This is a genomic window from Thiomonas sp. SCN 64-16 (assembly GCF_001725585.1).
Taxonomy (GTDB): domain Bacteria; phylum Pseudomonadota; class Gammaproteobacteria; order Burkholderiales; family Burkholderiaceae_C; genus Thiomonas; species Thiomonas arsenitoxydans.
This window is the reverse complement of the sequence record NZ_MEGQ01000021.1, coordinates 1-55,526: the sequence shown is the minus strand read 5'-3', so window position 1 is coordinate 55,526 and position 55,526 is coordinate 1. Positions and strand designations below refer to the sequence as shown.

At 64.4% G+C, this 55,526-nt stretch carries 57 protein-coding genes and 1 riboswitch (1 of these 58 running past the window's edge); of the genes, 24 read left to right on the top strand and 33 right to left on the bottom strand.

The genetic code is table 11. The annotated features are described in order from the left end of the window. The 5 genes in view from ABT24_RS07520 to ABT24_RS07500 are tightly spaced (at most 43 nt apart) and all read right to left on the bottom strand, a layout consistent with a single transcriptional unit that may run on beyond the window. Positions 1–346 carry the start of a CoA transferase gene (locus ABT24_RS07520; RefSeq protein ID WP_276708403.1) on the bottom strand. Its footprint begins 521 nt before the window's first position, so 346 of the gene's 867 nt are visible here — the first part of the coding sequence; its start codon is at positions 344–346; the stop codon falls past the left edge of the window. 16 nt (positions 347–362) lie between these two features. Then, positions 363–791: an RNA-binding S4 domain-containing protein gene (locus tag ABT24_RS07515; protein ID WP_276728281.1), complete on the bottom strand. Its 429-nt coding sequence runs from the start codon at positions 789–791 to the stop codon at positions 363–365. Then, positions 788–1,786, bottom strand: coding sequence for an LLM class flavin-dependent oxidoreductase (locus ABT24_RS07510; RefSeq protein ID WP_276728283.1), 999 nt, complete (start codon positions 1,784–1,786; stop codon positions 788–790). The genes ABT24_RS07515 and ABT24_RS07510 overlap by 4 nt, the downstream gene beginning before the upstream one ends. 43 nt (positions 1,787–1,829) lie before the next feature. Then, entirely contained in the window at positions 1,830–2,198 is a 369-nt protein-coding gene (locus ABT24_RS07505) for a RidA family protein (protein ID WP_276728286.1), read from the bottom strand. A 40-nt stretch (positions 2,199–2,238) separates the two neighbouring features. Beyond that, positions 2,239–2,706 carry an Lrp/AsnC ligand binding domain-containing protein gene (locus ABT24_RS07500; RefSeq protein ID WP_156052582.1) on the bottom strand — a complete coding sequence of 156 codons (468 nt, stop codon included), beginning with the start codon at positions 2,704–2,706 and terminating at the stop codon, positions 2,239–2,241. Between the two features lie 65 nt (positions 2,707–2,771). Between ABT24_RS07500 and ABT24_RS07495 the strand changes: the two genes are divergently transcribed. Next, the gene (locus ABT24_RS07495) at positions 2,772–4,127 is read left to right on the top strand and encodes a D-amino acid dehydrogenase (protein WP_338123579.1); all 1,356 of its coding nucleotides are present in this window, start codon (positions 2,772–2,774) and stop codon (positions 4,125–4,127) included. 38 nt (positions 4,128–4,165) lie between these two features. Here the strand turns inward: ABT24_RS07495 and ftsH are convergent, their stop codons facing one another. After that, positions 4,166–6,055 carry an ATP-dependent zinc metalloprotease FtsH gene (gene ftsH, locus ABT24_RS07490; RefSeq protein WP_423837800.1) on the bottom strand — a complete coding sequence of 630 codons (1,890 nt, stop codon included), beginning with the start codon at positions 6,053–6,055 and terminating at the stop codon, positions 4,166–4,168. Between the two features lie 407 nt (positions 6,056–6,462). Between ftsH and ABT24_RS07485 the strand changes: the two genes are divergently transcribed. Together ABT24_RS07485 and ABT24_RS07480 are read left to right on the top strand one after the other, a co-directional pair. Beyond that, positions 6,463–7,704, top strand: coding sequence for a molybdopterin-dependent oxidoreductase (locus tag ABT24_RS07485; RefSeq protein ID WP_276728292.1), 1,242 nt, complete (start codon positions 6,463–6,465; stop codon positions 7,702–7,704). A gap of 14 nt (positions 7,705–7,718) precedes the next feature. After that, positions 7,719–8,063: a cytochrome c gene (locus ABT24_RS07480; RefSeq protein ID WP_013105850.1), complete on the top strand. Its 345-nt coding sequence runs from the start codon at positions 7,719–7,721 to the stop codon at positions 8,061–8,063. Positions 8,064–8,119: 56 nt separating this feature from the next. Here ABT24_RS07480 and ABT24_RS07475 read toward each other — a convergent pair whose 3' ends face one another. The 9 genes from ABT24_RS07475 to ABT24_RS07435 form a co-directional block, all read right to left on the bottom strand. Further along, positions 8,120–8,485 (bottom strand): c-type cytochrome, encoded by a 366-nt coding sequence (locus tag ABT24_RS07475; protein WP_156052587.1) that lies wholly within the window; start codon positions 8,483–8,485, stop codon positions 8,120–8,122. 11 nt (positions 8,486–8,496) lie between these two features. Beyond that, positions 8,497–8,844 carry a c-type cytochrome gene (locus tag ABT24_RS07470; RefSeq protein WP_276728296.1) on the bottom strand — a complete coding sequence of 116 codons (348 nt, stop codon included), beginning with the start codon at positions 8,842–8,844 and terminating at the stop codon, positions 8,497–8,499. 190 nt (positions 8,845–9,034) lie between these two features. Next, positions 9,035–9,661, bottom strand: a complete 627-nt coding sequence (locus tag ABT24_RS07465) for a hypothetical protein (protein WP_276728299.1) — start codon at positions 9,659–9,661, stop codon at positions 9,035–9,037. A 9-nt stretch (positions 9,662–9,670) separates the two neighbouring features. Then, positions 9,671–10,402, bottom strand: coding sequence for a cytochrome c oxidase assembly protein (locus ABT24_RS07460; protein ID WP_276728302.1), 732 nt, complete (start codon positions 10,400–10,402; stop codon positions 9,671–9,673). Continuing rightward, positions 10,399–11,064: an SCO family protein gene (locus ABT24_RS07455; protein ID WP_276708385.1), complete on the bottom strand. Its 666-nt coding sequence runs from the start codon at positions 11,062–11,064 to the stop codon at positions 10,399–10,401. Before ABT24_RS07455 ends, ABT24_RS07460 begins: the two co-directional genes overlap by 4 nt. Positions 11,065–11,068: 4 nt before the next feature. Beyond that, positions 11,069–12,772 (bottom strand): cbb3-type cytochrome c oxidase subunit I, encoded by a 1,704-nt coding sequence (locus tag ABT24_RS07450; protein WP_013105844.1) that lies wholly within the window; start codon positions 12,770–12,772, stop codon positions 11,069–11,071. After that, complete coding sequence (locus ABT24_RS07445) at positions 12,769–13,305, bottom strand: cytochrome c oxidase subunit II (protein WP_013105843.1); 537 nt, start codon at positions 13,303–13,305, stop codon at positions 12,769–12,771. Before ABT24_RS07445 ends, ABT24_RS07450 begins: the two co-directional genes overlap by 4 nt. Positions 13,306–13,313: 8 nt before the next feature. Continuing rightward, positions 13,314–13,508 carry a hypothetical protein gene (locus ABT24_RS07440; RefSeq protein ID WP_276728304.1) on the bottom strand — a complete coding sequence of 65 codons (195 nt, stop codon included), beginning with the start codon at positions 13,506–13,508 and terminating at the stop codon, positions 13,314–13,316. Between the two features lie 164 nt (positions 13,509–13,672). Continuing rightward, positions 13,673–14,110 carry a group III truncated hemoglobin gene (locus ABT24_RS07435; RefSeq protein ID WP_276728307.1) on the bottom strand — a complete coding sequence of 146 codons (438 nt, stop codon included), beginning with the start codon at positions 14,108–14,110 and terminating at the stop codon, positions 13,673–13,675. Positions 14,111–14,228: 118 nt separating this feature from the next. Between ABT24_RS07435 and ABT24_RS07430 the strand changes: the two genes are divergently transcribed. Both ABT24_RS07430 and ABT24_RS07425 read left to right on the top strand, forming a co-directional pair. Next, entirely contained in the window at positions 14,229–14,693 is a 465-nt protein-coding gene (locus ABT24_RS07430) for an RrF2 family transcriptional regulator (protein ID WP_276728310.1), read from the top strand. Positions 14,694–14,699: 6 nt separating this feature from the next. Further along, a complete protein-coding gene (locus ABT24_RS07425; protein WP_156052592.1) occupies positions 14,700–15,152 on the top strand; it encodes a DUF2214 family protein in 453 nt (150 codons plus the stop codon). 17 nt (positions 15,153–15,169) lie between these two features. Here the strand turns inward: ABT24_RS07425 and ABT24_RS07420 are convergent, their stop codons facing one another. The 3 genes from ABT24_RS07420 to purL all read right to left on the bottom strand — a co-directional run bounded on the left by ABT24_RS07420 (position 15,170) and on the right by purL (position 20,455). Continuing rightward, positions 15,170–15,451: a hypothetical protein gene (locus ABT24_RS07420; RefSeq protein WP_013123102.1), complete on the bottom strand. Its 282-nt coding sequence runs from the start codon at positions 15,449–15,451 to the stop codon at positions 15,170–15,172. A gap of 3 nt (positions 15,452–15,454) precedes the next feature. After that, positions 15,455–16,174: an acetyltransferase domain-containing protein gene (locus ABT24_RS07415; protein ID WP_276728312.1), complete on the bottom strand. Its 720-nt coding sequence runs from the start codon at positions 16,172–16,174 to the stop codon at positions 15,455–15,457. Positions 16,175–16,447: 273 nt separating this feature from the next. Continuing rightward, the gene (gene purL, locus ABT24_RS07410) at positions 16,448–20,455 is read right to left on the bottom strand and encodes a phosphoribosylformylglycinamidine synthase (RefSeq protein ID WP_276728315.1); all 4,008 of its coding nucleotides are present in this window, start codon (positions 20,453–20,455) and stop codon (positions 16,448–16,450) included. Here purL and map point away from each other — a divergent pair. The 8 genes from map (at position 20,398) to mdoH (ending at position 30,460) form a co-directional block, all read left to right on the top strand. Then, the gene (gene map, locus ABT24_RS07405) at positions 20,398–21,393 is read left to right on the top strand and encodes a type I methionyl aminopeptidase (RefSeq protein ID WP_276728317.1); all 996 of its coding nucleotides are present in this window, start codon (positions 20,398–20,400) and stop codon (positions 21,391–21,393) included. The two genes, purL and map, sit on opposite strands and share 58 nt — an antisense overlap. Positions 21,394–21,439: 46 nt before the next feature. After that, positions 21,440–24,052, top strand: a complete 2,613-nt coding sequence (locus ABT24_RS07400) for a [protein-PII] uridylyltransferase (protein WP_276728320.1) — start codon at positions 21,440–21,442, stop codon at positions 24,050–24,052. Between the two features lie 19 nt (positions 24,053–24,071). Further along, a complete protein-coding gene (locus tag ABT24_RS07395) occupies positions 24,072–24,386 on the top strand; it encodes a nucleotide pyrophosphohydrolase (protein ID WP_276728323.1) in 315 nt (104 codons plus the stop codon). Positions 24,387–24,426: 40 nt separating this feature from the next. Further along, positions 24,427–24,765, top strand: coding sequence for a hypothetical protein (locus ABT24_RS07390; protein ID WP_276728326.1), 339 nt, complete (start codon positions 24,427–24,429; stop codon positions 24,763–24,765). 133 nt (positions 24,766–24,898) lie between these two features. Then, on the top strand, positions 24,899–25,888 hold the full coding sequence (locus ABT24_RS07385; RefSeq protein ID WP_276728329.1) for a TolC family protein: 990 nt from the start codon (positions 24,899–24,901) through the stop codon (positions 25,886–25,888). Next, positions 25,881–27,116 carry an efflux RND transporter periplasmic adaptor subunit gene (locus ABT24_RS07380; RefSeq protein WP_276728332.1) on the top strand — a complete coding sequence of 412 codons (1,236 nt, stop codon included), beginning with the start codon at positions 25,881–25,883 and terminating at the stop codon, positions 27,114–27,116. The genes ABT24_RS07385 and ABT24_RS07380 overlap by 8 nt, the downstream gene beginning before the upstream one ends. After that, entirely contained in the window at positions 27,113–28,642 is a 1,530-nt protein-coding gene (locus ABT24_RS07375) for a glucan biosynthesis protein D (protein WP_276728334.1), read from the top strand. Before ABT24_RS07380 ends, ABT24_RS07375 begins: the two co-directional genes overlap by 4 nt. Positions 28,643–28,663: 21 nt before the next feature. Continuing rightward, on the top strand, positions 28,664–30,460 hold the full coding sequence (gene mdoH, locus ABT24_RS07370) for a glucans biosynthesis glucosyltransferase MdoH (RefSeq protein WP_276728336.1): 1,797 nt from the start codon (positions 28,664–28,666) through the stop codon (positions 30,458–30,460). A 46-nt stretch (positions 30,461–30,506) separates the two neighbouring features. Here mdoH and ABT24_RS07365 read toward each other — a convergent pair whose 3' ends face one another. The 3 genes from ABT24_RS07365 to ABT24_RS07355 form a co-directional block, all read right to left on the bottom strand. Continuing rightward, a complete protein-coding gene (locus ABT24_RS07365; protein ID WP_276728338.1) occupies positions 30,507–32,120 on the bottom strand; it encodes an OpgD/OpgG family glucan biosynthesis protein in 1,614 nt (537 codons plus the stop codon). 66 nt (positions 32,121–32,186) lie between these two features. Continuing rightward, positions 32,187–32,483 (bottom strand): hypothetical protein, encoded by a 297-nt coding sequence (locus ABT24_RS07360; protein ID WP_276728341.1) that lies wholly within the window; start codon positions 32,481–32,483, stop codon positions 32,187–32,189. A gap of 89 nt (positions 32,484–32,572) precedes the next feature. Then, complete coding sequence (locus ABT24_RS07355) at positions 32,573–33,589, bottom strand: class I SAM-dependent methyltransferase (protein WP_276728344.1); 1,017 nt, start codon at positions 33,587–33,589, stop codon at positions 32,573–32,575. 177 nt (positions 33,590–33,766) lie between these two features. Between ABT24_RS07355 and ABT24_RS07350 the strand changes: the two genes are divergently transcribed. The 6 genes from ABT24_RS07350 to ABT24_RS07325 all read left to right on the top strand — a co-directional run bounded on the left by ABT24_RS07350 (position 33,767) and on the right by ABT24_RS07325 (position 38,528). Next, positions 33,767–33,961 carry a YgaP family membrane protein gene (locus tag ABT24_RS07350; RefSeq protein ID WP_276728347.1) on the top strand — a complete coding sequence of 65 codons (195 nt, stop codon included), beginning with the start codon at positions 33,767–33,769 and terminating at the stop codon, positions 33,959–33,961. 217 nt (positions 33,962–34,178) lie between these two features. Beyond that, positions 34,179–35,138, top strand: a complete 960-nt coding sequence (locus tag ABT24_RS07345; protein WP_276728350.1) for an LOG family protein — start codon at positions 34,179–34,181, stop codon at positions 35,136–35,138. 2 nt (positions 35,139–35,140) lie between these two features. After that, positions 35,141–36,523: an MBL fold metallo-hydrolase RNA specificity domain-containing protein gene (locus ABT24_RS07340; RefSeq protein ID WP_286737608.1), complete on the top strand. Its 1,383-nt coding sequence runs from the start codon at positions 35,141–35,143 to the stop codon at positions 36,521–36,523. A gap of 325 nt (positions 36,524–36,848) precedes the next feature. After that, positions 36,849–37,391: a septation protein A gene (locus ABT24_RS07335; RefSeq protein ID WP_013123089.1), complete on the top strand. Its 543-nt coding sequence runs from the start codon at positions 36,849–36,851 to the stop codon at positions 37,389–37,391. Further along, positions 37,391–37,687 (top strand): BolA family protein, encoded by a 297-nt coding sequence (locus tag ABT24_RS07330; RefSeq protein ID WP_156052606.1) that lies wholly within the window; start codon positions 37,391–37,393, stop codon positions 37,685–37,687. Before ABT24_RS07335 ends, ABT24_RS07330 begins: the two co-directional genes overlap by 1 nt. Before the next feature lie 52 nt (positions 37,688–37,739). Beyond that, positions 37,740–38,528 carry a peptidylprolyl isomerase gene (locus tag ABT24_RS07325; RefSeq protein ID WP_013105822.1) on the top strand — a complete coding sequence of 263 codons (789 nt, stop codon included), beginning with the start codon at positions 37,740–37,742 and terminating at the stop codon, positions 38,526–38,528. 69 nt (positions 38,529–38,597) lie between these two features. Here the strand turns inward: ABT24_RS07325 and ABT24_RS07320 are convergent, their stop codons facing one another. Genes ABT24_RS07320 through ABT24_RS07305 form a run of 4 tightly spaced genes read right to left on the bottom strand, consistent with a single transcriptional unit; the run spans position 38,598 to position 43,560 of the window. Further along, entirely contained in the window at positions 38,598–39,848 is a 1,251-nt protein-coding gene (locus tag ABT24_RS07320; RefSeq protein WP_276728356.1) for an NAD-binding protein, read from the bottom strand. A 44-nt stretch (positions 39,849–39,892) separates the two neighbouring features. Continuing rightward, positions 39,893–40,654 carry an ABC transporter ATP-binding protein gene (locus ABT24_RS07315; RefSeq protein WP_276728359.1) on the bottom strand — a complete coding sequence of 254 codons (762 nt, stop codon included), beginning with the start codon at positions 40,652–40,654 and terminating at the stop codon, positions 39,893–39,895. Beyond that, positions 40,651–41,619 (bottom strand): FecCD family ABC transporter permease, encoded by a 969-nt coding sequence (locus ABT24_RS07310; protein ID WP_276710374.1) that lies wholly within the window; start codon positions 41,617–41,619, stop codon positions 40,651–40,653. The genes ABT24_RS07315 and ABT24_RS07310 overlap by 4 nt, the downstream gene beginning before the upstream one ends. 6 nt (positions 41,620–41,625) lie before the next feature. Then, positions 41,626–43,560, bottom strand: a complete 1,935-nt coding sequence (locus tag ABT24_RS07305) for a TonB-dependent receptor domain-containing protein (protein WP_276728362.1) — start codon at positions 43,558–43,560, stop codon at positions 41,626–41,628. A 157-nt stretch (positions 43,561–43,717) separates the two neighbouring features. Beyond that, positions 43,718–43,950, bottom strand: a riboswitch (cobalamin riboswitch). Positions 43,951–44,005: 55 nt separating this feature from the next. Here ABT24_RS07305 and ABT24_RS07300 point away from each other — a divergent pair. From ABT24_RS07300 to ABT24_RS07290, 3 genes are all read left to right on the top strand, one after another. After that, positions 44,006–44,248 (top strand): hypothetical protein, encoded by a 243-nt coding sequence (locus ABT24_RS07300; protein WP_013105817.1) that lies wholly within the window; start codon positions 44,006–44,008, stop codon positions 44,246–44,248. Further along, positions 44,245–44,577: a cell division protein ZapA gene (locus ABT24_RS07295; RefSeq protein WP_276710381.1), complete on the top strand. Its 333-nt coding sequence runs from the start codon at positions 44,245–44,247 to the stop codon at positions 44,575–44,577. The genes ABT24_RS07300 and ABT24_RS07295 overlap by 4 nt, the downstream gene beginning before the upstream one ends. 223 nt (positions 44,578–44,800) lie before the next feature. Then, on the top strand, positions 44,801–45,247 hold the full coding sequence (locus ABT24_RS07290; RefSeq protein ID WP_276728365.1) for a PIN domain-containing protein: 447 nt from the start codon (positions 44,801–44,803) through the stop codon (positions 45,245–45,247). Positions 45,248–45,255: 8 nt separating this feature from the next. Here ABT24_RS07290 and lgt read toward each other — a convergent pair whose 3' ends face one another. Beyond that, positions 45,256–46,083 carry a prolipoprotein diacylglyceryl transferase gene (gene lgt / locus ABT24_RS07285; protein ID WP_276710386.1) on the bottom strand — a complete coding sequence of 276 codons (828 nt, stop codon included), beginning with the start codon at positions 46,081–46,083 and terminating at the stop codon, positions 45,256–45,258. Between the two features lie 161 nt (positions 46,084–46,244). Between lgt and ilvD the strand changes: the two genes are divergently transcribed. After that, complete coding sequence (gene ilvD / locus ABT24_RS07280) at positions 46,245–47,930, top strand: dihydroxy-acid dehydratase (protein WP_276728369.1); 1,686 nt, start codon at positions 46,245–46,247, stop codon at positions 47,928–47,930. A 21-nt stretch (positions 47,931–47,951) separates the two neighbouring features. Here the strand turns inward: ilvD and ABT24_RS07275 are convergent, their stop codons facing one another. Genes ABT24_RS07275 through ABT24_RS07265 form a run of 3 tightly spaced genes read right to left on the bottom strand, consistent with a single transcriptional unit; the run spans position 47,952 to position 50,514 of the window. Beyond that, positions 47,952–48,761, bottom strand: a complete 810-nt coding sequence (locus ABT24_RS07275; RefSeq protein ID WP_276728372.1) for a metal ABC transporter permease — start codon at positions 48,759–48,761, stop codon at positions 47,952–47,954. Next, positions 48,758–49,603 (bottom strand): metal ABC transporter ATP-binding protein, encoded by an 846-nt coding sequence (locus ABT24_RS07270; protein WP_276728375.1) that lies wholly within the window; start codon positions 49,601–49,603, stop codon positions 48,758–48,760. Before ABT24_RS07270 ends, ABT24_RS07275 begins: the two co-directional genes overlap by 4 nt. A 23-nt stretch (positions 49,604–49,626) precedes the next feature. Continuing rightward, positions 49,627–50,514 (bottom strand): metal ABC transporter solute-binding protein, Zn/Mn family, encoded by an 888-nt coding sequence (locus ABT24_RS07265; protein WP_276728378.1) that lies wholly within the window; start codon positions 50,512–50,514, stop codon positions 49,627–49,629. Between the two features lie 124 nt (positions 50,515–50,638). On the opposite strand from ABT24_RS07265, the gene xth reads away from it, so the two are divergent. Then, positions 50,639–51,400, top strand: coding sequence for an exodeoxyribonuclease III (gene xth, locus ABT24_RS07260; RefSeq protein ID WP_276728381.1), 762 nt, complete (start codon positions 50,639–50,641; stop codon positions 51,398–51,400). Positions 51,401–51,406: 6 nt separating this feature from the next. Here xth and ntrC read toward each other — a convergent pair whose 3' ends face one another. The 4 genes from ntrC to glnA all read right to left on the bottom strand — a co-directional run. Continuing rightward, positions 51,407–52,882, bottom strand: coding sequence for a nitrogen regulation protein NR(I) (gene ntrC / locus ABT24_RS07255; RefSeq protein WP_276728384.1), 1,476 nt, complete (start codon positions 52,880–52,882; stop codon positions 51,407–51,409). Positions 52,883–52,913: 31 nt separating this feature from the next. Further along, positions 52,914–53,999: a nitrogen regulation protein NR(II) gene (gene glnL, locus ABT24_RS07250; protein ID WP_276728387.1), complete on the bottom strand. Its 1,086-nt coding sequence runs from the start codon at positions 53,997–53,999 to the stop codon at positions 52,914–52,916. Next, positions 53,996–54,574 (bottom strand): hypothetical protein, encoded by a 579-nt coding sequence (locus tag ABT24_RS07245; RefSeq protein WP_286737602.1) that lies wholly within the window; start codon positions 54,572–54,574, stop codon positions 53,996–53,998. The genes glnL and ABT24_RS07245 overlap by 4 nt, the downstream gene beginning before the upstream one ends. Positions 54,575–54,694: 120 nt before the next feature. Further along, positions 54,695–55,526: type I glutamate--ammonia ligase (gene glnA, locus ABT24_RS07240; protein ID WP_286737601.1), on the bottom strand; the 832-nt coding region annotated here is incomplete at its 5' end.

The following is a 55,526-nucleotide window of genomic DNA, read 5'->3' as shown; positions in this document are numbered from 1 at the left end:
TGCGCCGGTCCAGCCCCAGCCGCTTGAGCGCTGCGGGGCGGAACGCTGTGAGCAGCAGATCGCTTTGTTGCAGCTGTTCGTGCAGCGCCGTCTGGCCTTCGGCGGTTTTCAGATCGAGCTTGCGCACCGGCACCGCTTTGTGCATGGCGCGGTAGAGCGCGGGCGACATCTGCGCCATCGGGTCGCCGCCGGGCGGCTCGATTTTCAGCACCTTGGCGCCGAGAGCCCGCAGGCGGGCCGCGGCGGCCGGGCCCGGCAGGTTAAGCGCCAGAGTGACGATGCGCACGCCACTCAGCGGCTTGTAATTTCGGGGATGACGGGGGTAGAGACGCGCGGTGTCCGGCATGGGATGAGAGGAAGGCTCAATCGAGATGACTGTCGAGCATACGCTGCAACTCTCGCCGGTCGAGTTTGCTCGGCCGCCCCTGACGCACCGCTTCCGGCTCCGGGCTCAAGCGCCGCAACTCGGCCTGCCTTTCGCGCTGCAGGCGGCTGGCCTCGGTCTCGCGGTACAGGGCTTGCGCCAGCGGTGCGGACTGCCGCTGCAGGCCGACCTGCAGCACCTCCACTTCCCGGCGCTCTCGCTCCTGCTGAATCACCAGCACATCGCCGATGCGCACTTCTTTGGCCGGTTTCGCCGGAGCGCCGTTCACCCACACGCGGCCCAGTTCACATTGGGAAGCCGCGAGCGCGCGCGTCTTGCACCAGCGCGCTGCCCAAAGCCATTTGTCGAGGCGCTGCGATGCGACGGCTGCCGACGTGGCGGGTGTGGAACGTGCCTTGGCGCTCATGTCATCGCTTGCGCGGCGATGTCGAGCGCGCGCAGCCGCAGCGGTGCATCAAACACATCGCAGACCAGCATGAATTCGTCCGCTTGCGTAGACTCGGCCAGAGCGGCAAAGCCCTGCCGTACCGTCTCGGGGCTGCCGATGACGGCGGCAGCGAGAAAGTCTTGAATCGCGGCGCGCTCCTGCGGGTGAAGCTGTTCCAGATAGTGCGCCACCGGCGGCGGCAGTCGGCCACGCTGCCCGGTGAGAATGCCCAGCACGCGCTGATAGGTGCTGCTGGCGAGAAATTGCGCCTCTTCGTCGGTTGGCGCGGCGATCAGGGGCACGCCGATGATGACGTAGGGCCGCGCCAGCGCGGGCGAAGGCCGGAACTCTTGCCGATACAACTCCAGCGCCTGATGCAGCAAGCGCGGCGCGAAGTGCGAGGCGAAGGCATAAGGCAACCCCCGCTGCGCCGCCAGCCGCGCAGAAAACAGGCTGGAGCCCAGCAGCCAGATGGGCACCTGCGTTCCCGCGCCGGGCATGGCGACCAGACGCTGACCGGGCTCGGCCGGGGCGAGCAGATGCTGCAGCTCGGCCACATCGCGCGGAAAGTCTTCTTCGCGCTCGATGCGGTCGCGGCGCAGGGCGCGCATGGTCAGCGGATCGGTGCCCGGCGCGCGTCCAAGACCCAGGTCGATGCGCCCCGGATACAGCTCGGCGAGGGTGCCAAAGGCTTCGGCCACGACCAGCGGCGCGTGATTGGGCAGCATGACGCCCCCCGACCCCACGCGGATGCGTTGCGTGCCGCCGGCCACATAGCCCACCAGCACCGCCGTGGCCGAACTGGCCACGCCAGCCAGATTGTGATGTTCGGCCAACCAGTACCGTTTGAATCCCAGTGCTTCGGCATGTTGCGCGGTGCGCAGGGCGATCTGCAGCGCCTCGGCTACGGTGCCGTTTTCGCGCACGGCGACAAGATCGAGCACAGAGATAAAGCGATGTTTTTGAGAGTGCATGAGCGCATTTTGCGGCGGATGCGCACGCCTTGCAGGCTGGGGCTTATGACGCCGATGGCTGCGACATCTGCCTTGCTACAACCACAATCTCGATCCGCCAGCGCGGGTCGGCCAGCTTCGCCTGCACGGTGGCCCTCGGCGGGGTGTGGCCGGGCATCACCCAGGCATCCCACACCGCGTTCATGCGGGCGATGTCGGCGATATCGGCCAGAAAAATCTGCACACTCAGCAGATGCGCCTTGCTGCTGCCGCATTCGTGCAGCAGGCGGTCGATGTGGCCGAGCACCTCACGGGTCTGGTCTTCCAGATCGGCCTCGGGGTGCAGTTCGGGCACCTGCCCGGCTAGATACACCGTGCCGACGGCCATGGCAGCCTCGCTCAGGCGAGGGCCAACGTGCAGACGTTCAATCATGTGTCGTCCTAAAAAAATAAGAAAAAGGTTGTCGAGTGCGCTATCGGTCTGTCGGCAGATACAGACTTTCCTTGATCTCTTCCATCACCACATAGCTGTGCGATTCGGCCGAGACCGGCAGCCGTTTGAGAATGTCGCCCAGTAGATGGCGGTATTCCTTCATGCCGCGCAGGCGGAACTTCACCAGATAGTCGAAGCTGCCCGAAACGAGGTGACATTCCAGCACGTCGGGCATGTGCAGCAACTCCTGGCGCACGCGGTCGAACACATCGCCCGACTTGGACGCCAGCTTGATTTCCACAAAAACCAGCAGGGTCTTGCCCAGCGCCTCCGGGTTGATGCGGGCGTTGTAGCCGGTGATCACCCCGGCACGCTCCATGCGCTTGACCCGCTCGGTACAAGGCGAGGCCGACAGCCCGACTTCGCTTGCCAGATCGGTCATGGCGATGCGGCCGTTGCGCTGCAGGAGATCCAGAATGCGGCGGTCGATGCGATCGAGTTCGTACATGGCGGCTGGCGCACCAAAAGAGGAAGCGGTTTCAGCGATTTTCACTGTGAAATACCAAAAAAACAATGAATTTTTTTGCTGGTGACCGACTAAATTTCGCCCATCTAGTTATTAAACAGGTGTTTGCCATGAAAGTCATCGTTCTCGGCGCCGGCGTGATCGGAACCACCACGGCGTACTACCTCGCCAAGGCCGGCGCGGAAGTGACGGTGATCGACCGCCAAAACGCCTGCGCGATGGAAACCAGCTTCGCCAATGCCGGCCAGGTATCGCCGGGCTACTCCACGCCCTGGGCAGCGCCCAGCATTCCGCTCAAGGCGGTGAAGTGGATGTTTCAGCGCCACGCGCCGCTGGCGATTCGCCCAGACGGCACGCTGTGGCAATTGCACTGGATGGCGCAAATGCTGCGCAACTGCAGCGCCGAACGCTATGCGGTGAATAAAGAGCGCATGATGCGTCTGGCCGAGTACAGCCGCGCTAGCCTGCAAGAGCTGCGCACGGAAACCGGCATCGCCTACGAGCAGCGCACCGGCGGCACGCTGCAGGTGTTTCGCAGCCAGGCGCAACTCGATGCGGTGCAGCGCGACGTGACCGTGCTCGAAGAATGCGGCGTGCCCTACGAACTGCTCGACCGCGACCAGCTCGCCCAGGTCGAGCCCGGTCTGGCGCACGCCCGCGACCGGCTTGTCGGCGGCCTGCGCCTACCGCACGACGAAACCGGGGATTGCCAGATATTCACCACCCGTCTGGGTGAGACGGCGCGCGAACTGGGCGTGAAATTCGAGTTCGGCCAGACGATCCGCGGACTGTCGAGCGATGGCCAGAGCATCACTGGCGTACAGGCGGGGGGCGCCGTCCTCACCGCGGATCGCTATGTGCTGGCGCTGGGCAGTTACACCCGCGACTTTCTGGCGCCGCTGGGCCTCGATCTGCCGGTCTATCCGGTCAAGGGTTACTCGCTCACCGTGCCGCTGACCGACGAGTCGCTCGCGCCGCGTTCCACCGTGCTGGACGAAACCTACAAAATCGCCCTCACCCGCTTCGATCAACGCATCCGCGTGGGCGGCATGGCGGAGCTGGGCGGATTCGATCTGCGGCTCAACCCACGTCGGCGCGAAACGCTGGAAATGGTCACCCGCGACCTGTTCCCCGGTGGCGACCTCGCCGCTGCCACCTTCTGGACCGGCCTGCGCCCGATGACGCCCGACAGCACGCCCATCGTCGGCGCCACGCGCTATCCCAACCTCTACCTCAACACCGGCCACGGCACCCTGGGGTGGACCATGGCCTGCGGTTCAGGGCGGGTCGTGAGTGATCTGGTGCTCAACCGCAAGCCGGAGATCAGCATCGCCGGGCTGGGTATCGAGCGCTACGACCGCACGGCCACGCCGCCCAAAGTGCTGCATTCCAGCCACGCCTGAGCAAACTGCGGCCGCAACGGCCTGCGCCTGGGAACGCCCTAAGCCTGGGTCTGCGCAGCGGCCAGCGGTGCGAACAGCGCCTTGAGATCGGCTTCGCTCAGGGTTTCCTTAGCCAGCAGTTGCCGCGCGCCCTCCTCCAGCACGGCGCGTTCGCGTTGCAGAATGTCTTGCGCACGGTTGAAGGCGTCATTCACCAGATCGCGCACAGCGCAATCGATTTCCCGCGCGGTCTGTTCGCTGTATTCGTGCTGCGGCGGAAGGCCCGGCATGCCCGGCACGGATTGCTGGGTTTCTTCCAGACTGACGCCGCCGAGCTTTTCGGCCATGCCGTAGCGCGTCACCATGCTGCGGGCGATGTCGGTGACTTTCGCCAGATCGTCCGCCGCGCCGGTTGACCAATGGCCGTACACCAGATGCTCGGCGGCCCGCCCGCCCATGAGCACGGTCATCTTGTTTTTCAACTCTTCCCGCGTCATCAGATAGCGGTCTTCGGTGGGGCGCTGAATGGTGTAACCCAGCGAACCGATGCCGCGCGGAATGATGGACACCTTGTGCACCGCATCGCTGCCCGGCAACGACATGGCCACCAGCGTATGCCCCATTTCGTGATGCGCCACGATGTCGCGCTCTTTCGGGTTGAGCAGTCGGTTGCGCTTTTCCAGCCCGGCGACGATGCGCTCGACCGCGCGGGTAAAGTGCGACAAGGTGACGGTGCGCGCGTTTTCCCGCGTGGCCAGCAAGGCCGCCTCGTTCACCAGATTGGCCAGATCGGCGCCGGAGAACCCGGGCGTGAGCGCTGCCACCTGCTCCAGATCGACGCTGGGATCGAGCCGGATCTTGACCGCATGCACCTTGAGAATCTGCACCCGCCCTACCTTGTCGGGCCGCTCCACCAGCACCTGTCGGTCAAATCGCCCGGCGCGCAGCAGGGCGGGATCGAGAATCTCCGGCCGGTTGGTGGCCGAGAGAATCACAATGGACGAAGTGGAATCGAAGCCGTCGAGTTCGACCAGCAACTGATTGAGCGTCTGCTCCTTTTCATCGTGCCCGCCGCCAAACGGCGCGGCGCTGCGGGCGCGGCCCAGCGCGTCGAGCTCGTCGATGAAAATGATGGCCGGCGATTTTTCCCGCGCCTGCTCGAACAGGTCGCGCACCCGCGCCGCGCCCACGCCGACGAACATCTCCACAAATTCCGAGCCGCTGATGGAGAAAAACGGCACCCCGGCCTCCCCGGCCACGGCGCGCGCCAGCAGCGTCTTGCCTACGCCGGGCGGCCCCACCAGCAGCACGCCCTTGGGCGCACGGGCGCCGAGGCGGCTGTGCTCGACGGGGTTCTTCAGAAAATCGACCACTTCTTCCAGCTCGGCCTTGGCTTCGTCCACCCCGGCGACGTCGGCAAAAGTCACTCCGGTGCGGTTTTCCATATAAACCTTCGCCCGGCTCTTGCCGATGGACATGAAGCCGCCCATGCCCATGCCCCCGGCCTTGTCGGCAAACTTGCGCACCAGAAAAAACCATAGCCCGACGAAGATCAGCGCGGGCAACACCCACGACAGAATGTCGGACAGCCAGGTGTCGGTGTATTGCTGCGAATACGTCACCCCGTACTTCTGCAACTCACTGGCGAGCTGCGGCTCCACGCGCACCGCGACCACCAGGCTCTTGCCATTGGCATCGGGCGATTTCAGTGTGCCGGTGATGGTCTGACCGCCGATCACCACATCCTTGATCCGGCCGTCTTTGAGATAAGTCTGGAACTCGCTGTACGGCACCGTCTGCACATTGCTGTAAGACGACCACAGACTTTGCACCATGAACATCAAGGCAATGGCCAGCAGCCAATAGCCCAGATGCACCTGCGTTTTGGGATTGATCTTGGGCCGGTTTTTCCCGCCACCGGACGGCGGCGGGTTCTGTTCGTCTGTCATGGAACTCTCCTCGCGCATGTTGCGACAAGCATAGCCTGTTGATAGGGGCGCGCACGCTGGCGGTCTCGATCTTCAGGTTCTATTTTTATGAAAGACAAAATGTAATAAAAACGACAAAGTGCGACTCTTTTTTGCACTGGAACGCAACGCTATATAAAAATCTATTTTATTTCATTCGAATATTGCAAAATACTCTCCACGTCTGTGAAATTTCCCTTGAATATTCAATATGTTAGAAATTTAATATGTTCGATAGAATATATCGGTGCTTCGCTGATTATTCATCAAAATAATTCCTTTGATCGACAGGTTTAATTCATTATTCAGGCCTTGCTCGCTTGGTTATAAATCACAACATGACGCGACGAAATGCGACGCGTCTGTCCATAACACCGAGGAGGAATGGCATGAAACAGACCGACTACAACCCTGACACGCAGGCGCGGCGGCATTTTTTGCAAACTGCCGCTGCCGGGCTGGGCGCTTTGACGCTCGTCCGCACCAGCCTGGCCGCGGAGATAACCAAACTGCCGCTTCCAGGCGGCCCCGATGAGCGCCAGCTCACGACGGCATTCCCTGGCAAAGGCGAGATGATTCTGCAGCGCACCCGCCCGCCGCTGCTGGAAACACCCTGGTCAGTGTTCGACAAGGGGGTCTTCACGCCGGTCAATCAGTTCTATGTGCGCTGGCATTGGGCGGACATTCCCACGACCATGAACCCGCACACCCACAAGGTGCGGATCAGCGGCCATGTGGACAAGGTGCTGGAGTTCACCGTGTTCGACCTGATGAAGCATTTCAGGCATGTCGAACTGGCCGCCGTCAATCAGTGCTCGGGCAATTCCCGTGGCTATTTCCAGCCCCGCGTGCCCGGTGGCGAATGGAGCAATGGCGCGATGGGCAATGCCCGCTGGGTCGGCGTGCGGCTCAAGGACGTGCTCGATGCCGCGGGCGTCAAGGCCGGTGCGGTGCAAGTGCAGTTCGAGGGTTCCGAGCGTCCGGTCGTGGCGACGGCGCCGAATCTGAAAAAGTCGCTGTCTGTGGATCACGCGCGGGATGGCGACGTGATGATCGCCTGGGAGATGAACGGCCAGGCGCTGCCGCTGCTCAACGGCTTCCCCTTCCGTCTCGTGGTGCCGGGCTGGTATGCGACCTACTGGACCAAGATGCTGCAGCACGTGCGCGTGCTCAACGAGGAAGACACCAATTTCTGGATGAAGCCGGCCTACACCATTCCCGACAACTGGCCGCAGGCCAATATGACTCCGGGGGAGCAGGGTGTGAAGTTCGTACCCATCAACCGCATGGTGCCGCGATCCTTCATCACCAATCTGAAGGACGGCGCGTCAGTCGGTGCCGGTCGTCCAGAACTGGTGCGCGGCATCGCTTTCGGGGGCGATACCGGCGTCAAGGCGGTCGACGTCTCGATCGACGGCGGCAAGACCTGGACGGCGACCGAACTCGGACGTGACTACGGCAAGTTCAGCTTCCGCCAATGGAACGCGCATCTCAAGTTTGCCAAGGGCGACCAGACCGTGATGGTTCGCTGCACCAATACGGACGGCCTGCAGCAGCCCATGACGCCCAACTGGAACCCCGGTGGTTTCATGCGCAACGTCGTCGAGTCCACCCGGCTGATGGCCGTTTGAAAGGGAGAACACACATGACTAAGAGCACGACCGGCGCCACGCTGCGCGCCCTGGGCGCCGCACTGATTTTCGGCGCATGCGCCGCAGCACCCGCGCACGCACTCACCCTCAAGACCCAGACCATTGCGCTGCCCAGCAGCACCCGCGTATTTCCGGGTGATGGTCCTGGTGCCAAGGCCGCCAATACCTATTGCCTGATGTGCCACTCGGTGGGCATGGTGATGAATCAACCCGATCTGCCCAAAGCGGCCTGGCTGGTCGAGGTCAACAAAATGAAAAATGCGTTCAAGGCGCCGATTCCCGAGGATCAGGTGCCGGTGATCGCCGACTATCTCGATAGCATCAAAGGCAAGAAATAGAGCATGTGCGCAGCGGGCTCAGGTCAACGGGCCCGCCGCACGCAGATCACTGAATTTCAATGCATTTCGTCGCGGATGTAGAGATCGCCCTTCAAGCTGGCGATATAGGCCGCGATGTCTTCCAGGTCTTGTGTGTTGTACTGCGCCACCATGCCGCTCATGATGGCGTTGTTGCGGCCATACAGCGGGGTCTGGTGCTTGGCCTGGTATTGCTGCAGGGCGTGGAACAGATAGCTTTGGTATTGCCCGGCCAGTTTGGGATAGTTGGGGGCGATGGGCTTGTCGAGACCGGCGCCGTGGCAGGCAATACAGCCGCCTTTGTTCACCAGTTCTTCCCCTTTTTTGAGGTCGGCGGCATGGGCCGCGCCAGCAAAAGCCAGGGCTGTGGCTGCCGCAGCCAGCGATGCAGTCAGTCGTTTCATATGTGTGCTCCTCACTTGACGCTTTGATTTTTGGGAACGGCGTAATACGCCGACAGGTTGGCGATCTGCTGCGGAGTCAGGATGTCGGCCACGGCTTTCATCGTCGGGTTGCGGCGCGCGCCGCTGCGGTAATCCTCCAGGCACTGCGCGATGTAGGCGGCGCTTTGCCCGTTGAGCTTGGGCGCGCGGTACACCTCGGGGAAATCGGTTTTGAAGCCGCCGTGTGCAGCGTTATGGCAGCCTTCGCACATGGAGGATTCATACTTGCCAGCGGCGGCGTTGCCCGCAGGCGTTTGCGCCTGCGCGCTGGCGGTGAGGAAAAAAGTCATCAAAATCAGACCAATTGAATGATGTTTCATGAGTAGTCCTGAATGGGTGTGCATGAGGGACAGTGTGGAGTTGCGCTGCGGCAACTCCTGTGACAAAGATGGGGGCATGAACGGCGCGCGTAACACCGCTCCCGCGCGACTGTGGGCAGTGCGTGCAGGGTGGGTGCGGCGCGGGGATCGGGTTGCAGCCAGCGAAAGGGCTGCGTTACTCTGGGCTGCGTTACTCTGCCGTGAGCTTTGCCATGACGGCCAATGGCTCGGGCGACTGGATTCTGGCTTTGAGATCCTGGGGCCAGCTCTGAGTCCAGAGTTCGGGCGGGCAGAGTCTGAAAAATCCGTCGATCTCTGCAGTGAGGAACCCCCTGCCACTGCGCAAAACCGCGATGCGGTAGCGATCCGCCGCGGGATTGACCCGGCAGACGGCGTAGACCACGCGGCAGATCTTGCTGTCGTCGCACAAGCGCAGGCTTTGGTAGATCGTCAGCGAGCGATACAACGCGTAGGCGGCGCCCAGGAGCAGCGCGATGATCCCAAGATCTTTGACAATCGCCAGCAGGCTGCCGACGCCCAGCGCAGCGGGCGTGCTGCGCATGTGCGACTGACCCAGCGCAATCAGGCTGCGGGCGATGAAATAGGCAAGAACCGCGTAGGACGCGGCGATGCAAAGTTTCATCTTGCGGCAGGCGCTGCGTACAGACGCAAGGGACGGCGGCTGGCCTGAGGCAATATTGATGGTCGGAATCGCGGGCATGTGCGGGTCTCCACGGGGAATACCGGGGAGAGCATAGACAGCTCGGCCGCATGTGCCGATCGGGAATTGCCCGATGGCGGCGATGGGCTGCAGCACAGGGGCGCATCAGCTTGACTCCTCCTCGCCCGGCATGATGAGCAGCCATGCCGCGCGCAGTTGCAGCGGCAATCCGGCAATGAACATCACCAGCCCGGCGTAGTGTTGGTCGTCCAGCGGACTGAGATTCCACAGGCACAGCACGTCGAGGTAAGGGGTGTAGAGCACATGGCCGCTCCACACCCAGACTGCGGCGATGATCATCATCGGCAGACTGCCCAGCCAGCCGTAGATGCCCGCAACCCAGCGATGGGCAATGCTGGTGCAACCCGGCAGCAACTGCGCCCAGAACATCACCCCGGAGAGCAGCAGAAACAGGCCGATCGGGCCGGAAAAGAAGGCGTTGGCGAGCGCGGTGTTGAACACGCCGGGCAGATTCACTCCCAGGGTCAGAATGATGAACACGGCCGCCGCGACCCAGGCGTCGAGCACCCAGAGGCTCCACCAACTCTGCCCTGGCGCGCGCCACTGCGCGCGTACCTGCGGAGGAAATCCGATCAGGAGCAGCGGCGACACGATCTGGCCCAGGGTCATCAAGGCGATGGTGTAGCCCGTCATCGAGGCCAGCGGGTTGTTCAATCCCCAGGTGCAAAGCAGCGTCAGCGCGCAGCCGACCGCAAAGACCATCACCCGCCACCATGGCCAGCGCCCGCGCCAAGCGGCCAGGCTGTAGCCCGCCAGCGCCAGGCCGGCCAATACGAACCATCCCGCCCATGCCGCGAGCGGCCAAGTGCTTGTCATCCGCGCTCCAGGACGGTGCGCAAGTCGTCTGCAAGCCAGGAGGGATCTGTGAGTTGTCCGTAGCCATATCGCGCGACCAACCGCCCGTCTGGTCCAACCAGGGTGACCGCCGCGGTGTGATCGATCCAGTAGGCGCCGTCCGCCGTATCGACGCGCCGCCAGGTAATGCCCCATTGCCGCGCAGAGACGCGCACCGCGGGCATCGCAGCTCGCAAGCCGATGGTGTCCGGCAGGAAGGCATCGAGATAGGCGCGCAGCACTGGCGCCGTGTCGCGCGCTGGATCGAGGGTGACGAACACCACGCGCACCTGTTTGCGCAGCGGTCCGAGTCGTTCCAGGCTTTGCGCCAATGCGGCGAGGGTGAGCGGGCAGACATCGGGACAGTGCGTGTAGCCGAAAAACACCAGCACCGCCCGGCCACGTTCACGCGTCCAGGAGAACGCCCTGCCCTGGGTGTCCGTGAATCCAGACAGCGAAGGCGCCGGGACGGGTTTGAGCGGAGATCCATGGAGAGCCGCGGAGTGTTGTTGGAAATGTGACCAGGCCCAGACCGCAGCCAACAGCAGGGTGGAGACCAGCGCCGCCCGCCGCGCCGAATCCCTCCAGCCGCCTCGCTGCGGTTGCAGCGGGGTGGCTGGGGATGCAATGCCGACTCCCTTCATCCGATCACCAGAGCACGAAGCCCGGCGCGTGGATCGGATGGGTGAGCATGGGCCAGAACACGGGGATATAGACCGCCAGAGTGATGACAAAGGTGATCAGCGTCCAAAGGCCCAGCGGTTCGGCCACGCGCGCCAGTAAGGAACCCTCGCTGCTGGTGATGTACTCGGTGAAAGGGATCTCGACCATCGCCTTGGAATCTTTCTGGCCGAACAAGGTGCCGAAGAACACGATGTAGTAGAGAACCGCACCGAGGGCCGCAATGACGCCGCCTATGCCCACGATGATGAGCGCCGGATGCACTGCGCCATAAAGTTGCATGTATTGATCATGCGGCAAGGACGAGACCCAGGCGCGACGCGGCACGCCGTCCATGCCGGCCCAGTGTCCGGCGAAGCCCCAGGTCATCAGGCCGAGGAACCACAGCCACACGCTCCAGAGGGCAAGTTTCGAGCTGTAGAGTTTGCGGCCGGTCAGGTGCGGCAGCAGCCAGAAACTTACGCCCATGAAGACAAGGGTGGTCATGGTGCCCACGGTGAGGTGAAAGTGCGCCGGAATCCACAGGGTGTTGTGCACCACGTTGTCGAGCTGCCAACTGGCGTTGACGATGCCCCCTGCTCCGCCGAAGATGAAACTCACCAGCGCCAGAACCTGCGCGGCCACCGAGGGGTCTTTCCAGGGCAAGGCCGTCCACCAGCCCATCAGCCCTTTGCCGCCGCGACGACGACCGCCGTATTCCAGGCTGAGCGCGATGGTGAAGGCGGTGATCAGGCTGGGAATCGCAACCGACAGCGTCAGCGCCGTCACGATCCCTTTAATCACCGGGGAGATGCCCGGATCGGTGTACTGATGGTGGGTGCCCACCGGCAAGGAAAACACGAACAGCAGCAAAAAGGCCAGACGGGCCAGCGGGTCCGAAATCAGTTTCCCTCCTGCCTGCCGTGGCAGCAACGCATAGATGGAGACGTAGCCCGGCATCAGCCAGAAATACACGATGGGGTGGCCGGTCCACCAGAACAAGGTGCGGGCCAGCAACGGATCGATGGTCTGCGTCATCCCGAGCGACCAGGGATCGAGCAGGAATACGGCCTCGGTGCCCGCGCCGAGTGCGGCGAGCAGCCACATCAGCAGCGTGGTGGCGCTCATATAGGTGACCAGCGGCGTGAGCTGACCGGGATTGGCGCGCTTCCAGCGAGCCCGCATCTCCAGCACGACGAACAGCGGGAGAATGCTCGCCACCACGACTAGCGTGATGCCCAGGTAAAACCAGGCACTGCCCTTGAGCGGCGCGTACATGGTGTAGAGCACGCTCGACGAGTTGTCGAACATGCCGTAAGCCGCCATCAACGTGCCGATGAGCATCAGCGCGTAAGTAAACCAGGCCAGCCCCATATTGGGCTTGAGTTTGAGTTCACGCGCCGGCAGGTACATCAGCCAGCCGGAAATGGTGAAGAAGGTGAACACATAGGCGTTGAGCACGCCGTGCATGGTCAGCCCTTGGTAGTACGACTTGAGGAAAGGCTGGAGATAAGGATAGAGATTGATTCCGGCATAGTTGCTGCTCTGGAGCACGCCAATGGCGATGCCCACGGCGAGTGCCAGAAAACCCGTGACCCAGAAGGCCAGCAGCATGGTTTTTTCACCGGCAATCTCACCGGCAGTCGGCGTCGCCAGAATGCGCGGGGCGTTGTTGCTCAGGGTTGCGCTCATGATTGTTTTGCTCCGGTGATGATGATCCTGCCGATCATGGCCTGATGGCCGGCACCGCAATACTCATTGCAGATGATGTAGAACGTGCCAGGTTTGTTGAAGGTGTAGCTGACATGCCCCACCACGCCGGGAATGGCGGTGAGGTTGATGCTCGTGCCCTGCACTTCGAAGCCATGGATCACATCGCCGCTGGTGACGTTGAACGTGACGTGAGCGCCCACCGGGAGGGTCAGCGGCGTGGCGGTGCCCGGCGTCCAACTCCAGGCGCGGCCGACTTCATAGACCTCATAGCTGTTCGGCCCGGTTTGCTTCACGCCGGAACCCTGGTAGTTGGCCGTTTCGGCCGGTGTGTTGGGGTTGGAGTAGAACTGCGAGGTCTTGGCCACCAGGCCGTAGTCGTGCACCACGAACCAGACCGCCACGATGAACAGCACGGCGATCAGGGACAGGGCGATGAAAATCCAGATGCGCTCATGCCGCAGCGCGACATGATGGAACCGATCTTCAAAGGCGTCGGGAGTTGAAGTTGACATGACGTGCCTCAGGCATGGATGGAGAAATAGGCCGCAACCATCGCCCACAAGCCGACGACGACGATGAAGAGCGCGGCTACGATGACCCATGCCCCCATTGGCCGGGCGTATTGCATGTCAGGCAGCGGCATGTCCGATTGCGCATGCGTTCGACCCGCAGGGTCTGTAACCGGCATCGGCAGGTAAGACATCTCGTCAGGCATTGGTTTTTCTCCTCAGAGTGATGCGACAGAATGTCGCACATGTATGGTTGGCAGAATAAGCAGGAACTTATGCAGCCGCTTGCGATGGATCAAGCTGCGCAGATAGGTCGTGTATCTTTTGTCACTGCATGTAAAAATTGCACGGGTAAACCCTGATATTGCCGTTATCGCGAACACAGGCGGCTGTTCAGAGTTGCCGCTATGCGCTGCGCAATGGTCATCAGGTGCGCGCGTGCCGCAGGTGAGACTTCTTCCTGCAGCGTCTGGTCGAACAGATCCAGCCAGCGGGCGAAGTGCGCAGGGTGCAGAGGCAAGGGGCGATGCGCCTGCAAGGCATTGCGGTGATAGCGTCCAGCAAGCAGGCCGACCGAGGCCCAGAAATCCACCATCCGGGCGTAATGCGCCTGCCAGTCGGTCACATGCGCCTCAAACATCGGACCGAGATCTGGATCAAGCCGGGCATGTGCATAAAACCGACGCACCAAGCGATCGAGGGCGCGCTCGTCGAGCCCCGTCTGTGTGCGGAGCTGTTCGGCCAGAACGCTGCGGCGATCCTCAGGCGCAATCTCGGCTGGCGTTGCATCCAGCACTTGCCTGAACAAGCTTTGCTGGCTTTCTGGCATTGTGATTCGACTCGCGGTAGGATGCGTCATGACAACCCCTTATGTGGATTATTTAATTCCACTATAGCTTCACACGATAAGACAGGCAAGCCACGAATTGAAACTGACCCAGTTCACTGACTTTGGACTGCGCGCCTTGATGGTGCTGGCAGAAAACCCAGATCAATCATTAAATAGCAAAGAATTAGCGAAGATTCTTGATATCTCGCGTGAGCATCTTGTCAAGGTACTCCAGCGTCTTGCTGCCGGTGGCTACGTGCAGAATCAACGCGGCGCCAATGGTGGCGTTCGTCTTGATAAAGACGCTTCCGAAATACTTCTTGGGAATGTCGTGCGCTGGCTGGAAGACGGTCAGGGCCTGGTGGAATGCCTTCGCCCCGACGGCGGCCATTGCAATCTCACTCCGTTGTGCCTGCTGCGGCCCTTGCTGAGCGACGCCGCAGAGGCGTTTTACGCGCGACTCAATACCTCGACTCTGGCGGATTGCCTGCACCCGCCGCTGCAGCACTTCATCACCCTGCAGACCAGAAAAGCCGAGATGATCCATCTCAAACCGGACTGACCCGCCATGTTGACCGATGCTCTGCTGCTTTACCTTCATCTCTCCGCCATGCTGGGGCTGGCCGTTTTTCTCACCGCCAAAACCAGCCTGACCCGGGTGGGTGCCGTCGATGCCCAGGTGCTGGCTCGCCTTCGCAGGCTGGATGTGTGGGTCTGGGGCAGCTTTGCCGCGGTGCTGGCCAGCGGGCTGGCGCTGGTGTTCTGGGGCATCAAAGGTCCGCAGTGGCTGCTGCACAACCCCTTGTTGTGGGCCAAAGTGGTTTTGCTGGCGCTGATGGCGGTGATGTCGTGGCCGTCCACGCAGCGACTGGGGCGCTGGGGCCTTCAGGCTCGGGCAATGGCAGCGTGGCAGCCCGCCGTGGAAGAAGTGAAAAAAGAGCGCCGCTGGCTGATGGCGCAATCGCATGTGATGGTCATCATCCCCTTGCTGGCGACGCTGATGAGCCACGGTTTCGGCTGAATCGCTGCGCGGGCGCCTCAAAGCCCCTCTTCTGCTTCTCGGCGTGCACGAATGTCCCGTCGCAGACGCTCGACTCGGCGCTCGATGGCGTCGCGATCCTGCAGATATTGCTGCAGCGGCACGAGCAGGCACAACTCGCGCTGCAGGGTGCCGAACTGGCGGCTCTGGCCGTAGCCTTCAATGCAGAAAAAGTAGCGCAGCGCGTCCTCTTCATCCTTCGCCTGCGGAATGAAAAACCAGTGATCGCTGTCGCCGTAATGCAGCAGATAGTCGATGGAGGCGTCGACAAGTTCTTCCACGAATCACCCCCGCAGATGTGCAGCCAGCCAGACTAGACCGACGAAAACGGGTTGATGCAGCAGGTAAATGGTCAGGGGCCAGCGCCCGAGGAAAGACAGCGGACGAATTTCGGGCAGATGGCGCAAGGGCCGGAATTGCACCCTCGCCAGCAGCCAGCCCGCGCCGGCGCCGATCCACAGCACACCAATCCACGGCAGCAGTGGCGCGTAGTCTTCGGTGATGGGTTTTTGCGTGATCAGCCCGGTCCAGTTCCACCACGGCGGATTGAAAAAAGCGTGCCCCCAAAGTTGAGGCGCGGCAATGGCAATGGGGGCGAGCAGCAGCACCCAGGCGCCGAAGTGGCGGAACACCAGCCGGTGCAGCAGCAACATGGCCGCGATGCCCTGAAGAATGCCGAAGTAGATGAAGCTGTGCGGAAACGCGGCGTAGCTGCCCGCCGTGACCAGTAGCGAAGCGCCCACGATTTGCGCCCAGCGCTTCCAGAAATGCCGCGCCGGGCGGCCGCTCGCGTCAGTGAAGGTCTGCGTCAGTCCGACGGTGAAAACAAACAGGCTGACGATGGCAATACGCTGATCGAGCCACCAGGGGCTGGTGTAGAAGTCGGTGTGGATGAAGCCGAACCAGTTCAGGTCGAAACTGAAATGAAACGACATCATCCACAGTACGGCCAAGCCGCGCAGGGTATCGACGCCGCCGTAACGGCTGATTCGGCCTCCCGCCATGATCAACGCGCCCACCCCGCCGCCGGGCCGCCCCAAGGCGGGGTGCGCCCCCTCGGGGGCCAGCGACCGCGCAGTGGGGGCGTGGGGCCCCCCCACTCCGCCGCCGGGCCGCCCCAAGGCGGGGTGCGCCCCCTCGGGGGGCAGCGACCGCGCAGCGGGGGCGTGGGGGCCACCCACCTCGCCGCCGGGCCCCACCTCGCCGCCGGGCCGCCCCAAGGCGGGGTGCGCCCCCTCGGGGGGCAGCGACCGCGTAGCGGGAGCGTGGGGGCCACTTCACTCACACCACACCCGCGCATTGCGGAACATGCGCATCCACGGGCTGTCTTCGCCCTGGTCTTCGGCGGTCCAACTCATCTGCACGCTGCGGAACACCCGCTCGGGATGCGGCATCAGGGCGGTAAAGCGTCCATCCGGCGTGGTCACGGCGGTGATGCCCTCGGGGCTGCCGTTGGGGTTGTAGGGATAGCGCTCCGTGGGGTAGCCCTGGTGATCGACAAAGCGCATGGCCACCTGCAGCAGCTTGGCGTCGCCCTGCTGCGAAAAATCGGCCCGGCCTTCGCCATGCGCCACGGCTATGGGCGCGCGGCTGCCGGCCATGCCCTGAAAAAAGAGGGACGGCGACTCGGCGACTTCCACCAGCGACAACCGCGCCTCGAACTGCTCCGAGCGATTGCGGGTGAAGCGCGGCCAGGCGCGGGAGCCCGGGATCATGGGCGCGAGCGCGGCCAGCATCTGGCAGCCGTTGCACACGCCCAGCGCGAAGGTGTCGGTACGGCCGAAAAAGCGTGCGAATTGATCGGCGAGCTCGGGGTTGAACAGAATGGAGCGCGCCCAGCCTTCACCCGCACCCAGCACGTCGCCGTAGCTGAACCCGCCGCAGGCGACAAAGCCGCGGAAATCGCCCAGCCGGGCGCGGCCTGCCATCAGGTCGCTCATGTGGACGTCCACCGCGTCGAACCCTGCGCGGTGCATGGCGTAGGCCATTTCCACCTGCGAGTTGACGCCCTGCTCGCGCAGGATGGCGACCTGCGGCCGCGCCCCGCTGGCGATGAAAGGCGCGGCAATGTCTTGCTGGGCGTCGAAAGTCAGGTGCAGGTGCAGCCCCGGATCGGCGGCGTCGGCCAGCGCGTCGTGCTCGGCTTGGGCGCACTCGGGGTTGTCGCGCAACATCGCCATGCGCCACGACACGCTGTCCCACACTTGCTGCAATTGGGTGCGCGGCGCGGTGTAGATGCGCTGCGTGTCGCGCCAGATCTCGATGACGTCGCCGTCGTTGACCGTGCCGATGGCGTGGCTGTGCGCCGACAGGCCATGCTGCCGCAGGGTCTGCAGCACAGCGTCGCGCTGCGTTGCCGGCACTTGCAGCAGCACGCCGGGCTCTTCGTTGAACAGCGCGAGCAAGGTTTGAATGTGACGGCGCGGGCCGACCTGCTTGGCCCAGTCTTTGGCATCGCCCCAGTCGTCGGCTTCGTTGCCTTCGAGCGTGAGCACGTCCACATTCAGGCTGATGCCGCAATGCCCGGCGAAGGCCATTTCGCAGGCAGCCGCCCACAGGCCGCCGTCGGATCGGTCGTGATAGGCCCAGACCAGGCCGGCGATGCGCAATTCAGTCAGCGCCGCGGCAAACGATTTCAGCAAGTCCGGGCTGTTGAGATCGGGGGTGATGTCGCCGATCTGCCCGAGCGTCTGCGCCAGGATGCTTGCGCCCATACGCTTTTTGCCCTGGCCCAGATCGACCAGAATCAGGCTGCTCGGCGCATCGGTGCGCAGTTGCGGCGTAAGCGTGCCGCGCACGTCGGGCAGCGTGGCGAAGGCGGAGACCACCAGCGAGACCGGCGAAGTCACACTCTTGGCTTGGCCCGCGTCTTCCCAGCGCGTATGCATGGACAGCGAATCCTTGCCCACCGGCACCGAAATACCCAAGGCGGGACAGAGTTCCATGCCGATGGCGTGCACGGTGTCGTACAGCGCGGCGTCCTGCCCCGGCTGGCCGCAGGCGGCCATCCAGTTGCACGACAGCTTGATGTCGGCCAGACGTTGCACCGGGGCGGCCAGCAGGTTGAGCACCGCCTCGCTCACCGCCAGCCGACCCGACGCGGCGGGGTTGAGCACCGCAACGGGCGCGCGCTCGGCCACGCTCATCGCCTCGCCCCGAAAACCGGCGTAGTCAGCGAGCGTGACGGCGCAGTCGGCCACCGGCACCTGCCAGGGGCCGACCATGGGATCGCGGTGGCTCATGCCGCCTACCGTGCGGTCGCCAATGGTGATGAGAAAGCGCTTGCTCGCCACCGTGGGGTGGCGCAGCACCGCTTCGCAGGCCTGCGCCAGATCGACCCCAGCCAGATCGAGCGCCTCGCCTTGCGGCAACTGCCGCTGCGCCTGACGATGCACGCGCGGCGGCTTGCCCAGCAGCACGTCCAGCGGCAGATCGACCGGACGGGCCAGATCGGGCTGGTCGGCGTGCAGGCTGTCATTCACGATCAAAGTTTGCTCTTGCGTGGCGACGCCCACCACCGCAAAGGGGCAGCGCTCGCGGGCGCACAGCGCGGCGAAAGCCTCTTGCTGCTCTGGAGCAATGGCCAGAACATAGCGCTCCTGGCTTTCGTTACTCCATATTTCTCTTGGACTTAGGCCAGACTCTTCAAGTGGAACATCGCGCAACTGGAACACCGCGCCACGGCCCGCGCCCTCCACCAACTCAGGAAAGGCGTTGGACAGTCCGCCAGCGCCCACATCGTGAATCGACAGAATGGGATTGGCCTCGCCCAGCGCGCAGCAGGCGTTGATGACTTCTTGCGCCCGGCGCTGAATTTCCGGGTTGCCGCGCTGCACCGAATCGAAATCGAGATGGGTGGCGTTGCTGCCGGTGGCCAGACTCGACGCCGCGCCGCCGCCCAAGCCGATGCGCATGCCCGGCCCTCCAAGCTGCACCAGCAGCGTGCCTGCGGGAAATGCCTTTTTGTGCGTCAGGCGGGCATCGATGGAGCCCAGACCGCCCGCCAGCATGATGGGCTTGTGATAACCCCAGACCTTGCCGTCCACCGGCTGTTCGAACACGCGGAAGTAACCGGCCAGATTGGGACGGCCGAACTCGTTGTTGAACGCCGCCCCGCCCAGCGGCCCGTCGAGCATGATCTGCAGCGGGCTGGCGGTGTGGCCGGGCTTGCCGACTGTTTCTGTGGCCGCCTCCCACGGTTCGCCAGCGCCTGGCAGCCGCAGATTGGAGACCGAAAACCCGGTGAGCCCCGCCTTGGGGCGCGAGCCACGGCCGGTAGCGCCCTCGTCGCGAATCTCTCCGCCGGCTCCGGTGGCCGCACCGGGAAACGGCGAAATGGCGGTGGGGTGATTGTGCGTTTCCACCTTCATCAGCACATGCTTGAGTGCTTCTTGCGCGCCGTAGCGGTGCGTGACGGGATCGGGCTGCCAGGCCTGCACCGTGCCGCCTTCCATCACCGAGGCATTGTCGGCATAGGCCACCACCGTGCCCTGCGGCGACACCGCGTGGGTGTTGCGGATCATCTGGAACAGGGTGTGCGGCTGATCGACGCCGTCGATGGTGAAGCGGGCATTGAAAATTTTGTGGCGGCAATGTTCGCTGTTGGCCTGGGCGAACATCATCAGCTCGACATCGGTGGGGTTGCGGCCGAGCTTGCGGTAGGCGTCGAGCAGATAGTCGATCTCGTCATCCGACAGCGCCAGTCCCTGCTCCACATTGGCACGCGCGAGCGCCGCGCGGCCGGCGTCAAGCGTGCCGGAGAGCACGTCCACGTGCTGCAGCGGCTGGGGGGGCAGTTCGGAAAAAAGACGCTCCAGCTCGCTGCGCTGCAGCGCCACGGTTTCGGTCATGCGGTCGTGCAGCAGGGCGGCGAGCTGAAGCAGTTCGGCCTCGGTCAGCGGTTTGGCGGCGCGCAGCAGCCCGCTCTCCGCCTCAAGGCGGTATTGCACCGTGCGTTCCACCCGGTGCACTTCGGCGCCGCACAAGCGAGCGATGTCGGTGGCCTTGGAAGCCCAGGGCGAAAGGGTGCCCAGGCGCGGCATGACATACAGGCTCTGACCCTGCGCGGTACCGGCGTAGGGGCCGCCATAGCGCAGCAGGCCTTCGAGTTTGTCGTGAAGTGCGGGAGTCGGGGCGGCGTCGAGCGCCACCGCATGCACATACCGGGCATGGATACGGCGCACGCGATCGGCGATCTCCGGCGCGGTCTGGCGCAGGCGGGCCTGCAATGCGTCCTGGCGAAACGCGGACAAGGCGCTGGCGCCTTCAAAGAAAAGGATGTGCATGCGGGAAGCCTGAATGGGCTGGGCGGGGTGGGGGATGGCGGTCAGCGGCAGATTATAGAAATCGCCATGACGCGCACAGGCGGCTCACGAACACATGTCAGGAGTGTGATAATTGCGCCATGAGCATCACCATCAAAACCCCTGAAGAAATCGAGAAAATGCGCGTGGCCGGGCGACTGGCCTCCGAATTGCTCGATTACCTAACCCCGCATGTGCAGCCTGGCGTCACCACCAAGGCGATCGACAAGCTGGCGTATGACTACATCACCCAGGTGCAGCAGGCCATTCCGGCCCCGCTGAATTACGCGCCGCCGGGCTACACGCCCTACCCCGCGTCGATCTGCACCTCGGTCAACAACGTCATCTGCCACGGCATTCCGAATGACAAACCGCTGAAGAGCGGCGATGTGATCAACATCGACGTCACCGTCATCAAGGACGGATTTCACGGCGACAGCAGCCGCATGTTCAGCATCGGCACCGTACCCAAGCATGTGCAGCGACTGGTGGACATCACCTTCGAGGCCATGTGGCATGGCATCGCGCTGGTCAAACCCGGCGCGCGGCTGGGCGACATCGGCCACGTCATCCAGACCTTCGCCGAGAGCGCGGGCTACAGCATCGTGCGCGAATTCTGCGGCCATGGCATCGGCCGCAACTTCCACGAAGACCCGCAAGTGCTGCACTACGGCAAGGCGGGCACGGGAGAAGTGCTGCGCGAAGGCATGACCTTCACCATCGAGCCCATGATCAACGCCGGACGGCGCGACATCCGCGAAATGGCCGATGGCTGGACCATCGTCACCAAAGACCGTTCGCTGTCTGCGCAGTGGGAGCACACGGTGCTGGTCACTCCCACCGGCTTTGAAGTGCTGACCACTTCGGCGGGTTGCCAGCCCGCGCCCGCCTTCGTTCGCCAGCCTGCCCTAGCCGCTTGAGCGGCGCAGCGCTGGCCGTCATCGTGACTTCGTGCAAGTCAGGCCCATGACCGCATCTGCCGTCGCCCATCCGGCTGAGGTTGCGCTGAGCGACATTCGCCTGAGCTGGAAACGGGGACGTGCCGCGCTGCTCGACCACTTCGGGCAGCACCCGCAGCAGGTCACGCCGCTGCTGCACGGACTCACCCGCCTTGCCGATCAGACGCTGCAGACCCTGTGGACGACAAGCGGCATGCCGCCCGATGCGGCGCTGATCGCCGTAGGCGGCTACGGACGCGGCGAGCTGTTTCCGTTCTCCGACATCGATCTGCTTCTGCTGCTTGAGCAGACCCAGGGCAGCAACGCCGCCATCGATGCGGCCGCCTCAGGCTTCATCACCGCCTGCTGGGATATCGGCCTGGAAATCGGCCCGAGTGTGCGCACCATCGAGGCCTGCATCGACGAAGCCGACAAGGACATCACGGTGCAGACGGCCCTGCTGGAATCGCGCTTTTTGTGCGGCAACCGAGCCTTGGCTGATTCGCTGAACCGCGCGTTTTTCGCTCACCTCGATGCACGCGCGTTCTTTCAGGCCAAGATGCGCGAGCAGCAGCAGCGCCATCTCAAATTCGAGGACACCCCCTACGCGCTGGAGCCCAATTGCAAGGAAAGCCCCGGCGGTCTGCGCGATCTGCAGGTCGTGCTCTGGGTGGCGCAGGCCAGCGGTCTGGGGCGCAGCTGGAAGGAATTGGCGGCGCATGGAATCATCCATGTCAATACCGTGCGCCAGATTCAGCGCAACGAGACCGTGATCAAACGCATCCGCGCGCACCTGCATGTGCTGGCCGGACGGCGCGAAGACCGTCTGGTGTTCGACCAGCAATCGGCCGTTGCCAAGGTGCTCGGCTTTGCGCCCACGCCGACCAAGCGGGCTGGCGAACGTCTGATGCAGCGCTACTACTGGGCGGCGAAAGCCGTCGAGCAGATCAACCAGATCGTGCTGCTCGATATCGAGGGGCGGCTCTGGCCGCAGTCGGTGGCCGTGGCGCAGCCCGTCGTCGGGCTCAAGGACGTGGAAGACGGGCGCTATGTGCTGCGCGACGGCATGATCGAGCCCGCCCATCTCCAGCTTTTCGAGCAAGAGCCTTGGACGCTGCTGGAAATTTTTGCGGTGTTCCAGCGCGCGCCCGGCGCTCGGGGGCTTTCGCCCGCTGCACTACGCGCCATCTACCTGGCGCGCCACCGGATGGACAGCGCCTTCCGCCACGATCCGCGCAGCCGGGCGCAGTTCGTGCGCATCCTGCAGGCGCCGCAAGGCATCGTTCACGCCCTGCGGCTGATGAACCGCACCAGCGTACTCGGGCGCTACCTGTGGGCGTTTCGCCGCATCGTCGGGCAGATGCAGCACGACCTGTTTCACGTCTATACCGTCGATCAGCACATTCTGATGGTCGTGCGCAATGTGCGGCGTTTTTTTATGCCCGAACATGCCCACGAATATCCGCTGTGCTCGGAGCTGGCGGCACACTTCGATCCGCCGTGGGTGCTCATCCTCGCGGCGCTGTTCCACGACATCGCCAAGGGCCGCGGCGGCGATCACTCCGAGCTGGGCGCCGTCGAAACCCGCAAGTTCTGCAAGGCGCACGGCATCAGCGCCGAACACACCGAGCTGGCCGTGTTCCTCGTGCGCGAGCACCTGCAGATGTCGCGCGTGGCGCAGAAAGAAGACTTGAGCGACCCCGAGGTCATCGCCGCCTTCGCCCGGCGCGTGGGCGATGAGCGTCACCTCGTCGCCCTATACCTGCTGACCGTGGCCGACATTCGCGGTACCAGCCCGAAAGTGTGGAACGCCTGGAAAGGCAAGCTGCTCGAAAACCTCTACCGCGCCACCTTACGCGCACTCGGCGGCCAGACGCCGCAACCCGAGGCCGAACTGCAACTGCGCCAGCGCGAGGCGCAGCGCATTCTCAACCTTTACGCCCTGCCCCAGGGCGCACAAAAGCCGCTCTGGGACACGCTGGACATGGGCTATTTCCTGCGCAACGATCCGCAAGACATTGCCTGGCATACCCGCAAGCTCTACGCCCGCGTAGCCAGCCCATCGCCCGTGATCAGCGCGCGACTGGCCCCCGAAGGCGAGGGGCTGGAGGTGCTGGTGTATGCGCCCGACCAACCCGATCTGTTCGCGCGCATCTGCGGCTACTTCGATCATCAGAACTTCAACATTCTCGACGCCAAGATCCACACCGCCAACAACGGCTGGGCGCTCGACAGCTTCGTCGTGGTGTCACCCCACACCAAAGTGCACGACCGGGCGATGACCGGCGTGATCGAAACCTCGCTGCTCGCCGAACTGGGCCGCGCCGCGCCACTGCCGCCCCCGCATCATGGGCGACTGTCGCGGCGGGTGCGCAACTTCCCCGTCAGCCCCCGCGTCGGTCTGCGCCCCGATGAGCGCGGGCAGCGCTGGATTCTCAACGTGACCGCGCACGACCGGGCCGGGCTGCTGTTCGGCATTGCGCAGGTGCTGGCCAAACACCACATCGACCTGCAACTGGCCAAGATCACCACCCTCGGCGAGCGGGTGGAAGATACGTTTCTGGTTTCCGGCCCCGGTCTGGGTGACGCCCGGATTCAGAACACACTCGAAAACGAGCTGCTGCAGGCGATCATGGATTAGCGTCAGAGGAGCACACCGCTTGGACATTTCCGCCCTGCAAGCCCGCTTGCGACAGTTTTCCGCCGACCGCAATTGGGCGCCCTACCAAACACCGAAAAACCTAGCGATGGCAATGATCGTCGAGGCCGGCGAACTGGTGGAAATCTTCCAGTGGATGACGCCCGAGCAATCGCAGCAGGCCGGACAAGACCCTGAAATTCAACAGCACCTCGCCGACGAAATCGCCGACGTGCTGATCTATCTCGTGCAGATCGCCGATCACACCGGTGTGGATCTGCAACAGGCGGTGGAACAGAAAATCGGCAAAAACGCCCTGAAATATCCAGCAAGCTGAGCGCCGCCCGCTTCCAGTGGGTCGTGATCATCATGCTGGTGTGTTTGCACAGCAAGCTGATGGCGATGCGCCCGGCCTTGCCTTAGGCTTGGCGTGCGTCGCCGTGATCGACCCGCGCAGCGCCCGACGGACAGCAATGCACGACTTGGCGCGCAGCCCCCGCGGCAATCTGATGGTGCGTGGCAGCGACAACGCGGTCGCCGCCGGTTTCAAGGCAGTTGCATTACTGCTCGATCCCGTTTCGGACAAGATTCTGAGGGCTTTCAATCAGGTCGGCGGCTCCGACGAAGTCTGGTTCGACTCCGCCAGAGGCGACTTTGTGCTCGCGGCGGTAGGTACACTCATGCCCTACCGTGAGCGCGTTCCGGTTGGCACATGAAAGCGTCGTCGGCGCGGGTGCAGACCGCGACACTTCGTACCATTCCCCCATCACGGCATCGATTTTTGCCTCCTGTTTCAGATTCCGACGTCCCTTGTTCAGAACATTCCAAGCCCTTTGGATCGGGTTACTCGTGCTGTGCACGTTGGGCGGTTGCGCCTCACTGCAAAGCCCCGCCGGTGCACAGATATCCGAAGCCGCAGTGAGCGCCGACTCGGCTCCGAGTGTGCCGTGGTGGACAGAGGTCGGCGACCCCTTGCTGGCTCGGCTGATCGACCACGGGCTGGCGGTGGACCCGCTGCTGGTCCGCGAAGCCCGCGCCCTGGCCGACCTGCAGGCGCGCTCGCAGCAGTGGCGCTTCCGCCTCGCCCGCTGGGTCGGCCGCATGCTGCAGCAGATGCCCGATTCCCCCGAAGTGCAGGCCGTGCGGCTGGCCGACGCGCGCCAGCGCAAGGCCGCGCGCATCGCGCGCGCTTACGTCGAGGTGCGCCGCCTGCAATGGAATCTGGCCTTGCGCCAGGCGTTCCAGGATCGGTTCCACGACGATGCCGATTTCGCGCGCTGGCGCTACGAGGCCGGGCTGGTCTCGGGGGTTGACAGCGGACTGGCGGCGTCGCTGATCGGCACCAATGCAAGCGCGCTTGCCGACACGCGCGCTCGCCTGGCCGCGGCCGAAGCGACGCTGGCGCGGCGCGCGGCGGTCGCGCCATGGCAACTGGGATTGTGGATCGCCGACGGCGCTCAAGTGCCTTGGCTCGACGCCGACGGCGCGGCCGCGGCGGCATGCGACGACGCGCAAGCGGCTGGCCTGCGCGCCGCGCTGGCCGAGGTGCGGGCGCGCGAGGCCGCACTGCCCGAGCTCGAGCGCGACGCTGAGCGCACCGCGGACGATGCGCGCGCTGCCTACCGTCTGGGAACCGGCGATTTCGCCACGCTGTACGTGGCGCAAACCGCGCAACTGTCGGTGCGCGAGGCGCGCATCGACACCCGGGCTCGGCTGGCGCGCGCGGCGATCGATCTGTGGACCGACGTCGGTCTGCGCAGGAACCAGGCCAGACTGCGCGAGCCGACGCGCAGCTCGGTCGGAGACATGCCGTTGGCAGTCGGAGCATGCCGTGACTGAGCCGAGTGACGCCTCGCAGGTCGATGTGCTGCTCGACGCGCGCCCACGCAGTCGCGCGCGGCGCTGGATCAGCATCACGCTGCTGCTGCTGGCGCTGGGGGTGGCGGGCAGCTTGCTGCTGCGTTTTCTCGAGGGCAACACGACCCCGTACTACATGGCGCCGATCATTCGCGGCGACCTGCGTCCGCAACTGTCCATCAAAGGCCGGGCCTACCTGGTCGGCGAAATTACGGTACGCGCGCCGCGAGATGCCTTGATCACCGCAGTACCGGTGGCTCCGGGCGACACGGTGGCGCCCGGCCAGGCGCTGGCCGTGGTGGATACCAGCGCTTTTGCACAGGCTATCGATGCCGACCGCCTGGCGCTGGCCGCCGCGCGCGACCAACTGGCGCGTGCCTTCGTGGAGTCCAGGCTGGCCGACGCCCGGATCGCGCGGTACGACAAGGTGTGGGGCGAGTCGGCCCACCGCGTGCCCTCGCTGGACGAGATGGACACCGCGCGCGCGGCGGTGCGCAGCGCGGCACTCGCGGTGCGGCGGGATCGTGTGTTGCTCGCTGCGGCCCAGCGCCGCCTCGACGACGACATGGCCAATCTGCAGGCCACGCTGCCGCGCGCTCCCATCGCCGGCGTGGTGGTCCGGCCGCTAGTGGCGCCGGGCAGTCAGGTTCAGGCCGGACAGCCGCTGCTCGAACTGGCGCCGCTGGACGCCCCCGCGCGCGTGATCGTGCCGCTGCCCCCTGGTATCGAGTCGCTGCCCGCGGGCCAATCGGCACAGGTGGTCATCTCCGGCACCGATGGCGCAGAGCGCGCTGCCACTTTGCTGCGTACCACCACCGACCCGGCGGGTGTGCGCCAGGCCGAGTTCGCGCTGGCGCCCGATCCGCGCATTCCGCCGGCCGCCGCGGCCACGCTCAAAATGACCCTGCCGGTTCGCCACCATGTGCTGCTGGCGCCGAACACGGCGCTGGCCTTCGCCCCCCATTGCTCGACGCAACCCGAACTCGAACGCAGCAGTCTCTGCCTGCTCGATCGCGACGGCACGGCGCGCAGCGTGTCCATCATCGCCGGTCCCAGCGACGGCCATCGCACGCAGATCCTCGGCGGGCCGGTGCGTCCGGGACAACTGGCGATCATCGGCTGGCGTGCGGCGCCGGGCGCGTCAGGCCCGAAATCCGGTACTCCGGCCCGTGACCCAGCCATTGCGCCCTCGACCCCCACGGCACCATGACCCCCTCCGCTCCCAAGTTCACCCGCCGCCAGGCCGGCGGCGCGCTTGCTTCGCTGGCCGCCGGGCTGCTGCAACCCGGCATGGCCTTCGCCGCAGGCGGCGGCCGCTGGGGCCCGCCGCGGCCGTTTTCCTGGGATCTGCTGATCGAGCGCGCGCGCCGACTCGCGGGCCGTCCCTACGTGGCGCCGCGCCTGTCGGCGCACGCGGCATTGGACTCCGACGCCTTCGTGCGCCTGGCCTACGGCGCCGCCGAAGCGGTGACGGGCACGGTGCGCCTGTTCCCGCCGCGCCGTGGCGTGGCGCCGCTGGCCGTGTCGATCCATGTTGTCGACCACGGCGTGGCCAGGAGACTGATCGACACGCACGGGCTGTTCGGCAGCGGACAGACCGCCGATCCGGCTGGCTGGCGCGTGCTGGCGCCCGACGCGCGCACCGACTGGATGGCTTTTCTCGGGGCCTCGTACTTTCGCTGCTCGGGGACATCCAACCGCTACGGCCTCTCGGCACGGGCCATCTCGGTGGACACCGGCCTGCCGGGGCCGGAGGAGTTCCCAGTATTCACCGACTTCTGGATCGAACAGCCGTCGGACGACCACGTGATCACCCACGCCCTGCTCGACGGCCCTTCGCTGGCCGGGGCCTACGCCATCGACACCTGGCGTCACGAGGGCGTGGACGTTGTGCAGGACGTGCGTTGTGCACTCTTCCTGCGACGCGATGTGCAGCGCCTGGGCATCGCCCCGCAGACCAGCATGTTCCTCTACGACCAGACGCGCGCTGACGGCATGCCCCACTCCCATCCGATCGGCGATTGGCGCCCGCAGGTGCACGATTCCGGGGGCCTGGCCATCCGCACCGGAGCCGGCGAGCGCATCTGGCGCCCGCTCCACAACCCGGCTCAGGCGCGCGTGAACGCCTTCCGCGCCGATCACCCGGGCGGCTTCGGCCTCATGCAGCGCGATCGCGATTTCACCAGCTACGAGGACGACGAATTGTTCTACGAACTGCGGCCTTCGCTGTGGGTGCAGCCCCAGGGCGACTGGGGCACGGGCAGCGTGATGCTCTACGAGATGGCGTCGGTCTCGGAGACTGTGGACAACATCGGCGCATTCTGGGTTGCCGACGAACCGGCGCGTGCCGGGCAGCGCCGCGACGTGGCGTACCGGTTGACGTGGACATCCGCCGATCCCAGCACCGATGCCAACGCGCACTGCTGCAATCTGTTGATCGGGCCGGCCGGTCCGGCCGACACCCCGCCCGATCCGTCCACGCGCAAGTACGTGTTCGACTTTCGCGGCGATGTGCTGGCCGGGCTGGATGATGCCAGCGGCGTGCAGGCGCTGACCAACCTGCCGGCTTCCGCGGTCATGGGCCTGCGCGCCCATCGCCTGTACGGCCGCAAAAACTCCTGGCGCGTCGTGCTGGACCTGCGCCTGACGGGGCTGGCGCAAAAGGAGTTCCGCGTGTTCCTGCGCCGCGGGACGCAGGCGCTCAGTGAGACCGTCGTGGTCACGCTCGAGGATTGAGTCACCGCGCACGCATACGCCATGTCCGCTAATCACGCGATAAACCCCGCGCCCCCGATGCTGCCTCCCGAGGCCGCGCTCGACATGCCTATCCAGCGCCTGGACGGCCCGCCTCCGGCGGCGATCGAGGTGAAGACCCAGCCGCACGGCCTGCTGATCAAGCGCCTGCTGCTCATCGCGCTGACGGCCGTGCTCGCGCTGGCGGCGTCCACGCAACTGCGCATGGTGCTCGCGCGCGAGCAGGTCAACGCGCTCGACATCGTGCTGCTGGTGATGTTCGTGCCGCTGTTCGGGTGGATCTCCTTCGGTTTCGTGAATTCGGCCATCGGCTTCTACAAGCTGATCAGCGGGGATCATCCGGGCTTCACGCCGGTGCCCAGCCCGGCGCAGCCGCTGCGCCATCGCGTCGCGGTACTGATGCCGATCTACAACGAGGATGTCGACGCCACCTTCGGCCGCGTGCGCACCATGGCGCGCTCCATCGCTGCGGCAGGGGGAGCCGCCTGGATCGACTTTTTCGTGCTGAGCGACTCGAGCGAGGACAACGGCGAGCGCGAGCAGGCGGCGTGGCTCGCGTTGGCGCGCGAGGCCCCCATCGCGGTGTACTACCGCCGGCGCGAGCACAACACCGCACGCAAGCCGGGCAACATCGCCGATTGGGTGCGCCGGTTCGGCGCCGCCTACGAGTGCATGCTGGTGCTCGACGCCGACAGCCTGATGAGCGGTGACGCCATCGTGGGCATGGCGTCGATCATGGAGGAGCGGCCGTCGATCGGGTTGCTGCAGACGGTGCCGATGATCACCAACGCGCGCACCCTGTTCCAGCGCTGGATGCAGTTCGCCAGCGAGGCCTACGGCCCCATCGCCACAGCGGGCCTGCTGTGGTGGTCGGGCTCGGAAGCCAATTTCTGGGGCCACAACGCGATCGTGCGCACGCGCGCGTTCGCGCAGAGCTGCGGCCTGCCCGAGTTGCCGGGCAAGCATCCGTTAGGCGGCCATATTCAGAGCCACGACATGTTCGAGTCGGCTCTGCTGCGCCGACGCGGCTGGGCGGTTCACATGGTGATGATCGACGGCAGTTACGAGGAATTCCCGCCGTCGATCATCGACTACGCCAAGCGCGACAAGCGCTGGATGCAGGGTAATCTTCAACACCTGCGGCTGCTCGGCACCTCGGGGCTGCACTGGGCCAGTCGGCTGCACCTGCTGCTCGGCGCCTCGGCCTACCTGACCTCGCCGGGTTGGCTGTTGCTGCTGCTGACCAGCGCCTTGCAGGTGATCTTTTCCCGCGAGGCCACGCTGATGGGGATCTCGACTTCCTGGGTGCTGTGGCTCACGCTGCTGCTGCTGTTCGGCCCCAAGCTGATGGGACTGACCTGGATGCTGTCGTCCGCCGCCCGCAGGCGCAGCTTCGGCGGCGCTGCGCGCATCGTGCGATCCGTGGCGCTCGATATTCCCCTGGCGATGCTGATGGCGCCGGTGATCATGATGACCCAGACCAAGAGCTTGCTGGCAATGGCGTTGGGAATTCCCTCCGGCTGGTCGGCCCAGGTGCGCGAGGCTCGCCGCATCCCGGTGCTGTCGACCCTTGCCGACCTGCGCGAGCACCTCGTGCTCGGTCTGGCCTTCGCCGCGCTGGCCTGGTTCGACCCGGTGGTCGGCCTGTGGTTCTCGCCGATCACGCTCGGGCTGCTCAGTTCGCCCTGGCTGATTAGCTGGACCTCCAGCGAGCGCCTGGGAACCCTGGCCCATGCCTTGGGCTTTTTCTGGGTGCCGGCTCCGCAACTGGGGGAAGAGACGCCGGAGCCGGATTCCTGAGCGCCCCCAGACCAGCTGCTGCGCGTCAGGCCCCGCAGCGCAATGTTCAGGTCTGGACGTAACTGCGCTGCACGACGAGCGGCGGCGGCGTGTATTGGTAGATCCAGGTTTCGGTGAGCGCCTGGCCGTCGAGCTGCAGGAACAGCCTGAGGTTGATCGGCTCTACGGCTTCACCGGGCACCAGGTCGAACATCGCGCGCCAGCCCTTGAGGGGCAGCAACGGGCGGGCCGACACGAGTTGTATGTGGCCGTGCGAGGTGCTGACCACGGCGCGGACTTTGTCGCTGGCGACCAGCATCGGCAGATCGCCGCCGACGAAGTCGATCACGAAGCGCCAGGAGAACTCACTGCGCTTCTGGCCGACGATTCCGCCGATGCCGTCGCGGGTCGCTTGGACGTGTCCGAGTCGGGATGCGAAGGGATTCTCGCGGCACCAGTACAAGCGGTAGCCATAGCTGTAGTCGCGGCCGGGAACGATTTCTTCGGCCGGATTCCAGAACGCCACGATGTTGTCCATCGTCTCATCGATGGTGGGGATTTCCACCAGCATGACCGCGCCCTTGCCCCAGGCGCCCTTCGGGGCGACCCAGCAACTCGGCCGACGGTCGTACCAGACCCCGTCGTCCTGGTAGTCGGCGAAGTTGTGGTCGCGCTGCATCAGGCCGAAACCGCGCGGATTGTCGTCGAGGTAGGAATTGACCTGGAGATGCGCCGGGTTGGTGAGCGGCCGCCAGATCCACTCTCCGACGCCGGTGTGCATCTGCAGGCCGTCCGAGTCGTGGATCTGCGGGCGCCAGTCGTCGGCGACGCGGTGGTCGTTTTCCCCAACCAGATACATGCTGGTGCCCGGCGCGATGCCCAGCCGCTCGATCCGACGGCGCGGGTAGAGCGTGAAGTCCACGTCCATCACCAGCGTGCTCGCCACATCGATGATGAAACGATAAGCGCCGGTGACGCTCGGGGAGTCGAGCAGGGCATACACGGTGAGCAGCGTCGATTCGGGTGCGGGCTTCTGCAGGTAGAAGGCGACGAAGTCGGGGAATTCCTCCGGCCGGGCCATGCCTGTGTCGATCGCCAGTCCGCGCTGTGACATGCCGTACTGGCCGCTGGCGTCGACAGCGCGGAAGTAGGAGGCGCCCTGGAACACCGCCCGGTCGTCCGCCCAGTTGGTGTGAAACAGCACGTTGAATCCGGAAAAGCCCAATTGCTTCGGAATCTCACCCGGCTTCAGTCCCGAGCGGCTGTAGTCGAACAGTGTCGGATCGAACAGGATCTGGCGCGCGGTATTGCGCTCCACGGCGTACATGCGCACCGAGCGCTTCATGGTGTAGCCGAGGTGATCGAAGCGGATGCGAAAGAAGAGATCGTCCTCACACCACAGCGTGCGCTCAGGACGGTAGCGGATCGACTGCCACTGGTCCCAGGAGAGCTTCTGCACCGCAGCTGGCAGCGCCGCGACCGGTTGGCTGTAAGCGGTGAGCGACTTCCCTTGCGCCAGCCCCTTCAGCCAGTCGAAGGAGAACTGCTGCGGCTCTCCGAAGTGCGCGATGCCGCGCGCCGGCGCCGGTGGCGGCCGCTTTTCTTGCTTGAATTCCATTGGCCAGGGCGCCAGCGCGGCGAAATTCGCCGCACTGCCGCGCAGAAAATCACGTCGATGCATCAATGTGTCCTCAGTTCTTGCGCCAGGGGATCGGCCTGCGCCATCGGTGCGCAGCGATGGCGTCCTTCAGGGGCGGGGTCTGCAGTGCGGCGAGCTTGCTCGCGGATCGGTCTCTTCCGGGGTCAGCAGCAACCGAAGCCGCCGCAGCCAGTGCGCCGGGGTGATACGACTTGTGAACATGGTAAGCGGCGCCGAGAATGCCATACCGCGGATCACCGGCAACAGCCAGTCGATGTCGTGCGGGGCAAACTCCAGGATCAGCGCCCCCACATCAGCCCGATCAGCACAGGCCAGGCGTGCCAGCGTGCCGGCTGACGCACAAAACCGCCGCGCCAACGTCCTCATCTCGGACGAGGCGAGCATTGGTCGCGGCCCGCGCCCACGGTTCAATTAAAGAGCCCTCGCGGCTGGGCCGGCGAGCAAAGGATCAACGCCGCAGGTTCGCCACGGCTTCATCTCTGTGCGACGACCACGGCCTCGTTGCCCTGTGCGAAGAGGTGCACCTGCGACTGCAGACCCGCCTGGGCAAAAGCCGCCTGGATTTCGTCTGGCCGCAGGAAATGGTTGCCCTGCACATGTTCGCTGAGATTCTGGAACGCCAGCCCCTTACGGCTGGGTTCGCGCAGGGCGGTGCGGTCTGTCGGCCAGGCCGGTTCCCAGATCACCACATAACCGCCCGGCTTGAGATTGCCGCGCAGCCAGGTGAACAGCGTGTGGGTGTCTTTCTCCCATACATGATGCAGGGCGCGGTTCATCGCAATCAGGTCGGCAGGTTCTTCCAGCGTGAGCGCGTGGATGTCACCCTGGATGAAACGCAGCCTGTCGGCCAAGCCCTGCTGCCGGGCAATGTCTTCGGCTTGGGCGATGTTCTCCTGGAAACCGTCGATGCCCAACCCCCGCAGCTTGCCACAACGCCGCGCCAGTGCGCGCAAGTACCAGCCATTGCCGCAACCCAGGTCGACGGCAAGACCGCCACGGGCGTCCACATCGGCGAAAGCGGGTACTGCCGGACAAATCGTTTGCTCGAACATCGAGGCGAAATTCGCCTCTAGCATCGGCCCGAACCAGGGCAACACGGTGTCGCGCTCGGCCAAAACCTGCTCGCCTGGGCGTTCCCCAGTGCGCATCAACCCCGCCGCGCGCTCGGCCATGTGCGCCGAGAGCACGGATTGCACGGCCATCGGCATAAGCGTGCCCGGCGCATCGGGGCGCATGGCTTCGCCTGTCGTCGTAAGACGGAAGACGTCGCCCTGTGCCTCCAGATAACCGAAGGCGTAGGCGGCGTCGCACCAGCGCAGCACATAGGCAAAATCGAGCCCGGCCGCATCGGCCAAGGTGGCGGCAGACGCCGTGCCCAGGCGATGCAGGGTGCTGAAGAGGCCGTTGACGACCCCGATGTAAGCGATGTTCAGGCTAAGCGCGGCCTGGGATTGCTGGCGAAATTGGGTTTTGAGGTCGTCTACAGTCATGGGAAAACGGGGAGTGATGAAAAAGTCGGGGCGCAATACCTGTCATGCCCTGCAGCATGCTCCAGCATGCATGCACAGCGTACGGATTTCCGATAAGCCCTGATGTATCAGGATGCTGCTAGAGTCAAAACCGATCAGTTTGGCGTAATCACTGAACACAACTGGAGAAACACACTCATGTCAGTCAATGAAGGAACCTTGGATCGCGCTTTGCGCGTGATAGTGGGTCTGGTGCTTATCGCCCTGACGCTGACCCATGTGATTGGACTCTGGGGCTGGATTGGCGTTGTGCCTTTGGTCGCGGGGGCGGTGGGCATTTGTCCGCTCTACATGGTGCTCGGCATTCGCACCTGCCCGATGCACAAGAAGTGATTTGCGGGGCTGCTTCGACCGGCTCTGCCCCGCGCAGCATCACAGTTGCGTCGCATCCTCGGTGAAGACCTGGCCCATGCCGACGGTTTTGACCTGAAGTGTCTGGCGATGAAACAGGTGCGCGAGGAGATGGGGCTGAGCAACGCCCTACAGATGCTGCCTTCGTGTGCCGCATCAAGCAGGCCGATGACAAGCCCAGCGCCGAGGTGGCCCAGCGATGAGTGATTCAACCCGCATCCCGCAACCGCCCCATCGAACCAAGCGTACCCAACCGCTGCCTTGGGAACGTCCCAAACCGGTGGAGGAAGAGGCACAGGCGCAGGCCCGGCTGCGCGCCATCATGGAGCATCCGTCGTATGTCGAGGCCGACCGCGATGTGGCCTTTCTCCATACCGACGCGCACCGCGGCCTGCGATTGCAGCTCGACTATGAAAAAGCCGAGCAGGCGTTGCAGGCGCACGGCATCACTCGCACCATCGTGGTCTTCGGCAGCACGCGGCTGCGCGAGCCGCAGACGGCGCGAAGCGAGCTCGAACAAGCCCGGCGTCAGGCTGCCGAGCATCCGCACGACGCGGCCGTCGCCCGGGCGCTGCGTCTGGCCGAGCGCCGCATGGCGCTGTCGCGCTATTACCAAATCGGCTTCGAACTCGGCCAGATGATCGGCGCAGCGCGGATTCCAGGGCTCGCGGTGATGACCGGCGGCGGCCCTGGCGGCATGGAGGCAGCCAATCGCGGCGCGTTCGAGGCAGGGGCTGAAACCCTGGGCTTGAACATCTCCCTGCCGCGCGAGCAATACCCCAACCCCTACCTGACGCCGGGGCTGTGTTTTCAGTTCCATTACTTCGCGCTGCGCAAGCTGCACTTCATGCAGCGCGCCGCAGCCATCGTCGCGCTGCCGGGCGGCTTCGGCACGCTCGATGAACTGTTCGGCGCACTCACGCTGATCCAGACCCGCAAATCCGCCCCCATTCCCATCGTGCTGATCGGCGAGTCGTACTGGCGCGGCGTGTTCAACGTCGACTTTCTGCTCGAAGCCGGCAGCATCGACGAAGAAGATGCCCGGCTGTTCTGGTTTGCCGAAGACGCGCGGGAGGCCTGGGAGGGCATTTGCACCTGGCATGCCCGCAACGGCTCGCCGCTGGAAGGCTCCGCAACCGAGTCACCACAAGGACAATAACCATGAAACTCTCCTTCCACGGCGCCGATCGCAATGTCACCGGCTCCTGCCATCTGCTGCATGCGCAGGGCAAGCGAGTGCTCATCGACTGCGGCATGTTCCAGGGCAGCCATGAACTCGACGAGGAAAACGCCGAGGACTTCGGCTTCGACCCCAAGTCGATCGACCTGTTGCTGCTCACCCATGCGCACCTCGATCACTGCGGCCGCATTCCGCTGTTGGTCAAGCGCGGGTTTCGCGGCGAGATCATCACCACGGCGGCTACGCGTGAACTCACCCGTGTGGTGCTGCTCGACGCCGCCCATCTGCAGGAAGAGGAGGCCGAGCGCAACATGCGTCACGCCCACCGTCGCGGCGACGCCCAGGCACAGCCGCTCTACACCACGCTCGATGCGCTCAATGCCCTGGAGTTTTTCGGCCGCACCGCGGTCTATGGGCAGACGCTGGAACTCGCACCGGGCCTGAGCGCCACCTTTTTCGATGCCGGACACATTCTGGGCTCAGCCAGCATCCGCATTGAACAGACCGCATCGGGGGCGCACCGCTCGGTGATTTTTTCTGGCGACCTGGGCAACGGCGGCCACGCCGTGCTGCGCGACCCGCAACTGCCGCCCCGCGCCGACTCGGTGGTGATGGAGACGACCTACGGCGACCGTTTGCACAAACCCATCGAGCCCTCGATCGCCGAACTGTTCGCGGCCATCAGCGAGACCCTCAAGCGCGGGGGAAATGTCGTCATTCCGACATTTGCACTCGAGCGCGCGCAGGAGATTCTCTTTTACCTGCGCGAAGGCATCGAGGCGGGCAAACTGCCTCGCACCTTGCCGGTCTTTCTCGATTCCCCGATGGCGATTTCCGCCACCGAAATCTTCCGCCACCACCCCGAGTGCTACGGCGACGCCATTGACGCTTTGTTTCGCGCAGGCAGCGACCCGTTTTCCTTGCCGGGGCTGCGCTTCACCCGCGAAGCCGCCGATTCCATCGCCCTCAACCGTCTGGTGGGCGGCGCGGTCATCATGGCCGGCTCGGGCATGGCCACCGGCGGGCGCGTGCGGCATCACCTGCGTCACAACCTGGGGCGGCACGAGTCCAGTGTGGTGTTTGTCGGATACGCCGCGCGCGGCACCCTCGCGCGGCTGCTGATCGATGGCGCCAAGAAGGTCAAGCTGTTTGGTGAAGAGATTCCGGTCCACGCGCGGCTCTACACCATCAACGGTTTCTCGGCGCACGCCGATCAGCGCGAACTACTTGCCTGGCAGCAAGCACTCAAACCCGGGCAGACCATCCTGGTTCACGGCGATCCGGACAGCATGGACGCGTTTGCCGCGCTGCTCAAAAACACCCGGGTACAACGCCCGAAACAAGGCGATGTGATCGATCTCTGATCCCGCTTTACCTCGAACTGGAAACTGCCATATGTTCATCGCTGAGCAAGACAGCCGCTTTGCCGGGGCGGGGGCCGAGATCGCCGCATCCGCCCGCAAACTACCGGTGCAGGCTGACATGGAGAACGCCTCATGACCCGGACCGCGGGCAACAATCCCGCTAACCAGATGATGGGGGCGGCCACCGCCAGGTGTAGGGACGCAGGTAGGAGTACCTTCGGTAAGCCGATACCATCGACCAATTGCTATTCCGCTGGCGCCAGCAGCCCATTCAATCTTTGAGGCAACTTTCTGCGGCCCAAAAAATCTATTTTTTATTTTTCATATGCCTAAACTGATTTTTGATTTCTTCCCCATCATCCTGTTTTTCATCGTGTTCAAGGTGGCGGGCATTTACGCCGCCACGGCGGTGACCATCGCCGCGACCTTTGCGCAAATTGGCTGGGTCTGGTTCAAGCATCGCAAGGTCGAGCCGATGCTGTGGATGAGTCTGGCCGTAGTCGTCGTCTTCGGCGGCGCGACCTTGCTGTTCCACAACGACACCTTCATCAAGTGGAAGCCCACCGTGCTGTACTGGCTGTTTGCCCTCATCCTCGCCGGGGCTCAGCTGTTTCAGGGCAAGAACCTGATGCGCGCCCTCATGGGCAAGCAGATGCAACTCCCCGATCCGATCTGGAACCGCGTCAACTGGTCGTGGGTGGCTTTTTTCGCGCTGATGGGCGTGCTCAACATCGTGATCGCCTACAACTTCTCCACCAACCTATGGGTGGACTTCAAGCTGTTCGGCAGCCTAGCGCTGACGCTGGTGTTCGTGCTCGGGCAGTCGCTGCTGCTGGCCAAGCATATGAAGCTGGACGAGAACGCTTGATGTCCGGGCCGATTTCCCGCCGAGATCGCATCGAGACCCTGTTGCAGCAGGCGCTCAAGCCCGAAACACTGCAGGTGACCGACGACTCCGCCGCTCACGCCGGGCATGGCGGATTCGATGCGTTGGGTAGCCATTTCCGCGTGCGCATCGTCAGCGCGCGGTTCGCTGGCGCCTCGCGTCTCGCGCGGCACCGCCTCGTGTATGATGCCTTGGCTTCGATGATGCACCATGAGATTCATGCGCTGGTGCTCGATTGCCAGGCCCCCGGAGACCCTCCCGAGGTCAGCGCACACTGAAAAGTTGACCGTGCGCCCTGGTCGTTTGTTCCCTCCCCTTCTGGATGACTTCATGTTGAAACTCTCCCGCATTCTGGCCGTTGCCGCATTGAGCTGCGCGTTTGCCGCCCCCGTCTGGGCACAGAACATCGCCACTGTGAATGGCAAACCCATTCCGCAGTCCCTGGCCGACTCCGTCGCCAACAGCATGGCCAAGCAACAGGGCCAGGCCGTCACGCCCCAACTCAAAGAGATGGTGAAAAACGAGCTGATCAGCCGTGAAGTGATGGTGCAGGAAGCCGACAAGCTCGGCCTGGACAAAGAAACCGCAGTGCAAGACGAGATTCGCATCGCGCGCCAGAACATCCTCATCCGCGCGCTGTTCAACGCCTATCTGCAAAAGCATCCCATCACCGATGCCCAGATCAAGGCCGAATACGACAAATTCGTCAAGAGCTTCGGCTCCACCGAATACAAGGCGCAGCACATCTTGGTGCCGAGCGAAAAAGAAGCACAGGACATCATCGCCCAGCTGAAAAAGGGCGCCAAGTTCTCCGAGTTGGCGAAGAAATACTCCAAGGACACCGGCAGCGCAGCCAATGGCGGCGATCTGGGTTGGTCCACCCCCAACAACTATGTGCCGCCGTTCGCCAAGGCGCTTGAAGCCCTTAAGCCCGGCCAGTACACCCAGACGCCGGTGCAGAGCCAGTTCGGCTGGCATGTGATCAAGCTCGACGCCACCCGCCCGGCCAAGGCCCCGACGCTCGATCAACTCAAGCCGCAAATCCAGGCCGAACTGCAGCGCCAGGAAGTCACCAAGTATCAGGACGAACTGCGCGCCAAAGCCAAGATTACCGAGTGATCCGGCCTCGGCCCTGCAACAAAACGCCCGCAAATGCGGGCGTTTTTCATGGCTTGATCAGTTCATGCCTCAAGTCTCTGGAAACAACAGTTTGTGAACGGTGCTGTTGTCGATGGGCTCGTCGAACAGATCGCGAGCGAGCAACTGACTGCCGAGGAGCTGCGGGGCGAACAGCACGTCGGGTTGCACCCGCCGGATTTTGTTGACGTGCCGCACGTCGTTGACCCCGGCGATGGTCTTCACGCCCGGGGCCAATTCCTTCACCGCGAGCACGGCGAAGGCGTTTTCGGCATCGTCGTCGCGCAGGGTAAGCACGGCCTTGGCCTTGGGCACACCGGCGAGTTCGAGCGTTTCGCTGCGCGTGGCGTCGGCAGTGATGACGTCGGCGGTTTCTGGAAACGGCGAGGGGTGGCCGCTGGGAGCGATGATGGTGACCGGCACGCCCCGGCTGCTCAGCTCCTTCCACATGGCATAAGCCAGGCTCGACGCGCCGATGATGACGTAATGGTTTTTGCGCTGTTCGCGTTGCATTTTTCCCTCCAGAGTCCGTTTGAGACTGCCCCCGATCAGCGGCCCGATCACGACCGACAGCGTGGTGGCAAACACCGAAATGCCCACCACGATCAGCGATACGGTGAACATTCGTGCCTGCAGAGTGTGCGGCACGATGTCGCCATAGCCGACCGTGGACATGGTCTCGATGGTGTAATAAAACGCCGTGGGCAGGCTGCGAATCGGCGGCGTGTATCCCGCGCCGAACCACAGGCTGCCCAGCGTGCCGTAGATCAGCAAGCTGCCCACGCCCAGTAGGGCAAACAGTGAGCTGGCGGCCAGGCTGCTGCGGGCAAAGCGGCTGGTGTAAAGCAGCAGCGCCAGCAGCAACAGGCCCGAGAGCGCAACGGTGGCGTTGATCCCACCATGAGCGGCCCACAATGCCAGCCCGGCCGACAGGGCGCTGAGCAGCACCCCGAGCACCCAGGCCACCCGCGCCCGCAGCAGCAAGCCCGGCACCATGAGAATGAGCCCGATGCCGATGAGCACATGCGGAAACGCGGCCAGATCGGCCAAACCGGAGATGCCGTCAGCGCCCTGCGCCAGGATGTTGAGCACCGCTTGGCGCATCTGCACGAATTGCGGGCTGATCTGCACCACGCCCGTTGCCAGCGCCAGAAAGGCGATCAGCCACTGTGGTCCGTTTTGCCCCAGCTTGCTCAGCAGCAGCCGCGTTGCCGTGCTCACCCTGGCCTTGAGCACACGCCAGCGGCTGGCCTTGGGGAGCGGGGGTTTGGGGGTATCCGGGGGCGAGATCGTTGTTGCCATGGCGTAAGTATCGGCGATCCGCAGCCGCAGCCCTGAATCGAGCGCTACAGGGCCACCCAGGCGCGGAGTCCGTTGGCGTCGCGCAACTGCGTCCAGCGGCAGTCGTACAGATGATGCAGCCGCTCGGCTTGCAGAGCAGCCTCGCAGGTGTCGAAGAACCAGCCTTGCGCCTGCTGCTGCAAGCCGAGGCCCAGCACATGGGTGGCACAACGCGCGACCCAGTTCACATCGTGCGCACAAAACACCACCACGCGGTCGCTCAGGTTGGACAGCAACGAGCCCACGAGGGACTGATGCCCAGGATCTTGAAACGCCACCGGCTCGTCGAGCAGCAGCAGGGTTGCGCCTTGTACCAGCGCCTGCGCCAGGCTCACCCGTTGCCGCTCACCGGCGGACAGGTCGAGCACCTGGCGATCTCGCAGCGCCCAGGCATCCACCCGGCGCAGTGCCTCATGGGCGGAGGGCCCGTCAGGTTCAGGCTGCGAGAGTTCGAGCAGGGCGAGCGCCGACAGGTTGAAGCGGTCGCGCGGCTGGGCTGGCATGAGGGTGCGCAGCGCTGCCAGACGCTCCGGGCCCAGTTCAGACAAGGGCTGCCCAGCCAGCCGAACCGCGGCGCGCTCGCCATGCAAAGAAAGTAGCCCGGCCAGTTGACGCAGCAAGGTGGACTTGCCCGCGCCATTGCGACCAATCAGCCCCAGCCGCTGCCCCGGCTGCAGGCGAAACGACAGATTGCGGGCCAAGGCCGGCTGATGCGCTGCGGCCACGACATCGAGCGCATCGACCTGCAGCCAGGCGTCCGACTTCATCGCGCCCGCCGCAGCATGAGAATGAACACCGGCGCGCCAACGAGTGCTGTGACCGCACCGACCGGCAGCTCATAGGGCATGACGACCCCGCGAGCCAGCGTGTCGGCGGCCACGACCAGAGCCGCCCCGGCCAGGGGGGCGGCCCAGGCCTGATCGCGCATGCGCTGCAGACCGACCAGCCGCAAGGCCTGCGGCACGACCAGCCCGACAAATCCCACCGCTCCGGCCACCGCCACCGAAGCGCCTGTGGCCAAAGCGGCCAAGAGTACGAGTTCCAACCGCGCCCGCGTCACCGGCTCGCCGAGCAGCCACGCGGCCTCGCTGCCGAGCAATAGCCGGTCATAGCGGCGCTGACGCCACAGCAGCCACACGGCGCCCAACACAGCCAGCCCGCACAGCCACAGGCCATGCGTGGCCCCCGAAAGATTGCCCACCAGCCAGAACATCGCCCCGCGCAATTGCTGATCGGGCACCAGGGTCAGCAGCAGGGTGGACAGCGCCCCGGCCATTGCGGCCAGCATGGCGCCAATCAGAATGAGCTGGGCCGAGGCTTCGTCGTCGCGGCTCGCCATGATGCGCCGCCCCATGAGCAGCAGCGCAAGCAGCGCCGCGCCCGCCCCGATCACGCTGCCCAGCCACAAGGCCGCGCCCAGCAGCAGCGCCACGATGGCGCCCAAGCCGGCGCCGCCGGATGCCCCGAGCACATAAGGATCGGCCAGCGGATTGCGCAGCAGAATCTGCATGGCCAGCCCCGCCTGCGCCAGCAACGCGCCCACCCCCATGCCGGCCAGCACCCGCGGCAGGCGTAACTGCCAGACGATGTCCGCATTCCAGCCACCCTCCCCCACCGACAGCGCCACCGCGACGACCGCGGCGAGCAGCAGCGGTAAGACCCAACGCCACAGCGACGAACTGCGTGCACCGGGGCTTACTGAGCGTTCAAAGCGCATGGCGGATTTGTTCACGCCCTCTCAGAACGCGGGCCGCCAGGTCAGACCGACGAACACGCCCAGCGGTTCGCGGTTGTAGCCGTAAACCGTCTGATACTTCTTGTTGAACAGGTTCTGCACCCGCGCATTCCAGCTCCAGTCTTTCGACACCGCGCCGCTGGCGGTGAGGTCGACCGTGGTGTAGCTCCCTAGCGTGACCCGGCCGACCGAACCATTATCCCAACGGGGGCCGCTGTAATGCACCGCAGCGCCATAAAGCACTGAGGCGAACTCGTGGTTGACCGAGACATTGGCCAGACTGCGGGCGCGGCGCTGCAGCGTCGGGTCGCCGGGCAGACTGGTATTCACGGGCTGTTGCAGCGTGAAGTTGGCGTCATACGCCCAGCCCTTCCACGCGCCGCGCCCGGTCAACTCCAACCCCCGCGTGCGGCTGCTGGCGATGTTCTGGAAGGTGCTGGTCGTGAAGTCATACTGCCACTGGTCGGTCGCCTTGGTCTGGAACAGCGTGGCCCGCAGCACGTTCGCCCCTTGCGACCACTGCAAACCGGCCTCGACAGAGTGCGCCTTCTCCGCCTTCAGATTGGCGTTGCCGTAGTAAGGCGCGTACAGATAGCCCAGCGGCGCCGCATTGAAAGCGGTGGAATAGCTGGCAATCGCTTTGAAACCGCTGCCCAGTTCTCGCCCGTAGCCGAAATAGCCGGTGCTCTGGCCCGAGTAGCCATCGATCGCGTCATGGCGCAGATTCAATTGAAACTCGTTGCCGCTGACGCTACCGTCCAGTCCGACGAAGGCCGCCTTGGCATGGCGATCCCTGGAGGGAATCGAACCGGTAATTGAACTGATGGCCTGGCTCTGCCATTCCAGCCCACCCGTGGCCGTCCAGCCGCTGCCGAGTTGCACCACATTGCGCCACAGCAGTTGCTGAACCCGGGTGCGATAAGTACCGCTGTAGGGGTAGGCGCTGAAGTTCTCGGTCGTGTTGGTGGTGCTCTGCTGCGAGACGCTCAGATGAGACTTCCAAGCGGCGGTCAATTGGTTGTCGCTGAACAGTTGATACAGATCCTGCGAGGTGCTGCTCAGATTGGTATCGGTCGGACTGGCGTAGGCGCCATAGCTGTCGTAGCTGGCACGGCCCTTGCTGCTGAATGCGCGCAGGCCCAGCGACTGCCCCGGCGCCAGGGTCTGCACGATCGAGCCGTTCATTGTCGTGTTGCCGTAGCCGTTGCTGTTCGGGTTGGCATTGCTGAGCTGGGCGGGGTTGATTGCACTGACGCCCTGCGTCGTATAGCGGCTGACCCCGGCCTGCAAGGCCGTGTTGCCGACCTGCCCGCTGGCGTTGGCCGACACGGTGGCCGTATTGCGGCTGCCCGCGGTGACCGAGATCGAGGCCTGCGGCTTTTTGCTGCCCGCGCGTGTGGTGATCAGCACCACTCCGCCGATCGCGCCCGAGCCGTAGATGGCCGACACATTGCCGCGGATGATCTCGATGCGCTGAATCTGATCGGTGGTGAAGTTGTTGAGATACGCGACGCCCGTGGCGTCTTGTGCGTTCATGGGCACGCCGTCGAGCAGCACCAGCACATCCGGCCCGCCAAAACCGCGCACATACACATTGCCCGACTGCCCAGGGCCACCGTTGCTCGTCACCTGCACGCCAGCCACCTGCTGCAGCAAGGTCGTGAGGTTTTGCGCACCGCTTTGCTCGATCTGCTCGCGGGTGATCACGCTGACGCCCGGCAAGGCATCGGCCAGCGGCTGCGGGTAGCCCGTGGCCGACACCACCACCGGCGGCAGCGTGGTGGCGTCGGCCGGAGCGGTCTGCGCCTGCGCGTTCAGCCCGGCCAGACTGATGGCCGCGGCCAGCGCGGTGCGAAAGAAAATCGGTTGAGATGAGTGGACCACGCGAGGCCCAGACGAGGCTGGAGCAACGCCGTTTGAAGGGAACTGCTGAGACATGACTGAATTTCCGGATGAATGAGCGCTGCCGTGTTCCCCCGCACGGCTGGCGCGGCTGAAGCGCGCCGCGACAGAGCCCAGAGCGCATCTCAACCTTCGCGTGGGCTGCGCTGCGCGCACCCGGCTGGCCTTGATGCGCCCCTTCGCCCCGAAGCTGCGCGTCTTCTCGTCGTTGGCCGGTATCCGGGCTGGCGACGCGATCCGAACCTCCTTCCCAAATCCGAAAATTCAGTGGAGAGCTTGTCCGAACGGAAGGCTTGCGCCTTCGGTCGCTGACCGTTGCGGGGGCAGCACAGGCCGGAGCATCTGCCGGGGGCATGGCTCTTCCTGTTTCCCGTTTAACTGCGCAGCGTGAACCACCGCGCGAGCACCAACGACCGTCATGTTAGCCGGGCGACAGCGTTGTTTTGCCGACTCTCGGGTGGCCGACTTTAGAATGCCTCGCATGGACGAACGACAGCCCTCCCCCGCCATCGCTCAGTTGCAATCGCGCGTTGAGCGGCTGCTGCTGCGTCACAACGAGTTGCTGCGCACCAACGCCTTGCTGGCCGAGCGGGTGCAATCGCTCGAAGCCGAGCGCGACCAGATGCGTCAGCGCCTGCACGACGCCACCCAGCGCATCGACCGATTGCTGGCACGGCTGGATCAGACCCCTTCCATTTCGGGCGAGCCCGACCCACACGCATGAGCACGACCACGCTGGATGTGAACATCATGGGCCAGATCTACACCCTGGCCTGCCCTGCCGACGAGCAAGCCGCGCTGCTGGCCGCCGTGCGCGAAGTGGACACCGAGATGTGCGCCATTCGCGATATGGGCAAGGTGCGCGCCCGCGAGCGGATCGCCGTGCTTGCCGCGCTCAATCTGGCGCACAGCCTGATCGAGTCGCGCAATGCGAACAAGGCCGCGGGCGCTTCGGCGCAGGCGTCGCTGGCGTTTGAAGAAGATGCGCAGGCCGTAGCCCAACTCACCCGTCAGCTCGACGAAGCCCTGGGCGCCGAGGGCAAATTGCTCTGATTCTTCCCCGCCACGATTCATCGCCCTACAATCGGGCTTGTCTGTCGGGTTTGGTTGGGTCGGCATTTCCTGAACCGATAAATTTGTGCCTCGGGCTTGGAAATTCTGTGTGTGCGCGTGACGTCTCGCGCAGACGTCCCCAAAGCGCAGTGACCTTGCCCACCTGTCCCAGTAGGGTTCAGGGATCAACGCTCAATCAGGTTCCGGCAGACACCTCCCCCGCATGACCTCCCCTTTGCTTCGCCCTGCCCTGTGCGTTCTCGACACCCAGGTGCTGCTCGACTGGGCGCTGTTCGACGACCCGCGCGTGCGTCCTTGGGCCGAGGCCATACAGCGCGGCCGCGTGCGCTGGATTTACTGTGCCGCCATGCAGGTCGAGGCCTTGCGCGTGGTGCACTATCCGGCGCTGGCCAGGCGGTTCGGGCCCCAGGCATCAGCCCTCAAGTTGACCGATTGTTTTGCGCGTTGGGGGCAGTGCTGCGCCACACCGCCAGCGCAGCACCGCTTGGTGTGTGCCGATCCTGACGACCAAGTGTTTCTCGACCTCGCCATGGCGCAGCATGCAGCAAACCTGTTGAGCCGCGACCGCGCTGTGCTGCAATTGGCGCGGCGCGCCAGGCCGCTCGGCCTGCACATCGACCCGCCCGAGAGCGTGTCGGCGCCAGGCTGAAACCGATGTCAAGAAGCCGACTGCCCCAGCGCCAGCAGACGGTTTTTGCGCCGCAGCGACCACCAGATCATGCCGCTGCCCAGAATGATCAGCGGGATCGACAGCAACTGCCCCATGGTGAGGTGAAACCAGAGATAGCCGAGAAACGCATCGGGCTGGCGGAAAAATTCATCGGTGAAACGCGCCAGCCCATAGCCGAGCGCGAAGCACCCGGCAATGAAACCGCGCGGCCGCTCTTTGCGCGACAGCCACCACAGCACCACGAACAACACAATGCCTTCGAGGAACATTTCGTAGAGCTCGGAGGGAAAGCGCGGCACCATGCTGCCGGACTTGGGGTAGATCATCGCGCCCGGCCACCAAGCGGGCGCTGGCCGTCCCCACAACTCGCCGTTGATGAAGTTGCCGATGCGCCCGAACGCCAGGCCCGGCGGAATGAGCGGAGCGACAAAGTCCATGATCTGCAGCCACGAGTAGCGCCGGGTGCGCGCAAACCAGTAAGCCGCCACCATCACGCCGAGCAGCCCGCCGTGGAAGGACATGCCGCCGTCCCACACCGCGACGATCTGCGCCGGATGAGAGAAGTAATAGTCCGGCTGATAGAACAGCACGTAGCCGGTGCGCCCCCCCAGAATCACGCCCAACACACCGGCGAACAGCAAGTCTTCGATATCGCGCGAGGTCCAGCCTTGGCGCGCATAAGGCTGGTCTTTGAGGCGCTTTTGCGCCAGCAGCCAAAAAGTGATGAAGCCCAGCAGGTACATGATGCCGTACCAATGCACCTTGATCGGGCCAAGTTGCAGGGCGATGGGATTGAAGTCGGGGTGAACTAGCATGGGCGTGAAGTGTACGGGCTTGCCTTGAGCAATCCTTTCAAGCGGCGCGCGGGCAAGCCAATATTTACCTTTGGATACTACTGCGCCGCTTCCATGACGGTGCACGTCGCCGCTTGCCGCACGACAATGACGTTATTGTCGACCTGCTCCCACTGCCTGCCATGCCCCAGAAACTGCGTTCCGAAAACATCACCGTGGGCGCATCGCGCGCGCCCAATCGCTCCATGTTCTATGCCATGGGCTACCAGAAGTCGGACTTCAGCAATCCGATGATCGGCATTGCCAACGCGCACTCCACTATCACCCCGTGCAACTCCGGCCTGCAGCGCCTGGCCGACGCCGCCATCGAGGGCGTGCGCGCCGCTGGCGGCAATCCGCAGATGTTCGGCACGCCGACCATTGCCGACGGCATGTCCATGGGCACCGAGGGCATGAAGTACTCGCTGGTCTCGCGCGAAGTCATTGCCGACTGCGTGGAAACCTGCGTGCAGGGCCAGTGGATGGACGGCGTGGTCACCGTGGGCGGCTGCGACAAAAACATGCCCGGCGCCATGATCGGCATGCTGCGCTGCAATGTGCCGGGCATTTTCGTCTATGGCGGCACCATTCTGCCGGGCCATTACAAGGGCAAGGATCTGAACATCGTCTCGGTCTTCGAGGCCGTGGGCGAACACGCCGCCGGGCGTATGAGCGATGCCGATTTCGACGCCATCGAGCAATGCTCTGTGCCCACCAGCGGCTCCTGCGGCGGCATGTACACCGCCAACACCATGTCCAGCGCCATCGAGGCCATGGGCATGTCGCTGCCTTACTCGTCCACGATGGCGAATGTGCATGAGGAAAAAGTGCAGTCCGCGCGCGATTCCGGCCAGGCGCTGCTCGCCGCGGTGCGCGCCGGGCTGAAGCCGCGCGACATCGTCACCCGCAAGGCGCTGGAAAACGCCGCTGCCGTGGTCATGGCCACGGGCGGCTCGACCAACGCGGTGCTGCATCTGCTGGCCATTGCGCATGCCGCCGAAGTGCCGTTTGCCATTGAAGACTTCGAGGTGATTCGCAAGCGCACCCCGGTGCTCTGCGACATGAAGCCCTCGGGCCGATATGTCGCCACCGATCTGCACCGCGCTGGCGGCATTCCGCAAGTGATGAAAATTCTGCTCGAAGCCGGTGTACTGCATGGCGACTGCACCACCATCAACGGCAAGACCGTGGCCGAGAATCTCAAGGACGTTCCCGCCCAGCCCAACGAGGAGCAAGACGTGATTCGCCCCATCGACAAGCCGATGTACGCCCACGGCCACCTGGCCATTCTCAAGGGCAATCTGGCCGAAGACGGCTGCGTGGCCAAGATCACCGGGCTGAAAAAGCCCAGCATGACCGGCCCCGCGCGCGTGTTCGACGACGAGCAAAGCGCGCTCGAAGCCATTCTGGTCGGCAAGATCAAGGCCGGCGACATCATGGTGCTGCGCTACCTCGGGCCCAAGGGCGGCCCCGGCATGCCCGAGATGCTCGCGCCCACATCGGCGCTGGTGGGCGCGGGGTTGGGTGAGTCGGTTGGGCTTATCACCGACGGCCGGTTCTCCGGCGGCACCTGGGGCATGGTCGTCGGCCACGTCGCGCCCGAAGCCATGGTGGGCGGCTCCATCGCCCTGGTGCAGGAAGGTGACCGCATCACCATCGACGCGCCTTCCCTGAGCCTGACCCTGCACGTCAGCGATGAAGAACTCGCCCGCCGCCGCGCTGCCTGGACGCCGCCCGCCAGACGCTACACCCGCGGTGTGATGGCCAAGTTCGCGGCGCTAGTCTGCAGTTCGCATCGCGGCGCGGTGCTCGATGCCGATCTGGGCTGACACAGCCGGGGCGCGCTCGGCTCAGCCCGAGCTGCCCTGCCCAGCGCGCCAGGCATGGCCGAGCAAATACAGGCCAAAGCTCAGCGAGGCAATCCAGGTGCTGGCCGGATAACCGATGTAATACGCCGCCGCCAGCCCGCCCCAGGTCACCGCCAGCCCGAGCGCCATCGACAAACCGACACCGCCCGCAATGCTGCGGCTGACAGTCTGCGCCGTGGCCGCGGGGCCGATGAGCAAAGCGAAAATCAGCAAGGCTCCGATCACCGGCACGGCAATCGCCACCGTGGCCGCCACCAGCAAGATGAACAGCAGGTCGAGCAGGCGGGTATTCACCCCGCGCGCCTGAGCGCCTTCGGGGTTGAAACTGGCGAAGCACAGCGGGCGATACAGCACGGCCAGCCCCGCCAGACCGGCCACACACACCAGCAACGACAAACCCGCCTGCTCCGCGGTAATGCCCACAATGCTGCCGAACAGAATGCTCATCGCCGACTGCGCGTTGGCGGTGTAGAGATTGAGAAACAGCACGCCCAGCCCCAGGGCGAACATGAGCACCATGCCGATGCCAATGTCGCGCTGGCGGATGCGCCCGCCCGTCAGCGCTAGGGCAACGCCGCTGGTCAGCGTAAAAGCAAAAAGGCCGAGATAAGGGCTCAGGCCCAGCAGAATGGCCCCCGCCGCGCCGGTGAAGCCGACATGCGACAGCGCATGCGCGGCAAACGCCTGCCGCCGCAAGGTGATGAAATAGCCCACGGCAGCGCTCAACACCGCAATCGCGCTGCCCGCCAGCAACGCATGCCGCATGAAGCCATATTCCAGACCGAGGATCATGCGCCCTCTCCTTCGCCGTCATGACCGTGATCGTGCCCGCAATGTGCGGCCTCTTCGGGCATGAAACCACCGGCGGGATGAATGAACAGATAGCCGCCTTCGCGCGCCACGGCCATCGGCAGACCGTACAGCGCCGACAGCGCCGGTGCGTTGACCACCTCATCCACCGTGCCCAGCCGCCCCCGGCCGCCCGCGAGGTAGAGCACCTGATCCATATGCGGCAGCAACGGATTGATGTCATGCGCGGTCATCAACACCGTCATGCCCTGCTCGGTACACAACCGGCGCGCCGTTTGCAAAATGCGCTGCTGCGCCTGGGGGTCGAGGTTGGAGAGCGGTTCATCCAGCAGCAACATGCGCACCGGGTTGACCAGCGCCTGGGCGATGCGCGCCCGCTGGCGCTGCCCGCCGGAGAGCGCGTCCATGCCGCGTTCGGCGAGCGGCTCCATTTCCATCGCCTTCAGCGCCGCATCGACGGCCTGCGCACGCTGCTGCGCACCGCCGAGCCCCAGCCCCCAGCGTTCGCCCTGCCAGGCCGCGGCGACATAGCTGCGCACCCGCAGAAAACTGTCGGCGCCAATCGGGTCGCGCTGTGAGACATAGCCGATGTGAGCCCGCGCGGACACGCCCTCCTGCCCCAGCAAACGCAAGCGCCCCGACTCCAGCGGCTGCAAACCCAGCAAGGCGCGCAGCAAGGTGGTTTTGCCCGCACCGTTGGCGCCGAACACGCCGACAAACTGCCCGGGGCGGATGTGCAGATCCAGCCCTTCGAGCACGGTGCGCCCCCCGAGTGCGCAGCGCAGGCCCTGTGCTTGCACCGCCCACTCGGTCGGAGAGTTCATCGCGGAAGGTTGAGCCGACACGGTCAATGCGATTTGCCCAGCGCACGCTCGATCGCGGCGAGGGTTTGCAGTTGCCACTGCACATAGCCAGTCTTGGGCGGCACGAATTCATCCACCCCCACCACGGGCACCCCGGAATCCAGCGCGACCCTGCGCAGGCGATCCGTCAGCGGATCGGTCACCTGGCGGTTGTAGAACAGCAGCGCCACTTTGTGCTGACGCAGATGGTCTTCGTAGCGCGCCACTTCGGCGGGAGAGGGCTCGGTGTCGTTCATCACGTCGAATTGAAATTTCTCGCCCAGACTAATCCAGCCCAGTTGCCGCAGCAGATAGCCGACAACCGGCTCGGTGGCCGTGACTTTGAGCTGCTGATATTGCTTTTTCAGCGCGGCCTGCGCCTCGTTCAGCCGACTCAACTGCGCCTTGAAACCCTGCAGATTCGCGGCAAAGACTTGGCGATGCGCCGGATCGGCTCGCTGCAGCAGTTGCGTGAGTTTTTCCGCCACCTTGAGCGCAATCGGCGGATCGTAGAACACATGCGGATTGCGGTCCGCCATGATCAGCGCAGGGTCGAGTTCGGCGGCCACGATCACCTGCCGCTGCGGGGCGGGATTGGCCGCCAGCATTTTGCTCATCCACTCGTCATAGCCGATGCCGTTGAGCAGGGCGATCTGCGCCTTCGCCACCTTGCGCGCAACGGCCGGCGTCGCCTCGAAGCTGTGCGGATCGACGTTCGGATTGCTGATGATGCTGTCCACCTTCACCGCATCGCCGCCGATGGCCTGCGCAATGACGCCATAGGTACTTTCTGCCGCCACGATGGAAATCGGCGCCGCCTGCGCCCCGCTGGCGAACAGCAGCGAGAGCGGCGACAAAAGAGCGAGGTAAAGCAGGAAGGATCGGGCTTTCATGGGAAATCTCTGAGGACAAAACAAGAGTTACTTTATAACATCTCAAATAAAGCGAATGTATCCAGATGCAAGTTTTCCGCTGGTGCGTCGCAGGCAGAATAGGACGTTTGAAAAAGCGACGACCATGAAAATTGCCACCTGGAATGTGAACTCCCTCTCCGTGCGCCTGCCGCAGGTGCTCGACTGGCTGCAGGCCCAGTCGCCCGACGTGCTGGCGCTGCAGGAAACCAAGCTGACCGACGATCGGTTTCCGCATGCCGAGCTGCTGGATGCGGGTTATCACAGCGTGTGCCTCGGTCAGCCGACCTACAACGGCGTGGCCCTGCTCAGTCGCCACGAAGCGGCCGAGGTGCAGCGCGGCATTCCCGGCTTCGAGGATGCGCAGGCCCGCGTGATCGCCGCGACGTTTGGCGATCTGCGGGTGATCGGCGCCTATTTTCCCAATGGGCAAGCGCCGGATAGCGACAAGTTCGCCTACAAAATGCGCTGGCTCGACGCGCTGCAGGCATGGGTCGCTGCGGAACTGCAGCGTTATGCGAAAGTGGCGCTGATGGGCGACTTCAACATTGCCCCGGAAGATCGTGATGTGTTCGATCCGGTCGCCTGGGCCGGGCAGATTCACTGCACGCCCGAAGAGCGCGCGCATTTCAAGGCACTGCTCGGGCTCGGTCTGATCGACGCTTTCCGCGCCTTTGACCAGCCGCCCAAGAGCTGGAGCTGGTGGGATTACCGCAATCTGGCCTTCCGCAAAAATCAGGGCCTGCGCATCGACCACATTCTGGTGAGCGAGGGCTTGCGCGGTTCGCTGCAGAGCTGCGTCATCGACAAGGCGCCGCGCAAGAACGAGCGCCCCAGCGATCACGCGCCGGTGATAGCCGTCGTGTGACCCAGCTCATTCTTCCATCCCCAGTTCCTGAATTTTTCGGGTGATGGTGTTGCGGCCGATGCCGAGTTTTTGCGCCGCTTCGATGCGCCGACCGTGGGTTTGCGCCAGCGCGGCGGCGATCACCGCGCGTTCGAATCGCTGGGTCAGATGGTGCATGACATCGGGCTCGCCCCTGCGGATCAAGCCCTGGGCCACCTGTTCGACGCGGTGCTCCCAGTCCTCGTTCGACGGCTCAATCGCCGTTGAATCGGGGTTTGAAGCCGCAATAAAAGGGATATCGGCCGACGCTGTTGCCGCCACAGCAGGCATCGGCGCTTGCTCAGAGCGAACTTCCGTTTTTACATCGTCTGGCAGGTCTTTGACCTGAATGGTTTGCGCTGGCGCCATGACGGTCAGCCACTGACACAGGTTCTCCAACTGCCGCACATTGCCGGGAAAGGGGAACTGCTGCAGCACGCGCAGGGCCTCGGCGGAGATGCGCTTGGCCTCGACGCCGAGCTCTTGGCCGCTGCGCTGCAGAAAATGTTTGGTCAGCGGAGCGATGTCTTCGCTGCGCTCGCGCAGGGCCGGAAGGCGCAGGCGAATGACGTTGAGGCGGTGAAACAGATCCTCGCGGAACTGGCCTTGGGCCACACGTTGTTCGAGGTTCTGGTGCGTGGCGGCAATGACCCGCACATGCGACTTGATCGCGCTGTGCCCGCCCACTCGGTAATAGTGTCCATCGGATAGCACGCGCAGCAGGCGGGTCTGCAGTTCAAGCGGCATGTCGCCGATTTCGTCGAGGAACAAGGTGCCGCCTTCAGCCTGCTCGAAGCGGCCGCGCCGCAGGGTCTGCGCGCCGGTGAAGGCGCCGCGCTCGTGGCCGAACAGCTCGCTTTCCAGCAGATCCTTCGGAATGGCCGCGGTGTTGATGGCGACAAACGGCCCGCCCGAGCGCGGGCTGTGCTTGTGCAGAGCGCGGGCGACGAGCTCCTTGCCCGAACCCGACTCTCCCGTGATCAGCACGGTCACCTGCGAATGCGCCAGGCGGCCGATGGCGCGGAACACATCCTGCATGGCCGGGGCCTGACCGAGCAGCTCTGGGGCTTCGTTATGCGCTTCATCGGCCTGCTCTTCGCGCAGGCTTTCATCGACGGCCCGCTGGATCAGTTCGACCGCTTTGTCCACATCGAAGGGCTTGCTCAGATAGTCGAACGCGCCGCCCTGCAGCGAGGCCACCGCGCTATCGAGATCGGAGTAGGCCGTCATGATGATGACGGGCAGGCCTGGATGCGATTGGCGGATTTGTTGCAGCAAGTCGATACCGTTGCCGCCCGGCATGCGGATGTCGCTGATGAGCACTTGCGGGCAGCCTTCGGCAAAGGCGCTGAGCACGTCGCGCGGATTGGAAAAACTGCGCACTTCCATGCCCGACTTCTGCAGCGCCCTTTCCAGCACGAAGCGGATCGAGGCGTCGTCGTCAACCAGCCAGATCGGTTTCATCGCGCGCTCCCTTACGACGAAAGCCCTGCCTTCAAGGCAGCGGAAGGGTGATGCGGAATTCTGTGTGGCCGGGCTGGCTGTCGCATTCGATGGTTCCCTGATGTTGCTGGACGAAGGTCTGGGCCAGGGTGAGCCCCAGTCCACTCCCTCCTTCTCGGCCCGAGATCAGCGGAAAAAAGATGCGATCTTTCAGTTCCGCTGGCACCCCGGGGCCGTTGTCCACGATATGCAAGACCAGTGCCAGCTTATAGCGCTGACGGGCCACCGTCATCTGCCGTGCCACGCGGGTACGGAACACGATGCGCGCATCGCCCTGCACGATACGCCGTTGCAAGGCCTGCGCCGCGTTGTGGGCGATGTTGAGCACCGCCTGGATGAGCTGCTCCTTGTCGCCGCGGAATTCGGGCAGGCTGGCGTCGTAGTCCTGCTCGATGGTCAGCCCGTGCGGAAACTCGGCCTGCAGCAGGGTGCGCACATGCTCACACACTTCGTGGATGTTCACGTCGCCCACCACATGCGGCTTGCGATGCGGCGCCAGCAGGCGGTCCACCAGGGTTTGCAGCCGGTCGGCCTCGGCGATGATGACCTGGGTGTACTCCTGCAATTCCGCAGACGGCAGCTCGGCGTGCAGCAACTGCGCTGCACCGCGTAGGCCGCCCAGCGGGTTTTTGATCTCGTGCGCCAGATTGCGGATCAGCTCTTTGTTGGCTTGCGCCTGGTTGTGCCACTGCTCCTCGCGCTCAAGACGCGACTGCTGGCTGATCTCCACCACCTCGGTGAGCAGCAGGCCCTGAGGATGATCGGTGCGCGCCACGATCAGCTGCACTTGCACCGCCTCGCGCAAATCGCGCAGCCGCATCATGCAGTCGAAGCGCTTGCTGCTGAATTCGTTGCTGCGCACCTGGAGCAAAGACTCCTGCCAGAGGGCGGGGCAATCCATCCAGTGGCTCAGGTTTTGCCCGTTCAAAAGACGGCGAGAGACGCCCAGCCCGTTTTCCAGCGCCGGATTGGCGTATTGAATCGCGCCTTCGGCATCCACCAGGGCCGCCATCGAGGCCAGCCACTCCAGGCCGGGATACTCGGTCGCGCCCGGCTGGCCGACCGCTGCGACGTTCATTGCGGATACTTTTGCAACTCGCGTTGCAAGGCGGCAATGTTGGCCTGCGTCATGGCGATCTGGTCTTTCATCTGCGCCACGCGCTGGGCGTATTCGCCGCCCTTGACCCCGCCGCCCACCAGCCGTTCGCTGGGCAGGTAGTCGGGCTGGCCATTGTTGTAGGCCTTGAGTTGCTGCTCGAGCCGCGCCTGCTGTTGCTGCAACTCCTGCTCCAGAATGCGCCGCGCCTCGAGATCGCGCTCTTTTTGCGTGGAGGGCGCGACCCGCGCGGCCTGGTTGCCGCTCGGCTCTGCATTTTGCGCGCTGGGTTTGCTGCCCGATCCGATGACCTTGGGCGTCATGCCCGGACTGGAGAGGATGCTCACATTGGCGTTATCGATCAGTTTGCAGTTCTTCGCCTTCACCTCGGAAAGATCGTTGGTGTAGGAGTTGTCCGGGCAGCGGTAAACGCGCTGCGGGTCGGTCTGCGCCACAGCGGCAGAGGCGCTCGCCAGGGACGCGAACAAAGCAAACGCGGCGTAACGAACGCTTGATCGGGCAGTCAATTTGGCAAACAAGGTCATGGTGGCGCGCATTCAAAAAATCAGAGGTCAGTGTAAGTCTGGCAACGCGCGTGCCGCACACCCGGCCGACAGGACGTGGCGGAATTGCCAAAAAAAAGCGGCCCGAAGGCCGCATTTGAAAACCCTCCCACCTTACAGCGAGTAGTACATATCGAACTCGACCGGGTGCGTGGTCATGCGGAAGCGGGTGACCTCTTCCATCTTCAGCTCGATGTAGGCGCTGATGAAGTCGTCGCTGAACACGCCGCCCTTGGTCAGGAAGGCGCGATCCTTGTCCAGATAGTCCAGTGCCTGGTCGAGGCTGGAGCACACGGTCGGGATCTTGGCCTCTTCTTCCGGCGGCAGGTCGTAGAGGTTCTTGCTCGCGGCTTCGCCCGGGTGGATCTTGTTTTCCACGCCGTCCAGGCCGGCCATCATCATGGCGGAGAAGGCCAGATAAGGGTTGGCGGTCGGGTCGGGGAAACGCACTTCGATGCGGCGGGCCTTGTCGCTCTGCACGAACGGCACGCGGATCGAAGCCGAACGGTTGCGCGCCGAGTAAGCCAGCATCACCGGGGCCTCGAAGCCGGGCACCAGACGCTTGTAGGAATTGGTGCCAGGGTTGGTGATGGCGTTGAGCGCGCGGGCATGTTTGATGATGCCGCCGATGTAATACAGCGCAAAGTCGCTCAGACCGGCGTAGCCATTGCCCGCGAACAGGTTCTTGCCGTCTTTCCAGATGGACTGGTGCACATGCATGCCCGAACCGTTGTCGCCGACGATGGGCTTGGGCATGAAGGTCGCGGTCTTGCCGTAGGCGTGGGCGACGTTTTGGATCACATACTTCATGATCTGCGTCCAGTCGGCACGCTCCACCAAAGTGGAGAATTTGGTGCCGATTTCGCACTGGCCGGCGTTGGCCACTTCGTGGTGATGCACGTCGACCGGCACGCCCATTTGTTCGAGCAGCAGGCACATTTCCGAG

Bases quoted from the DNA above. Each gene is read 5' to 3' on its own strand.
- ABT24_RS07515 (WP_276728281.1), bottom strand. From the start codon at position 791: ATGAGCGCCAAGGCACGTTCCACACCCGCCACGTCGGCAGCCGTCGCA.
- ABT24_RS07510 (WP_276728283.1), bottom strand. From the start codon at position 1,786: ATGCACTCTCAAAAACATCGCTTTATCTCTGTGCTCGATCTTGTCGCC.
- ABT24_RS07505 (WP_276728286.1), bottom strand. From the start codon at position 2,198: ATGATTGAACGTCTGCACGTTGGCCCTCGCCTGAGCGAGGCTGCCATG.
- ABT24_RS07500 (WP_156052582.1), bottom strand. From the start codon at position 2,706: ATGTACGAACTCGATCGCATCGACCGCCGCATTCTGGATCTCCTGCAG.
- ABT24_RS07495 (WP_338123579.1), top strand. From the start codon at position 2,772: ATGAATTTTTTTGCTGGTGACCGACTAAATTTCGCCCATCTAGTTATT.
- ftsH (WP_423837800.1), bottom strand. From the start codon at position 6,055: ATGACAGACGAACAGAACCCGCCGCCGTCCGGTGGCGGGAAAAACCGG.
- ABT24_RS07485 (WP_276728292.1), top strand. From the start codon at position 6,463: ATGAAACAGACCGACTACAACCCTGACACGCAGGCGCGGCGGCATTTT.
- ABT24_RS07480 (WP_013105850.1), top strand. From the start codon at position 7,719: ATGACTAAGAGCACGACCGGCGCCACGCTGCGCGCCCTGGGCGCCGCA.
- ABT24_RS07475 (WP_156052587.1), bottom strand. From the start codon at position 8,485: ATGAAACGACTGACTGCATCGCTGGCTGCGGCAGCCACAGCCCTGGCT.
- ABT24_RS07470 (WP_276728296.1), bottom strand. From the start codon at position 8,844: ATGAAACATCATTCAATTGGTCTGATTTTGATGACTTTTTTCCTCACC.
- ABT24_RS07460 (WP_276728302.1), bottom strand. From the start codon at position 10,402: ATGACAAGCACTTGGCCGCTCGCGGCATGGGCGGGATGGTTCGTATTG.
- ABT24_RS07455 (WP_276708385.1), bottom strand. From the start codon at position 11,064: ATGAAGGGAGTCGGCATTGCATCCCCAGCCACCCCGCTGCAACCGCAG.
- ABT24_RS07450 (WP_013105844.1), bottom strand. From the start codon at position 12,772: ATGAGCGCAACCCTGAGCAACAACGCCCCGCGCATTCTGGCGACGCCG.
- ABT24_RS07445 (WP_013105843.1), bottom strand. From the start codon at position 13,305: ATGTCAACTTCAACTCCCGACGCCTTTGAAGATCGGTTCCATCATGTC.
- ABT24_RS07440 (WP_276728304.1), bottom strand. From the start codon at position 13,508: ATGCCTGACGAGATGTCTTACCTGCCGATGCCGGTTACAGACCCTGCG.
- ABT24_RS07425 (WP_156052592.1), top strand. From the start codon at position 14,700: ATGTTGACCGATGCTCTGCTGCTTTACCTTCATCTCTCCGCCATGCTG.
- ABT24_RS07415 (WP_276728312.1), bottom strand. From the start codon at position 16,174: ATGGCGGGAGGCCGAATCAGCCGTTACGGCGGCGTCGATACCCTGCGC.
- map (WP_276728317.1), top strand. From the start codon at position 20,398: ATGCGTCCTGGCGAAACGCGGACAAGGCGCTGGCGCCTTCAAAGAAAA.
- purL (WP_276728315.1), bottom strand. From the start codon at position 20,455: ATGCACATCCTTTTCTTTGAAGGCGCCAGCGCCTTGTCCGCGTTTCGC.
- ABT24_RS07400 (WP_276728320.1), top strand. From the start codon at position 21,440: ATGACCGCATCTGCCGTCGCCCATCCGGCTGAGGTTGCGCTGAGCGAC.
- ABT24_RS07375 (WP_276728334.1), top strand. From the start codon at position 27,113: ATGACCCCCTCCGCTCCCAAGTTCACCCGCCGCCAGGCCGGCGGCGCG.
- mdoH (WP_276728336.1), top strand. From the start codon at position 28,664: ATGTCCGCTAATCACGCGATAAACCCCGCGCCCCCGATGCTGCCTCCC.
- ABT24_RS07365 (WP_276728338.1), bottom strand. From the start codon at position 32,120: ATGCATCGACGTGATTTTCTGCGCGGCAGTGCGGCGAATTTCGCCGCG.
- ABT24_RS07360 (WP_276728341.1), bottom strand. From the start codon at position 32,483: ATGCTCGCCTCGTCCGAGATGAGGACGTTGGCGCGGCGGTTTTGTGCG.
- ABT24_RS07355 (WP_276728344.1), bottom strand. From the start codon at position 33,589: ATGACTGTAGACGACCTCAAAACCCAATTTCGCCAGCAATCCCAGGCC.
- ABT24_RS07350 (WP_276728347.1), top strand. From the start codon at position 33,767: ATGTCAGTCAATGAAGGAACCTTGGATCGCGCTTTGCGCGTGATAGTG.
- ABT24_RS07345 (WP_276728350.1), top strand. From the start codon at position 34,179: ATGAGTGATTCAACCCGCATCCCGCAACCGCCCCATCGAACCAAGCGT.
- ABT24_RS07340 (WP_286737608.1), top strand. From the start codon at position 35,141: ATGAAACTCTCCTTCCACGGCGCCGATCGCAATGTCACCGGCTCCTGC.
- ABT24_RS07335 (WP_013123089.1), top strand. From the start codon at position 36,849: ATGCCTAAACTGATTTTTGATTTCTTCCCCATCATCCTGTTTTTCATC.
- ABT24_RS07330 (WP_156052606.1), top strand. From the start codon at position 37,391: ATGTCCGGGCCGATTTCCCGCCGAGATCGCATCGAGACCCTGTTGCAG.
- ABT24_RS07325 (WP_013105822.1), top strand. From the start codon at position 37,740: ATGTTGAAACTCTCCCGCATTCTGGCCGTTGCCGCATTGAGCTGCGCG.
- ABT24_RS07320 (WP_276728356.1), bottom strand. From the start codon at position 39,848: ATGGCAACAACGATCTCGCCCCCGGATACCCCCAAACCCCCGCTCCCC.
- ABT24_RS07315 (WP_276728359.1), bottom strand. From the start codon at position 40,654: ATGAAGTCGGACGCCTGGCTGCAGGTCGATGCGCTCGATGTCGTGGCC.
- ABT24_RS07305 (WP_276728362.1), bottom strand. From the start codon at position 43,560: ATGTCTCAGCAGTTCCCTTCAAACGGCGTTGCTCCAGCCTCGTCTGGG.
- ABT24_RS07300 (WP_013105817.1), top strand. From the start codon at position 44,006: ATGGACGAACGACAGCCCTCCCCCGCCATCGCTCAGTTGCAATCGCGC.
- ABT24_RS07295 (WP_276710381.1), top strand. From the start codon at position 44,245: ATGAGCACGACCACGCTGGATGTGAACATCATGGGCCAGATCTACACC.
- ABT24_RS07290 (WP_276728365.1), top strand. From the start codon at position 44,801: ATGACCTCCCCTTTGCTTCGCCCTGCCCTGTGCGTTCTCGACACCCAG.
- lgt (WP_276710386.1), bottom strand. From the start codon at position 46,083: ATGCTAGTTCACCCCGACTTCAATCCCATCGCCCTGCAACTTGGCCCG.
- ilvD (WP_276728369.1), top strand. From the start codon at position 46,245: ATGCCCCAGAAACTGCGTTCCGAAAACATCACCGTGGGCGCATCGCGC.
- ABT24_RS07275 (WP_276728372.1), bottom strand. From the start codon at position 48,761: ATGATCCTCGGTCTGGAATATGGCTTCATGCGGCATGCGTTGCTGGCG.
- ABT24_RS07270 (WP_276728375.1), bottom strand. From the start codon at position 49,603: ATGAACTCTCCGACCGAGTGGGCGGTGCAAGCACAGGGCCTGCGCTGC.
- ABT24_RS07265 (WP_276728378.1), bottom strand. From the start codon at position 50,514: ATGAAAGCCCGATCCTTCCTGCTTTACCTCGCTCTTTTGTCGCCGCTC.
- xth (WP_276728381.1), top strand. From the start codon at position 50,639: ATGAAAATTGCCACCTGGAATGTGAACTCCCTCTCCGTGCGCCTGCCG.
- ntrC (WP_276728384.1), bottom strand. From the start codon at position 52,882: ATGAAACCGATCTGGCTGGTTGACGACGACGCCTCGATCCGCTTCGTG.
- glnL (WP_276728387.1), bottom strand. From the start codon at position 53,999: ATGAACGTCGCAGCGGTCGGCCAGCCGGGCGCGACCGAGTATCCCGGC.
- ABT24_RS07245 (WP_286737602.1), bottom strand. From the start codon at position 54,574: ATGCGCGCCACCATGACCTTGTTTGCCAAATTGACTGCCCGATCAAGC.